Origin of the sequence: Streptomyces chryseus (genome assembly GCF_014650755.1) — a bacterium.
Classification (GTDB): Bacteria; Actinomycetota; Actinomycetes; order Streptomycetales; family Streptomycetaceae; genus Streptomyces; species Streptomyces chryseus.
In genome coordinates this window covers 1-57671 of sequence record NZ_BMVO01000026.1, presented here as the reverse complement: position 1 = coordinate 57671, position 57671 = coordinate 1, and the positions used below count along the sequence as shown (strand labels likewise).

At 71.5% G+C, this 57671-nt stretch carries 53 protein-coding genes (1 of these 53 running past the window's edge); 28 read left to right on the top strand and 25 right to left on the bottom strand.

Features of this window, described 5'->3' with window-relative positions:
* The 8 genes from IE185_RS27870 to IE185_RS27835 form a co-directional block, all read left to right on the top strand.
* Nucleotides 1-1794, top strand: the 3' portion of a protein-coding gene (locus IE185_RS27870) for a copper resistance CopC/CopD family protein (protein ID WP_189716240.1). 114 nt of this gene lie to the left of the window's left edge; the window shows 1794 of its 1908 coding nt (coding positions 115-1908); its start codon lies beyond the left edge, outside the window; it ends in the stop codon at nucleotides 1792-1794.
* Between the two features lie 5 nt (nucleotides 1795-1799).
* A complete protein-coding gene (gene efeB, locus IE185_RS27865; protein WP_249040301.1) occupies nucleotides 1800-3080 on the top strand; it encodes an iron uptake transporter deferrochelatase/peroxidase subunit in 1281 nt (426 codons plus the stop codon).
* A gap of 56 nt (nucleotides 3081-3136) precedes the next feature.
* Nucleotides 3137-4072 carry a prephenate dehydratase gene (pheA, locus tag IE185_RS27860; RefSeq protein WP_138899233.1) on the top strand — a complete coding sequence of 312 codons (936 nt, stop codon included), beginning with the start codon at nucleotides 3137-3139 and terminating at the stop codon, nucleotides 4070-4072.
* 596 nt (nucleotides 4073-4668) lie between these two features.
* Complete coding sequence (gene serS, locus IE185_RS27855; protein WP_138895025.1) at nucleotides 4669-5958, top strand: serine--tRNA ligase; 1290 nt, start codon at nucleotides 4669-4671, stop codon at nucleotides 5956-5958.
* On the top strand, nucleotides 5955-6788 hold the full coding sequence (locus IE185_RS27850; protein ID WP_138895026.1) for an HAD family hydrolase: 834 nt from the start codon (nucleotides 5955-5957) through the stop codon (nucleotides 6786-6788). The genes serS and IE185_RS27850 overlap by 4 nt, the downstream gene beginning before the upstream one ends.
* Nucleotides 6789-7005: 217 nt before the next feature.
* Nucleotides 7006-7680: a FadR/GntR family transcriptional regulator gene (locus IE185_RS27845; RefSeq protein ID WP_138895027.1), complete on the top strand. Its 675-nt coding sequence runs from the start codon at nucleotides 7006-7008 to the stop codon at nucleotides 7678-7680.
* Nucleotides 7681-7757: 77 nt separating this feature from the next.
* Nucleotides 7758-9023 (top strand): CynX/NimT family MFS transporter, encoded by a 1266-nt coding sequence (locus tag IE185_RS27840; RefSeq protein ID WP_138895028.1) that lies wholly within the window; start codon nucleotides 7758-7760, stop codon nucleotides 9021-9023.
* 13 nt (nucleotides 9024-9036) lie between these two features.
* Nucleotides 9037-9396 carry a DUF488 domain-containing protein gene (locus tag IE185_RS27835; protein WP_138895029.1) on the top strand — a complete coding sequence of 120 codons (360 nt, stop codon included), beginning with the start codon at nucleotides 9037-9039 and terminating at the stop codon, nucleotides 9394-9396.
* A gap of 22 nt (nucleotides 9397-9418) precedes the next feature.
* On the opposite strand, the gene IE185_RS27830 is transcribed toward IE185_RS27835, so the two are convergent.
* From IE185_RS27830 to IE185_RS27810, 5 genes are all read right to left on the bottom strand, one after another.
* The gene (locus IE185_RS27830) at nucleotides 9419-10144 is read right to left on the bottom strand and encodes a hypothetical protein (RefSeq protein ID WP_138895030.1); all 726 of its coding nucleotides are present in this window, start codon (nucleotides 10142-10144) and stop codon (nucleotides 9419-9421) included.
* Nucleotides 10145-10420: 276 nt separating this feature from the next.
* Nucleotides 10421-11140, bottom strand: a complete 720-nt coding sequence (locus tag IE185_RS27825; protein WP_138895041.1) for an ABC transporter permease — start codon at nucleotides 11138-11140, stop codon at nucleotides 10421-10423.
* A gap of 18 nt (nucleotides 11141-11158) precedes the next feature.
* Nucleotides 11159-12070, bottom strand: coding sequence for an ABC transporter ATP-binding protein (locus tag IE185_RS27820; protein WP_138895031.1), 912 nt, complete (start codon nucleotides 12068-12070; stop codon nucleotides 11159-11161).
* Entirely contained in the window at nucleotides 12067-12975 is a 909-nt protein-coding gene (locus IE185_RS27815; RefSeq protein WP_138895032.1) for an ABC transporter permease, read from the bottom strand. The genes IE185_RS27820 and IE185_RS27815 overlap by 4 nt, the downstream gene beginning before the upstream one ends.
* A complete protein-coding gene (locus IE185_RS27810; RefSeq protein ID WP_229843732.1) occupies nucleotides 12965-14035 on the bottom strand; it encodes an ABC transporter ATP-binding protein in 1071 nt (356 codons plus the stop codon). Before IE185_RS27810 ends, IE185_RS27815 begins: the two co-directional genes overlap by 11 nt.
* A gap of 228 nt (nucleotides 14036-14263) precedes the next feature.
* Between IE185_RS27810 and IE185_RS27805 the strand changes: the two genes are divergently transcribed.
* The 5 genes from IE185_RS27805 (at nucleotide 14264) to IE185_RS27785 (ending at nucleotide 19444) form a co-directional block, all read left to right on the top strand.
* Nucleotides 14264-15133 carry a M24 family metallopeptidase gene (locus tag IE185_RS27805; protein ID WP_138895033.1) on the top strand — a complete coding sequence of 290 codons (870 nt, stop codon included), beginning with the start codon at nucleotides 14264-14266 and terminating at the stop codon, nucleotides 15131-15133.
* Nucleotides 15130-16899, top strand: a complete 1770-nt coding sequence (locus IE185_RS27800; RefSeq protein ID WP_138895034.1) for an SDR family oxidoreductase — start codon at nucleotides 15130-15132, stop codon at nucleotides 16897-16899. The genes IE185_RS27805 and IE185_RS27800 overlap by 4 nt, the downstream gene beginning before the upstream one ends.
* The gene (locus IE185_RS27795; protein ID WP_138895035.1) at nucleotides 16896-17804 is read left to right on the top strand and encodes a metal-dependent hydrolase; all 909 of its coding nucleotides are present in this window, start codon (nucleotides 16896-16898) and stop codon (nucleotides 17802-17804) included. Before IE185_RS27800 ends, IE185_RS27795 begins: the two co-directional genes overlap by 4 nt.
* Before the next feature lie 26 nt (nucleotides 17805-17830).
* Nucleotides 17831-18778: a MerR family transcriptional regulator gene (locus IE185_RS27790; protein WP_138895036.1), complete on the top strand. Its 948-nt coding sequence runs from the start codon at nucleotides 17831-17833 to the stop codon at nucleotides 18776-18778.
* A gap of 123 nt (nucleotides 18779-18901) precedes the next feature.
* Nucleotides 18902-19444 carry an RNA 2'-phosphotransferase gene (locus IE185_RS27785; RefSeq protein WP_138895037.1) on the top strand — a complete coding sequence of 181 codons (543 nt, stop codon included), beginning with the start codon at nucleotides 18902-18904 and terminating at the stop codon, nucleotides 19442-19444.
* 10 nt (nucleotides 19445-19454) lie between these two features.
* On the opposite strand, the gene IE185_RS27780 is transcribed toward IE185_RS27785, so the two are convergent.
* Complete coding sequence (locus IE185_RS27780) at nucleotides 19455-20153, bottom strand: maleylpyruvate isomerase N-terminal domain-containing protein (protein ID WP_138895038.1); 699 nt, start codon at nucleotides 20151-20153, stop codon at nucleotides 19455-19457.
* Between the two features lie 108 nt (nucleotides 20154-20261).
* Nucleotides 20262-21161, bottom strand: coding sequence for an LLM class flavin-dependent oxidoreductase (locus IE185_RS27775; protein ID WP_138895039.1), 900 nt, complete (start codon nucleotides 21159-21161; stop codon nucleotides 20262-20264).
* Nucleotides 21162-21331: 170 nt separating this feature from the next.
* On the opposite strand from IE185_RS27775, the gene IE185_RS27770 reads away from it, so the two are divergent.
* Entirely contained in the window at nucleotides 21332-22198 is an 867-nt protein-coding gene (locus IE185_RS27770) for an HAD family hydrolase (RefSeq protein ID WP_229843731.1), read from the top strand.
* Nucleotides 22199-22218: 20 nt separating this feature from the next.
* Here the strand turns inward: IE185_RS27770 and IE185_RS27765 are convergent, their stop codons facing one another.
* The 6 genes from IE185_RS27765 to hisC all read right to left on the bottom strand — a co-directional run bounded on the left by IE185_RS27765 (nucleotide 22219) and on the right by hisC (nucleotide 32729).
* Complete coding sequence (locus IE185_RS27765) at nucleotides 22219-23331, bottom strand: M23 family metallopeptidase (protein ID WP_138895040.1); 1113 nt, start codon at nucleotides 23329-23331, stop codon at nucleotides 22219-22221.
* 121 nt (nucleotides 23332-23452) lie between these two features.
* Nucleotides 23453-25168, bottom strand: a complete 1716-nt coding sequence (locus IE185_RS27760) for a sensor histidine kinase (protein WP_138906791.1) — start codon at nucleotides 25166-25168, stop codon at nucleotides 23453-23455.
* Nucleotides 25169-25192: 24 nt separating this feature from the next.
* Nucleotides 25193-28837, bottom strand: a complete 3645-nt coding sequence (gene cydD / locus IE185_RS27755; protein WP_189716238.1) for a thiol reductant ABC exporter subunit CydD — start codon at nucleotides 28835-28837, stop codon at nucleotides 25193-25195.
* Nucleotides 28838-28849: 12 nt separating this feature from the next.
* Nucleotides 28850-29854 carry a cytochrome d ubiquinol oxidase subunit II gene (gene cydB, locus IE185_RS27750; RefSeq protein WP_138895745.1) on the bottom strand — a complete coding sequence of 335 codons (1005 nt, stop codon included), beginning with the start codon at nucleotides 29852-29854 and terminating at the stop codon, nucleotides 28850-28852.
* Nucleotides 29855-29872: 18 nt separating this feature from the next.
* A complete protein-coding gene (locus IE185_RS27745; protein ID WP_138895744.1) occupies nucleotides 29873-31381 on the bottom strand; it encodes a cytochrome ubiquinol oxidase subunit I in 1509 nt (502 codons plus the stop codon).
* A 268-nt stretch (nucleotides 31382-31649) separates the two neighbouring features.
* The gene (gene hisC, locus IE185_RS27740; RefSeq protein ID WP_138895743.1) at nucleotides 31650-32729 is read right to left on the bottom strand and encodes a histidinol-phosphate transaminase; all 1080 of its coding nucleotides are present in this window, start codon (nucleotides 32727-32729) and stop codon (nucleotides 31650-31652) included.
* Nucleotides 32730-33078: 349 nt separating this feature from the next.
* Here hisC and IE185_RS27735 point away from each other — a divergent pair, with 349 nt between their 5' ends.
* From IE185_RS27735 to IE185_RS27725, 3 genes are all read left to right on the top strand, one after another.
* Nucleotides 33079-34191: a LacI family DNA-binding transcriptional regulator gene (locus tag IE185_RS27735; RefSeq protein ID WP_138895742.1), complete on the top strand. Its 1113-nt coding sequence runs from the start codon at nucleotides 33079-33081 to the stop codon at nucleotides 34189-34191.
* A gap of 161 nt (nucleotides 34192-34352) precedes the next feature.
* Nucleotides 34353-35486: a metallophosphoesterase gene (locus IE185_RS27730; protein WP_244317892.1), complete on the top strand. Its 1134-nt coding sequence runs from the start codon at nucleotides 34353-34355 to the stop codon at nucleotides 35484-35486.
* Between the two features lie 189 nt (nucleotides 35487-35675).
* Nucleotides 35676-36491, top strand: coding sequence for a hypothetical protein (locus IE185_RS27725; protein ID WP_138895740.1), 816 nt, complete (start codon nucleotides 35676-35678; stop codon nucleotides 36489-36491).
* Between the two features lie 10 nt (nucleotides 36492-36501).
* On the opposite strand, the gene IE185_RS27720 is transcribed toward IE185_RS27725, so the two are convergent.
* On the bottom strand, nucleotides 36502-37017 hold the full coding sequence (locus tag IE185_RS27720) for a hypothetical protein (protein ID WP_229843730.1): 516 nt from the start codon (nucleotides 37015-37017) through the stop codon (nucleotides 36502-36504).
* Nucleotides 37018-37465: 448 nt separating this feature from the next.
* Nucleotides 37466-39241 (bottom strand): phosphomethylpyrimidine synthase ThiC, encoded by a 1776-nt coding sequence (gene thiC, locus IE185_RS27715; protein ID WP_138895739.1) that lies wholly within the window; start codon nucleotides 39239-39241, stop codon nucleotides 37466-37468.
* Nucleotides 39242-39442: 201 nt separating this feature from the next.
* Here thiC and IE185_RS27710 point away from each other — a divergent pair, with 201 nt between their 5' ends.
* Entirely contained in the window at nucleotides 39443-40777 is a 1335-nt protein-coding gene (locus IE185_RS27710; RefSeq protein ID WP_189716236.1) for a YibE/F family protein, read from the top strand.
* Between the two features lie 18 nt (nucleotides 40778-40795).
* On the opposite strand, the gene IE185_RS27705 is transcribed toward IE185_RS27710, so the two are convergent.
* The 4 genes from IE185_RS27705 to IE185_RS27690 form a co-directional block, all read right to left on the bottom strand.
* Entirely contained in the window at nucleotides 40796-41236 is a 441-nt protein-coding gene (locus IE185_RS27705; protein WP_189716234.1) for an SsgA family sporulation/cell division regulator, read from the bottom strand.
* Between the two features lie 124 nt (nucleotides 41237-41360).
* Nucleotides 41361-42143: an IclR family transcriptional regulator gene (locus IE185_RS27700; RefSeq protein ID WP_282960789.1), complete on the bottom strand. Its 783-nt coding sequence runs from the start codon at nucleotides 42141-42143 to the stop codon at nucleotides 41361-41363.
* Nucleotides 42144-42278: 135 nt separating this feature from the next.
* Nucleotides 42279-42509, bottom strand: coding sequence for a DUF5326 family protein (locus IE185_RS27695; protein WP_138899445.1), 231 nt, complete (start codon nucleotides 42507-42509; stop codon nucleotides 42279-42281).
* 195 nt (nucleotides 42510-42704) lie between these two features.
* Nucleotides 42705-43022, bottom strand: a complete 318-nt coding sequence (locus tag IE185_RS27690) for a cupin domain-containing protein (protein ID WP_138902975.1) — start codon at nucleotides 43020-43022, stop codon at nucleotides 42705-42707.
* A 69-nt stretch (nucleotides 43023-43091) separates the two neighbouring features.
* On the opposite strand from IE185_RS27690, the gene IE185_RS27685 reads away from it, so the two are divergent.
* From IE185_RS27685 to IE185_RS27670, 4 genes are all read left to right on the top strand, one after another.
* Complete coding sequence (locus tag IE185_RS27685) at nucleotides 43092-43469, top strand: phage holin family protein (RefSeq protein WP_138898394.1); 378 nt, start codon at nucleotides 43092-43094, stop codon at nucleotides 43467-43469.
* Between the two features lie 3 nt (nucleotides 43470-43472).
* On the top strand, nucleotides 43473-44618 hold the full coding sequence (locus IE185_RS27680; protein ID WP_138898393.1) for a cystathionine gamma-lyase: 1146 nt from the start codon (nucleotides 43473-43475) through the stop codon (nucleotides 44616-44618).
* 200 nt (nucleotides 44619-44818) lie between these two features.
* A complete protein-coding gene (locus IE185_RS27675; protein WP_138898392.1) occupies nucleotides 44819-45715 on the top strand; it encodes a LysR family transcriptional regulator in 897 nt (298 codons plus the stop codon).
* Nucleotides 45716-45776: 61 nt separating this feature from the next.
* Nucleotides 45777-46292: an NUDIX domain-containing protein gene (locus IE185_RS27670; RefSeq protein ID WP_138898391.1), complete on the top strand. Its 516-nt coding sequence runs from the start codon at nucleotides 45777-45779 to the stop codon at nucleotides 46290-46292.
* 12 nt (nucleotides 46293-46304) lie between these two features.
* Here IE185_RS27670 and IE185_RS27665 read toward each other — a convergent pair whose 3' ends face one another.
* Together IE185_RS27665 and IE185_RS27660 are read right to left on the bottom strand one after the other, a co-directional pair.
* Nucleotides 46305-47852, bottom strand: coding sequence for a globin domain-containing protein (locus IE185_RS27665; RefSeq protein ID WP_189716232.1), 1548 nt, complete (start codon nucleotides 47850-47852; stop codon nucleotides 46305-46307).
* Nucleotides 47853-48278: 426 nt separating this feature from the next.
* Nucleotides 48279-48911: an HAD family hydrolase gene (locus IE185_RS27660; protein WP_138899400.1), complete on the bottom strand. Its 633-nt coding sequence runs from the start codon at nucleotides 48909-48911 to the stop codon at nucleotides 48279-48281.
* Nucleotides 48912-49171: 260 nt separating this feature from the next.
* Here IE185_RS27660 and IE185_RS27655 point away from each other — a divergent pair, with 260 nt between their 5' ends.
* On the top strand, nucleotides 49172-50062 hold the full coding sequence (locus IE185_RS27655; RefSeq protein WP_189716230.1) for a GNAT family N-acetyltransferase: 891 nt from the start codon (nucleotides 49172-49174) through the stop codon (nucleotides 50060-50062).
* Nucleotides 50063-50152: 90 nt separating this feature from the next.
* On the opposite strand, the gene IE185_RS27650 is transcribed toward IE185_RS27655, so the two are convergent.
* Entirely contained in the window at nucleotides 50153-50602 is a 450-nt protein-coding gene (locus tag IE185_RS27650; protein WP_138899117.1) for a GlcG/HbpS family heme-binding protein, read from the bottom strand.
* A 39-nt stretch (nucleotides 50603-50641) separates the two neighbouring features.
* A complete protein-coding gene (locus tag IE185_RS27645; protein WP_138899116.1) occupies nucleotides 50642-51847 on the bottom strand; it encodes an MFS transporter in 1206 nt (401 codons plus the stop codon).
* 145 nt (nucleotides 51848-51992) lie between these two features.
* Between IE185_RS27645 and IE185_RS27640 the strand changes: the two genes are divergently transcribed.
* From IE185_RS27640 to IE185_RS27630, 3 genes are all read left to right on the top strand, one after another.
* Nucleotides 51993-52451, top strand: coding sequence for a MarR family winged helix-turn-helix transcriptional regulator (locus IE185_RS27640; protein WP_138899115.1), 459 nt, complete (start codon nucleotides 51993-51995; stop codon nucleotides 52449-52451).
* Between the two features lie 34 nt (nucleotides 52452-52485).
* Nucleotides 52486-52938 carry a GNAT family N-acetyltransferase gene (locus tag IE185_RS27635; RefSeq protein ID WP_189716228.1) on the top strand — a complete coding sequence of 151 codons (453 nt, stop codon included), beginning with the start codon at nucleotides 52486-52488 and terminating at the stop codon, nucleotides 52936-52938.
* 114 nt (nucleotides 52939-53052) lie between these two features.
* Nucleotides 53053-54111 (top strand): restriction endonuclease, encoded by a 1059-nt coding sequence (locus tag IE185_RS27630; RefSeq protein ID WP_138899263.1) that lies wholly within the window; start codon nucleotides 53053-53055, stop codon nucleotides 54109-54111.
* Between the two features lie 120 nt (nucleotides 54112-54231).
* Here IE185_RS27630 and IE185_RS27625 read toward each other — a convergent pair whose 3' ends face one another.
* Nucleotides 54232-55608, bottom strand: a complete 1377-nt coding sequence (locus IE185_RS27625) for a serine hydrolase domain-containing protein (protein WP_189716226.1) — start codon at nucleotides 55606-55608, stop codon at nucleotides 54232-54234.
* 108 nt (nucleotides 55609-55716) lie between these two features.
* Here IE185_RS27625 and IE185_RS27620 point away from each other — a divergent pair, with 108 nt between their 5' ends.
* Together IE185_RS27620 and IE185_RS27615 are read left to right on the top strand one after the other, a co-directional pair.
* On the top strand, nucleotides 55717-56334 hold the full coding sequence (locus IE185_RS27620) for a flavodoxin family protein (RefSeq protein ID WP_189716224.1): 618 nt from the start codon (nucleotides 55717-55719) through the stop codon (nucleotides 56332-56334).
* A 134-nt stretch (nucleotides 56335-56468) separates the two neighbouring features.
* Nucleotides 56469-57074, top strand: coding sequence for a hypothetical protein (locus tag IE185_RS27615; protein ID WP_138895707.1), 606 nt, complete (start codon nucleotides 56469-56471; stop codon nucleotides 57072-57074).
* Nucleotides 57075-57194: 120 nt separating this feature from the next.
* Here IE185_RS27615 and IE185_RS27610 read toward each other — a convergent pair.
* The coding region (locus IE185_RS27610; protein ID WP_189716223.1) for an ABC transporter permease at nucleotides 57195-57671 on the bottom strand (477 nt) is incomplete at its 5' end.

Sequence of the window (57671 nt, the reverse complement as noted above, 5' to 3'; positions counted from 1 at the left end):
GCGCTCACGGGAAGCAACCCGAAGGACGGGGCGGTCGTCGCCACCGCGCCCAAGCTCGTCACCCTCACGTTCTCCGAGAAGATCGCTCTCGGGAACGACTCGATCCGCGTCCTGGAACCGAGCGGAAAGCGCTCCGACAAGCGCGAAGTGAAGGACATGAGCAGCGGCGGCGTCGTCCAGTACGGCGTCGCCCTGCACGCCGGACTGCCCGACGGCACGTACACCGTCGCCTGGCAGGCCGTCTCCGCCGACAGCCACCCCATATCCGGGGCCTTCACCTTCTCCGTCGGCGCCCCCTCCAAGACCACCGTCGCCCTCCCCGAGACCACCGCCGGCGGCGGCCTCGTCGGCGCGCTCTACGGCATCGCCCGCTACACCGCGTACGCCGGCTTCATCCTGCTCGTCGGCGGCGGCGCGTTCGTCCTGGCCTGCTGGCACCGGGGCGCGGCCGAACGCCCGCTGCAACGCCTCGTCGTACAGGGCTGGATCACCCTCACCGCCTCCACCCTCGTGATGCTGCTGCTGCGCGCCCCGTACACCGGGTCGGGCCGGCTCGCCGACGCCTTCGACCTGAGCGGGCTCAAAGCCGTACTGGAGACCAAGACCGGCGCGGCGCTCGTCTCACGGCTGCTGCTGCTCGGCGCGGCCGCGCTCTTCGTCGCCGTGCTGTTCGGCGCGTACGCCAAGAGGGAGGACCCCCAGGAGAAGAAGGACCTCACCTTCGGCCTCACCCTCGGCGGCGGGGTCCTCGCCGCCGGGATCGCGGCCACCTGGGCGCTCTCCGAGCACGCCTCGACCGGCATCCAGCCCGGCCTCGCCATGCCCGTCGACGTACTGCACCTGCTGGCCGTCGCCACCTGGCTCGGCGGCCTCACCGCGCTGCTCGTCGCGCTCTACCGGGTGCCGGGCATCGAACGCGGCGCCGTGCGCGCCTTCTCCCGCGTGGCGTTCGCGAGCGTCGCCGTACTGGCCGCCACCGGCCTCTACCAGTCCTGGCGGCAGGTCGGTTCCTGGACCGCGCTGACCGGAACGGCGTACGGGCAGCTCCTGCTCGTCAAGATCGGTCTGGTCTCGCTCCTCGTCGGCATCGCCTGGATCTCACGCCGCTGGACCGGCCGGCTGGCCGAACAGGCCGCGGCCGAAGCCGACGAGCCGCAGGAGGAAGCGGCCGGCGCGGACACCGCCGAGGAGCCCGAACCCGTCACCGTGCCCGCGGACCCCGAACGCGCCGCCCAGCTCGCCCGGCAGAAGGCGGCCGTGGCGACCGCGCGCGTGAAGCGGGTACGCGACGCCGACCCCCAGCGGCTCGGCCTGCGGCGCTCCGTGCTCGCGGAAGCCTCGGTCGCCGTGGTGCTGCTGGCCGTCACGACCGTGCTGACCAGCACCGAGCCCGGACGCACCGAGGAGAAGGAGGCCGGACGCGACAGGGGCGCCGCCGCCCCCGCCCCGGCCGAGCCCGTCGACGTACGCATCCCCTTCGACACCGGCGGCGAGGACGGCAAGGGCACCGCGCGCGTCGAACTCGACCCCGCGCGCTCCGGCGCGAACGCCCTCCACGTGTGGCTCCAGCGGCCCAACGGGCGCGCCATGGACGCACCCGAGGTGAAGGTCGCGTTCACCGAGAACTCCAAGGAGATCGGTCCGCTCCCCGCCGCCCCCGACCGCATCGCCACCGGACACTGGAGCGCGAAGGCGGTGCAGATCCCCATGCCGGGCACCTGGGAGATCCAGCTGACCGTGCGCACCTCCGACATCGACCAAGTGACCGTCAAGAAGAACGTGAAGATCGGCTGACCGGCGTGAGCGACAAACCCGTGAGCGACCACCGAGCGAGCGACATCTCCAGGAGGCGGCTGATCGGCACCGCGGGCGCCGCCGGGGCGGCGGGCCTCGTGCTCGGCGCCACCGGCGGAGCCACCGTGTACGCCGCCGCCGGCCCCGGGGCGGCCCCCGACGGCAAGGCCCTGACGTCCGTCGGGTCCACCGCCGTCCCCTTCCACGGCGCCCACCAGGCCGGCATCACCACACCCCTGCAGGCCCGCGGCCACCTCGTCGCCTTCGACCTCGCCCCCGGCGCCGGCCGCAAGGAAGCCGCCGCGCTGCTGCGGCGCTGGTCGGAGGCGGCCCGCAGGATGACGGCCGGCCGGCCCCCCGCCGACGCCGGCGGCGACACGGGCGTCGCCCTCGACGCCGGGCCCTCCTCGCTGACCGTCACCTTCGGATTCGGCCGCACCTTCTTCGGCCGTACGGGACTGGACGCGCGGCGCCCCGCCGCCCTCGACCCGCTGCCCGACTTCTCCTCCGACCACCTCGACCCCCGGCGCAGCGACGGCGACCTGTGGGTGCAGATCGGCGCCGACGACGCGCTGGTCGCCTTCCACGCCCTGCGCGCGATCCAGAAGGAGGCCGGGGAAGCCGCCCGGGTGCGGTGGCAGATGAACGGATTCAACCGCTCCCCGGGCGCGACCGCGCACCCCATGACGACCCGCAACCTGATGGGACAGATCGACGGCACCGGGAACCCGAAGCCGTCCGAGAGCGACTTCGACCGGCGCGTCTTCGTGCCGGCCGACGGCGGGGCCGAGGGACCCGAGTGGATGGCGGGCGGCTCGTACGCCGTCGTACGCCGCATCCGGATGCTCCTCGACGACTGGGAGAAACTGGCGCGCGGCGACCAGGAGAAGGTCATCGGACGCCGGAAGAGCGACGGAGCGCCGCTGACCGGCGGCACCGAGACCACCGAGCTCGACCTGGACAAGGCGGGCCCCGACGGCAAGCCGGTCATCCCGGCGAACGCGCACGCCCGTATCTCCGCGCCCGAACAGAACGGTGGCGCGGCGATGCTGCGCCGGCCGTTCTCGTACCACGACGGGATCGGCGCGGACGGCACACCGGACGCGGGGCTGCTCTTCATCTGCTGGCAGGCGGACCCGCTGCGCGGCTTCGTGCCGGTGCAGCGCAAACTCGACCGGGGGGACGCGCTCTCGCCGTTCGTCCGGCACGAGGCGAGCGGACTGTTCGCGGTTCCCGGCGGGGCGCGGGACGGGGAATACGTGGGGCAGCGGCTCCTGGAGGGCTGAGCGAGGTCGTGCCGCGTTCCGCACGGGCCTCTCGTACGGCGCATTAAGGTGACCGTATGTCGGCAACGCGCTATGCCTATCTCGGCCCCGAAGGCACCTTCACCGAGGTCGCCCTCCGCACGCTCCCCGAAGCCGCCACCCGGGAACTCGTCCCGATGGTGTCCGTACCGGCCGCCCTCGACGCCGTACGCGGCGGGGAGGCGGCGGCCGCGCTCGTACCGATCGAGAACTCCGTCGAGGGCGGCATCACCGCGACGCTCGACGAGCTGGCCTCCGGCGAACCGCTGATGATCTACCGCGAGGTGCTGCTGTCGATCAGCTTCGCCCTGCTGGTGCGTCCCGGTACGAAGCTGACCGACATCAAGACGGTCACCGCGCACCCCGCCGCCCAGCCGCAGGTGCGCAACTGGATGAGGACGCACCTGCCCGACGCGCTGTGGGAGTCGGCGGCGTCCAACGCGGACGGCGCGCGGCTGGTGCAGGAGGGCCGGTACGACGCGGCCTTCGCGGGGGAGTTCGCCGCGGCGAAGTACGGCCTGGTGCCGCTCGTCACCGAGATCCACGACGCGGTGAACGCGCAGACCCGCTTCGTGCTCGTGGGGCGGCCCGCGCGGCCGGCGGCGCCGACCGGGGCGGACAAGACGTCGGTGGTCCTGTGGCTGGGCGACGACCACCCGGGCGCACTGCTCGAACTGCTGCAGGAGTTCGCGGTGCGCGGCGTCAACCTGATGCTGATCCAGTCCAGGCCGACGGGCGCGGGCATCGGCAACTACTGCTTCGCCGTGGATGCCGAGGGACACATCGCGGACCGGCGGGTGGGCGAGGCGCTGATGGGCCTCAAGCGGATCTGCCCGAACGTGCGGTTCCTCGGATCGTACCCGCGGGCGGGTGTGGCGGTCGAGAACGTGCGGGCATTGCGGCCGGGGACCTCGGACGCGGAGTTCGTCGCGGCGGCGGACTGGCTGGCGCGGAGCCAGGACGGGCGGGCCTGAGGGCCGGAGCGTTTCCGCCGGGTGGGCTGCTCCCGGGTGGGCTGCTGCTAGTCCTACCTGCAGATTTGCGTTATCCACAGAAGTTGTCCACAGGCACGCTTCTCGACCTGGGGACAAGTCGACAACACATCCCGACATCGTCGACAAATCTGCTCAGAGGGCCCCCTTCCGTCCACAGGGCGGCAGGTCGGCTCCTGTCACCCCAATTCCATTGATCAACTCTTTAGAGCGAGCAATTCCCACCCGAATGAGTGTGTGGGGAGGGTTTGGACCGGGAATCCTTCGCCCTTCACACACCTTTCGGAACGATCTCTTCCGGCATCCACAGATCTTTCGCACAGCCTGTGGATAAGTCTCCGAAGCCGCCCAAGCCTGTGGACAAGGGACCCGCCAACTCCCGCCTCCCGCAAGGGAAAAGCGTCAAGGGGTTGAGCGGAAAGTGCCCTGTTTCGGGGAATAGCGCCTTTTTATTGACGCATGCGGTGGGCGCCGGGGCGGGCGTCTGCCACTTTTCCCAATTTGGGCAATACGGGCAAAGTGCCACGCAATGCGATATCAAGTCGATCGGCGGAAGCGGTCGCGGGTAGCCTGGTGGGGTGATTGACCTTCGCCTGCTCCGTGAGGACCCCGACCGTGTTCGCGCCTCCCAGCGCGCCCGTGGAGAGGACGTCGCCCTCGTCGACGCCCTGCTCTCCGCCGACGAACGGCGCAGGTCGTCCGGCGTCCGCTTCGACGAGCTGCGCTCCGAGCAGAAGTCGCTCGGCAAGCTCATCCCCAGGGCCACGCCGGAGGAGCGCGCCGAGCTGCTCAAGAAGGCCGAGCAGCTCAAGACCGACGTGAAGGCCGCCGAGGCCGAACAGAACGAGGCCGACGAGGCCGCGAAGGCCCTCCTCCTCCAGCTCGGCAACATCGTCCACACGGACGTGCCCGTGGGCGGCGAGGAGGACTTCGTCGTCCTGGAGACGCACGGCACGATCCGCGACTTCGCCGCCGAGGGCTTCGAGCCCAAGGACCACCTGGAGCTCGGCGAGTCGCTCGGCGCCATCGACGTCGAGCGCGGCGCCAAGGTCTCGGGCTCGCGCTTCTACTACCTGACCGGCGTCGGCGCGCTCCTCGAACTGGCCCTCGTCAACGCGGCGATCGCGCAGGCCACCGAGGCCGGCTTCATCCCGATGCTCACCCCCGCGCTGGTCCGCCCGCGCGCCATGGAGGGCACCGGCTTCCTCGGCCAGGCCGCGGAGAACGTGTACCACCTGGAGAAGGACGACTACTACCTCGTCGGCACCTCCGAGGTACCGCTCGCCGCGTACCACATGGACGAGATCATCGACGCCGACAAGCTGCCGCTGCGGTACGCGGGCTTCTCCCCGTGCTTCCGCCGCGAGGCCGGCACGTACGGCAAGGACACCCGGGGCATCTTCCGGGTCCACCAGTTCGACAAGGTCGAGATGTTCTCGTACGTCGACCCGGCCGACGCGGAGAACGAGCACAAGCGGCTCCTGGACTGGGAGAAGCAGTGGCTGACCGGCCTCGAGCTGCCGTTCCAGGTCATCGACGTGGCCACCGGCGACCTCGGGTCGTCCGCGTCGCGCAAGTTCGACTGCGAGGCGTGGATCCCGACCCAGGGCAAGTACCGCGAGCTGACCTCCGCCTCGAACTGCGACGGGTTCCAGGCGCGCCGCCTGTCCGTGCGGATGCGCGACACCCGCGACGGCAAGAAGGTGCTGCAGCCGCTGGCGACGCTGAACGGCACGCTGTGCGCCGTACCGCGCACGATCGTGGCGCTCCTGGAGAACCACCAGCAGGCCGACGGCTCGGTGCGGGTGCCCGAGATGCTGCGTCCGTACCTCGGTGGGCGCGAGACGCTGGAGCCCCTCTCCAAGTGAGTACCGCCACCGGCACCGCGGGGCCGCGTCCCTTCCCGTACAAGCTCGTCGCGACAGACCTCGACGGGACGCTGCTGCGCTCCGACGGCACGGTCTCGGTCCGTACGCGCGACGCGCTCGCCGCCGCCACGGCGGCGGGCGCGGCGCACATCGTCGTCACCGGGCGCTCCGTCCCGTGGACCCGGCACATACTGGACGACCTCGGCTACGAGGGCCTCGCGGTCTGCGGTCAGGGCGCGCAGGTCTACCACGCCGGTGAGCACCGGCTGCTGACCTCGGTGACGCTGGACCGGCAGCTGGCCGGGCTGGCGCTGTCGAAGATCGAGGCGGAGGCCGGTCCGCTGGCGCTGGCGGCGAGCCGTGACGGGCTGGACGGCGAGGTGCTGGTCGGCGCGGGCTACCGGGTGCAGGAGGGCCCGTTGCCGTACGTGGGCTTCGAGGATCCCAGTGAGCTGTGGTCGGCGCCGCTGAACAAGGTCTACATCCAGCACCCGGACCTGGACGACGACGAACTGGCCCGGGTCGCGCGGCAGACCGTCGGGAACCTGGTCGACGTGGTGATGGCCGGTCCGGGCGTGGTGGAGCTGCTTCCGCTGGGCCTGAGCAAGGCGACGGGCCTGTCGCTGGCGGCGCGGCGGCTGAAGCTGAAGGCCGCCGACACGATCGCCTTCGGGGACATGCCCAACGACATCCCGATGTTCGGCTGGGCGGCGCACGGCGTGGCGATGGCGAACGCGCACGACGAACTCAAGGCCGTGGCGCACGAGATCACGGCGTCCAACGACCACGACGGCATCGCGGTCGTCCTGGAACAGCTGCTGAGCGGCTGAGTCGCCTTCCGCGGCTCCGCAAGCGCGCCGACGCCGCGGTACGGGTGGCGAGTGTTGGCCGGGTCGGCTTGTCACCGGCCAACACTCCTCCCCCGTGAGTGGTGCGTCACCCAGTGTGCCGGGTCCTCCGGGCGGCGTCATCTCATTTAATGAGTTGTAGGATGACTGGGCAACCGGGCGAATAACCCCGGTTGTCTGGACGGAAGCGGAGGCGGGCATGGTGCTGCGGGCGGCGGGACGGCAGTCCCTGGTGGACACCGTCGTGGAACAGTTGCGGGCGCAGCTGGCCGGGGGCGAGTGGGCCGTCGGCGACCGGATCCCCACCGAGCACGACCTCGCCGAGCAGCTCGGCGTCGGCCGCAACACGGTGCGCGAGGCGGTGCGCGTGCTGGTGCACGCGGGGCTGCTCGCCTCGCGCCAGGGCAACGGCACGTTCGTCCGCTCGGCCGCCGACCCCGCGGCGGTACTGCGCGGGATGCGGCACGCGAACGTACTCGACGTACTGGAGCTGCGGGTCGCGCTGGAGGCGGAGGCGGCGAGGCTGGCGGCCGTACGACGCGACGAGGCCGACCTGCGCACGCTGCGCCGGGTCCTCGCCGAGCTGCACGAGCAGGGCGACCGGGCCGCGGACGCGGACCTCGCCTTCCACCTCGGCGTGGTCGAGGCGACGCACAACGCGGCGTTCACCGAGGTCTACCGCTTCTTCTCCGCCCAGGTCCACGAAACGCTGGTCACCTCGCTCGGCGACCACGAGATGCCGCCGATCGACCTGGCCGCGCACGGGGCGCTGGTCGACGCGATCGAGGCCGGCGATCCGGCGGCGGCCGAACAAGCCGCGCGGGCCGTGCTCCAGGCGCCGATCGACGTGGTGACGTCCCTGATCACCCGCTGACCTCGCGCCTCTTCCCTCTCTTGTCCCTTGTCTCTTGCATCCCCTCGTCTCTTGCATCCCCTCGAAAGGCGCTCGTCTTGTCACGCCCGGATTCCGATCAACTGCTCCTGGACGCCGAGGCCGACGTACGGCTGTCGCCTCAGGGGGCCGCCGCGAGAAGGGCGTTGCTCGCGCGTCCGGTGGTGCTGCTGATCGGGATCGTGCTCGCGTCCGTCAACATGCGGGCGGCGCTGGCGAGTGCGTCGCCGCTGGTGAGCGAGATCCGCGAGACGTTCGGGCTGTCGTCGACGGCGACCAGCCTGGTGACGTCCGTGCCGGTGCTGTTCCTCGGTGTGGGCGCGATGGTGGCGCCGTGGCTGGGGCGGCGGTTCGGGACCGAAGTGGTGCTGCTGTGCGCGTTGTTGCTGCTGGGTGCGGGCATCGTGGTGCGGGTACTGCCGGCCGTGCCGGCGCTGTACGGCGGCAGCCTGCTGATCGGGCTGGCGATCGCCCTGCTCAACGTCCTCATGCCGGGGCTGATCAAGCGCGACTTCCCGGGCAGGGCCGCGTCGATGACGTCGGTCTACACCGGCGCGATGATCGCGGGCGCGACGGTCGCGGCGGCGGCCTCGGTGCCGCTGGAGAAGGCGTTCGGGGACAGCTGGGAGGCGTCGCTGGCGTTCTGGTCGCTGCTCGCCGTGGTGGCGGCCCTCGCGTGGCTGCCGCAGGTGCTGATCGCCCGGGGCCGTACGGGCCATGAGGTGCGGGCCGCCTCGCCGCGCGGCGGCGAGAGCCGAAGGGTGTGGCGGTCGGCGCTGGCGTGGCAGGTGACGCTCTTCATGGGGCTCCAGTCGCTCTGGTCGTACGTCCTGATCGCCTGGATGCCGACGATCTTCACGGACCACGGAATGAGCCGCTCCACGGCCGGTGTGGTCTTCGCCTTCAACAACCTCGTCCAGGTCGCCGGCGCCTTCGTCGTGCCGCTGCTCGCGGGACGCATGCGCAGCCAGCGCCCGCTGATCGTGCTGGTCACGACGATGGTCGCGGCCGGTTACGCCGGGCTGATGGCCGCCCCGGTGTCCGGCGCGTGGCTCTGGTCCGCGGTCCTCGGCGTCGGCCAGGGCGGTGCGGTCGGCCTGGCGCTGACGCTGATCGTGCTGCGCTCGGGCGACGCGGTGACGGCGGCCCGGCTGTCCGGGATGGCGCAGACGGTGGGCTACCTGCTGGCCGCGGCGGGCCCGCTGGCGGCGGGCGCGGTGTACGAGGCCACCGGAAGCTGGACCGTGCCGATCGCCCTGATGCTGGGGGTGTGCGCGGCGGCCCTGGTGGTGGGTCTGTTCGCGGCGCGCGACCGGAAGGTGTAGCAGGCTGGTCCTCGTGACCGGATCCGATGTACGGGTGCGCAGGGTGTACGAGCCGCCGTCGGCCGACGACGGTACGCGCGTCCTGGTGGACCGCCTGTGGCCGCGCGGCCTGAGCAAGGAGGCGGCGCGGGTCGACGCGTGGCCGAAGGACCTCACCCCGTCGACGGAACTGCGCCGCTGGTACCACGCCTCGTCCGGCGACTTCGAGGAGTTCGCCCGCCGGTACGAGTCCGAGCTCGCGGCGCCGCAGGCGGCAGCGGCCCTGGACGGTGTCCGTACGCTCACCGAGGCCGGCCGGGTCACGCTGCTGACCGCCGCCAAGGACCCGGACCACAGCCACACCGCCGTACTGCGGCGCCTGCTGCTGGCCTGAGTTCCCCGGCGGCGGCCGGTCCTCAGCGGCGCTTGCGCCTCCTGCCGCCCTGACCCCGCTCCAGGGCGCTCAGCCGGTGGGAGACGTCGTCCAGCCTGCGGTCGATGCGGTCCTCCATGCGCCGCATGTGGTCGGAGAGGTCGCAGAGCCGGTTGCTCAGGGCGCCGACCACCTGGTTCGTGGCGTCGAGGCGCCGGTCGAGCCGGTCCAGCCGTACCGAGATCCCGTTGATGACGGGGCCCAGCTCCTGGAGCGCGCGCCCCACCGTGTCGAGGTGGGTCTCCACCTTGGTGACACGCCGGTCGAGCGAGGCGTAACCCGCGCGCCAGCCGTTCTCCTCGGCGTCGAGGAGGTACGTACGGACGCATCGCGCGATGTCGCTGTCGCGAAGAAGCATCGCTACGTTGAGGACGGTGCGGCGGGTGAAGAGCCGCAGCTGGGTAGCCGCCTGTGGATAACTTTCCGCCCCCTGGGTTCCCCATAGCGACATCATGTCGCTATGGAAGGACCGCAGGTCAGCACCCCGGAGGGTGCGCATGCCGTTCTCGGTGAACTCCCCGTGGTGCCGGTCTGTGAGCCTCCGCAGGGTGACTGTGGATACTTCGAAGTACCGGGCCACGTCCTCTGTGCGCATGTGAATTCCGTCGGGGAGCATGACAAGCGCCTTGACCTTGTCCAGGACGTCGAGGCGCACCAGATGCTCGTCGCGCAGGGTGCGCGATTCGAGCAGGGTGACTTCTGAGGGCATGAGGATGCCTTCCGTTCGTGAAAGCCGGTGATGGACAGCCCTGTCCCCGGGCTCTTGGGGGCGGAGGACGCTCAAGGTGGCTACTCACTCTGGTGACCGGCCCGGATCCGTTCCGGCACCGGCAATCCCCGAATTCACGAACGCTCGACGTATCAGATTCCAGTTGCCTCCACGCAGAGGGAACAACGAGCCGATAAACGTACAGTCACGCGGAAACGCGTCAACCCCCGCCCATGGGGCGGGGGTTGACGGACTGCAGGATTCCGCTTGTCGGGGTTACTCCTCGCCCGCGAGCTTGAGCGTGCGGAGCTTCTGGCCCGCGTACCAGGTCGCCGCGACCGTCACCAGCGCCAGCAGGATCGTCGCCGTGGGCAGGGCGACGTCCGAGGTGATGGTGCCGTTCTCGCCGATGCGTTCGGCCAGGGACAGCGCCCACTGCTGGACGCTGAGCGTGCGCGCACCCGGGACGAGGCTGCCGAACAGCGTCTCCCACACCAGCGCGTAGACGAGGCCGAAGACCACCGCGTGGCGGCTGACCGTACCGAGCAGGAGGAAGATCGCGCTGTACGCGATCGAGGCGACCAGCGCCGCGACCGTGTACGCGATGGCGATCTGCCCGCCGTTGCCGTTGAGGATCAGACCCGCGACGAAGGTGGGGATCGCGGAGAAGGCCATCGTCACCGCGATCGCGACGATCAGCTTGGTGAAGATGATCGTGGACCGCTTCACCGGCTTGGCGAGCAGGTAGACGATCGAGCCGTCGTCGATCTCCGGTCCGATCGCGCCGGTGCCCGCGATCACGCCGATCAGCGGGACCATCGTGGCGATCGCGAAACCGCCCAGGACGTCGGACGCGATCTGGTCGTCCGCGCCCGTGAGCAGCCGTACCGCCGCCGAGATGGCGATCAGCAGGGCCGGCAGGACGAAGAGGATGGCGGCCCTGCGGCGGCCGAGGAGGGCCCGGTAGGTGAGCCGGGCGACTGTGGGTTCGTAGATCATCGCTGCAAGCTCCTTTCAGGCCGCTACGAGGTAGGAGAAGACCGATTCGAGCGACTCGTCGGAGGGCGAGACCGTCAGCAGCCGGATGCCGTGCGCGCGGGCGACCTGCGGCAGCAGCGCGGTGAACCGGCCGAAGTCGACGGCCTGCACCCGCAGCGCCCCTTCCGCCAGGTCCACCTCGATGCCCGCCGTCGACGGGTCCGCGATGAGCGCCGCCGCGAGCGCGCGGTCGTCGCTGGACCGTACGAGATAGCGGTGCGGGCGGTCCGTCATCAGGCGGCGGATCTTGCGGAAGTCGCCGGAGGCGGCGTGCCGTCCGGCCACGATGACCTCGATGTGCGAGGCGAGCTGTTCGACCTCCTCCAGGATGTGGGAGGAGAAGAGGACAGTACGGCCCTCCGCGCCCATCCGCCGCAGCAGCTCCATCAGCTGCATGCGCTGGCGCGGGTCCATGCCGTTGAACGGCTCGTCCAGGAGCAGCACCGACGGGTTGTGCACGAGCGCGGACGCCATCTTCACGCGCTGGCGCATGCCCTTGCTGTACGTCGCGATCTTGCGGTCCTGCGCGTACTCCATCTCGACGGTCGCGAGCGCCTGCTGCGCCGCGCCGGCGGTCAGGCCGTGCAGTTCGGCGTTGGCGACGACGAATTCGCGGCCCGTGAGGAAGTCGTACATCGCCTCCCGCTCGGGGACGATCCCGATCTCCTTGTAGACGGACTCGTTGCGCCAGATCGGCTTCCCGTCGAGGGTGACGGTGCCGGTCGAGGGGGCGAGGAAGCCGCCCATCATGTTGATCAGGGTGGACTTGCCGGCGCCGTTGGGGCCGAGCAGACCGGTCACGCCGGGGCCGACCCGCATCGTGATGTCGTTGACCGCCACCACGTTGCCGAACCAGCGCGAGGTGTGGTCGATGTCGATGGTGGTCACAGCCCGACCTTTCGGTAGCGGCGCATCAGCACGGCGTACGAGCCGACGATGAGCGCGAGGACGGCGAGCAGGTAGACCACGCCACTGCCGGCCGAGGGGCCTTCCCCTCCGGGGAAGGCGGAGGTGGCGCCGAGGAAGGCGGTCTGTACGCCGTCGATGAGCGTCAGGGGGGAGAACAGGCCGAGCCACTCGACCGCCCCGGTGGAGCCCTGCTCCCAGGCGATCACCTGGACCGTGGACACCGCGCCGTACGAGATGGTCAGTACGGCGATGACGGCGGCCACGCCGAAGCCGCGGCGCGGGGTGAGGGCGGCCATCACCAGGCCGACGCCGGCGAAGAGGACGGACAGCAGTGCCACGGACACCAGCCCCTGTGCGAACGCCTTCGTCTGGTCCGCGAAGTCGAATTCGGCGAGCAGCGCGCCGGCGTACAGGATCACCAGCGGGGTCGCCGTGAGGACGAAGAGGGCCGAGGCCATCGCCGCGTACTTGGCGAGGACGTAGTCGACGCGCTCGATGGGGCGGGAGAAGTACAGCGGGACGGTCTTGAAGCGCAGGTCGCGCGAGACGGACTGCGGGGCCTGGGAGGCCAGGTACAGGCCGATGACCGCCTGCATGACGATGGCGTACCGCGTGTACTTCACCGGCAGGTCGGTCATGCCGGGCCCGGCCACCGCGACCGCGACGATGATGGCCGCGACGAGGCACATCACCGCGAAGAGGATCATCGGCAGGACCTTGGACTTGGCGCTGCGGCCCAGTCCGTAGGCCCCGCGCAGGGACTGCGAGAAGAGCGAGCGGCGGGCGTAGGACCGGCCGAGGCGGGGGCCGTCGTACGACCGGTAGCCGATGTTGTGGATACGGGTCGGGTCGGTGCCCTGCGGTGTCGTGAGCTCAGCCGGCATCGCGGCCGCCTCCCTTCTGCTGCACGGCGTGTTGTACGGCGTGCTGTACGGGCTGTACGGCGGCGGGCTCACGGGCGGCTTCGGCAGCGGCTTCCCCAGCGGCAGCGGCTTCGGCGTCCGCGTCGGCCGTGCGGAAGACCTCCGCGATGTGGTGGCGGCGCTGTTCCATCCGCACGAGCCCGATCCCGAGGTCGGCGACGGTGTCGCGCACCAGGTCGTACGTCTCCTCGCCGGTCGCTTCGACGAGCAGGATGTGGCCCGCTCCGGGCAGACCGTCCTCCACGCGCGCGTGGAGCTTCGCTCCGGCGGCGGTCAGGGCCTCGCGTACGGCGCGGGTGCCGTCGGGGTGGGTGTCGCTGTCCGTCACCTCGACGGCGAGGGTGGCGGTGGTCTGGGTGAAGTCACTGGTGGAGCTGGACCGCAGCAGCTTGCCGCCGTCGATCACGACGACGTGGTCGCAGGTGCGTTCCAGCTCGCCGAGAAGGTGCGAGGTGACCAGCACCGAGATGCCGAAGTCGGTGAAGACGCGGCGGATGAGGCCGAGCATCTCGTCGCGGCCGACAGGGTCGAGGCCGTTGGTCGGCTCGTCGAGGAGGACCAGCTTCGGGTCGTGGACCAGGGCCTGGGCCAGCTTCACGCGCTGCTTCATGCCGGTCGAGTAGCCGCCGATGGGGCGGTAGCGCTCCTCGTACAGGCCGACGTGGCGCAGGGTGTCGGCGGTGCGTTCACGGGCGGCGGTCGGCGGGAGCCCCGACATGCGTGCCATGTGGACGACGAACTCGGTGGCCGAGACGTCCGGTGGCAGCGCGTCGTGTTCGGGCATGTAGCCGACCTGCTCGCGGATGGCCCCGCCGCTGGTGGCGACGTCCAGGCCGAGCACGGCGGCCGTGCCCTCCGTGGCGGGGGACAGACCCAGCAGGATCTTGATCAAGGTGGACTTGCCGGCTCCGTTGGCGCCCACCAGGCCGGTCACACCGGGTCCGATGTCCAACGAGAGCCGGTCAAGAGCGGTCACCCTCGGGAACCGCTTGCTCAGGCTTTCGGTCGCGATCACAGTCACGTTCTCGAAGGTAGTGGCGCGGAACACAGGCCGCGTCAGACCAGGCGGCTGGATCGGTGTCCGACTCAAGGCGTACGGGCCCGTAGGGGCACACCGCTCCCGCCGGCCCGTTTTCCCCGCCCGTGTTTCCACAGGTAACGCAGACCTCTTGACGTCGCCGCCGGGCATTGTCACATTCATCAGTGTCAAGTTACGACCGCGTACCGCAACACGGGACGGACAGGTGGCATGGCCTCAGCAGCAGTCTCAGCAGTCTCCGCGTCGCAGGGCGAACTCACCACGCGGTTGCGGGGGTTCCGGGAGGTGCAGCGCCTCGCCTATGCCTGTGCGGAAGCCGTCGCGGCCCAGCTCAAGCCGGGGGTGACGGAGCGAGAGGCGGCGCGGATGCAGCGCGAGTGGCTGCGGGAGCGGGGGGTCGCCGACTGGTTCCACCTGCCCTTCGCCTGGTTCGGGGACCGTACGGCGTTCGTCGGCTTCCGAGTGCCGCTGCAGTTCTTCCCCACCAACCGGCGGCTGGAGGCGGGAATGCCGTTCATCCTCGACATGGCCCCGGTGCACCAGGGCTTCACGGCCGACGTCGGCTACTCGGGATGCCTCGGCCTCAACCCCGTGCACGACAAGCTCCTCGCCGACCTCGAACCGCACCGCGAGCTGATCCTGCGCGAGGTGCGCGAGCGGCGGCCGCTGCGGGAGATCTACGAGGACGTCGAGCGGCTCATGACCCGCCAGGGATACGCCAACCGGCACCGCGCGTACCCCTTCGGCGTCATCGCCCACAAGGTCGGCCGGGTGAAGGAGCGGCGCTGGTCGCCGCGTCTCTTCGGGTTCGGGACGCAGGCGCTGAAAGGGCTGGCGAGCGACGCGCTGCACGGACACCGCGACGGCTGGTCGCCGCTGTGGAGCCCGTACACCTTCTCCGACCATCCACCGCGGCCGGGCCTGTGGGCGGTCGAACCGCACCTCGGATTCCGGGGCACGGGCGCGAAGTTCGAGGAGATCCTGGTGGTGACGGACTCCAAGGACCCCGAGCAGAGCGCGTTCTGGCTCGACGACGATCTGCCGCACGTGCGGCGCTGGGCAGAGGAGAAGTCGGCGTGAGTATCGAGCAGGCCACCGAGCGGTGGGTGCGTACCGGCGGAGTCGAGCTGTGCGTCGCCGAACTGGGCGACCCGGCGCGGCCGACCGTCCTTCTGGTGCACGGCTACCCGGACAGCAAGGAGGTGTGGGCCGAGGTCGCGTCCCGGCTCGCCGCGCACTTCCACGTGGTGCTGTACGACGTACGCGGCCACGGCAGGTCCACGGCACCCCGGCCGCTGCGCGGCGGCTTCACCCTGGAGAAGCTGACGGACGACTTCCTCGCCGTCGCGGACGCGGTGAGCCCGGACAAGCCGGTGCACCTCGTCGGGCACGACTGGGGGTCCGTGCAGGCCTGGGAGTTCGTGACGGTCGAGCGCACCGAGGGCAGGATCGCCTCCTTCACCTCGATGTCCGGCCCCTCCCTCGACCACTTCGGGCACTGGATCAAGAAGCGGATGGCCCGGCCGACCCCCCGCCGGGCCGCCCAGCTCCTCGGGCAGGGCGCCAAGTCCTGGTACGTCTACCTGCTGCACACCCCGGTCCTGCCGGAGCTGGCCTGGCGCGGGCCCCTCGGCAGGCAGTGGCCGAAGATCCTCCAGCGGGTGGAGAAGGTGCCGGCCGGTGACTACCCGACGGCGTCGCTGCCGCAGGACGCGGCCCGCGGCGCCTGGCTCTACCGGGACAACGTCCGCGCCCGGCTGCGCAGGCCGCGCGCCGACGCGTACGCCCATGCGCCCGTGCAGCTGATCACACCCACCGGCGACGCGTTCCTCTCGGAGCGGCTCTACGACGACCTGGAGCAGTGGGCGCCGCAGCTCGTGCGGCGCTCGCTGCCCGCCAAGCACTGGGTGCCGCGCACCAGGCCCGACCAGCTGGCCGCGTGGATCGGGGAGTTCGTCACGGCCACCGAGGACACCGCGGCCGGAGTCGCGCCCCGGGACACGGCGGCGAGCGGTCCGTACGCCGACCGGTTCGGCGGGCAGCTGGTCCTGGTGACGGGGGCGGCCAGCGGCATCGGGCGGGCCACCGCCTACGCGTTCGCCGAGGCGGGGGCGCGGATCGTGGCGGTGGACCGGGACGCGGAGGGCGCGGCCCGTACGGCGGAGATGGCGCGGCTGATCGGGGCGCCGGACGCCTGGGCGGAGACGGTCGACGTCAGCGACGAGCAGGCCATGGAGAAGCTCGCCGAAAAGGTCGCAGCCGAGTACGGCGTCGTCGACGTGCTGGTCAACAACGCCGGCGTCGGCATCTCGGGGTCCTTCCTCGACACCACGCCCGAGGACTGGAAGAAGGTCCTGGACGTGAATCTGTGGGGCGTCATCCACGGCTGCCGCCTCTTCGGGAAGCAGATGGCCGACCGCGGCCAGGGCGGCCACATCGTCAACACCGCGTCGGCGGCCGCGTACCAGCCGTCGAAGGCCCTGCCCGCCTACAGCACGTCGAAGGCGGCGGTGCTGATGCTGAGCGAGTGCCTGCGGGCGGAGCTCGCCGGCCGGGGCATCGGGGTCAGTGCCATCTGCCCCGGACTCGTCAACACCAACATCACCTCGACCGCGCGGTTCGCCGGGGTCTCGGCGGACGAGGAGAAGCGCAGGCAGCGGAAGTCCTCCCGCCTGTACGGGCTGCGCAACTACCCGCCGGAGAAGGTCGCCGACGCGGTCCTGAAGGCCGTCGTACGCAACCAGGCGGTCGTACCGGTGACGCCCGAGGCGCGCGGCGCCCGCCTCCTCTCGCGCCTGGCACCGAGGGCCCTGCGCGCGATCGCCCGGATGGAGCCGCCGCTGTGAGCACCGACGGGCCGTACGCCATCGTCCCTCGCCGGGTCTCCTTCGACTGGCGCGATACGCCGCTGCACTGGATACCGGACGAGCCGACCGCCACCCACGTGATCAACGTGCTGCACCTGCTGCTGCCGGCGGGGGAGCGGTGGTTCGTCAGGGTCTTCAAGGAGGCGCTGCCGCTGGTCCGGGACCCGGAGCTGCTCAAGGACGTCAAGGGGTTCATGGGGCAGGAGGCCACGCACAGCGTGCAGCACGCCTACGTGCTGAACCACCTGGCCGGACAGGACCTGGACACCGCCGCGTACACCCGGCACGTCGACTTCCTCTTCGAGAAGCTCCTCGGCGAGAAGCCTCCCTTCGGGGCGCCGGTCCCCGCCCCGGAGTGGCTGCGGTTCCGGCTGTCGCTGGTCGCCGCGATCGAGCAGTTCACCGCCGTACTGGGCGACTGGGTGCTGCACGCCGAGGGCCTCGACCACGCCGGCCCGGACGCCGTGATGCTCGACCTGCTGCGCTGGCACGGCGCCGAGGAGGTCGAGCACCGTGCCGTGGCCTTCGACATGTACCAGCACTGCGGGGGTGCGGGGCTGCCCCGGTACGTACGGAGGGTCGAGGGCATGGTGGTGGTCGCCCCGGTGCTGCTGTGGCTGTGGGCGTGGGGCGCGGCGTACCTGATCCGCCACGACCCGCTGCTCGCCGGCCGGCTGCGGTACTCGCTGCGGGAGCACAACAGGGCCGTCGCCAGGGGACTGCTGCCGACCTGGCGCGAGCTGGGCTCCGCGATACCGCGCTACTTCCGGCGGTCGTACCATCCCTCCCAGGAAGGCTCGCTGCGCAAGGCCGTCGAGTACCTGGCGACCTCTCCCGCGGCCCGCGCCGCGGCGGGGGCGGTGGGACGGGCGGCGCTGTCGTAGGCGGGGACGGGTGAGGGAGTGAAGGCGTGAGCGGTTCCGGGCAGCCGGCGGCCGAGTACCGGATCGAGGACCTCGCGCACCTCAGCGGCGCGACGGTCCGTACGATCCGCGCCTACCAGGACCGGGGCCTGCTGCCCAGGCCCGAGCGGCGCGGGCGGTCCAATGTGTACGGCGACACGCATCTGGCCCGCCTCGACCAGATCGCCGGGCTACTCGACCGCGGCTACACCCTGGCCAGCATCAAGGAGCTGCTGGAGGCGTGGGACGCGGGGAAGGGCCTCGGCGGGGTGCTCGGGCTCGTCACCGAGGTCAGCGGGCCGTGGACGGACGAGGAGGCGGACCGGATCTCGCGCGCCGAGCTGGACGAGCGGTTCGGCGGCAGGCCCGACGACGACGCGGTCGAGGAGGCGGTGGAGCTCGGGGTGCTGGAGCGCGTACCGGGTCGGGACGACGAGTTCCTGGTGCCGTCGCCCCAAGAGCTTGCCGTGGCCGTCGAGTTGCACGCGGCGGGGGTGCCGCTGCCCGCCATCTCCGGTCACTTGCGGGAACTTCGCGGACAGGTGGAGCACATCGCCGCGCGTTTCCTGGAGTTCACCACCGAGCACGTCTTCGCACGCTACCTCGGCCACACCCCGCCCACGGACGCGGACGCGACGCGGGCGGCCGCACTCGTACGGCGGCTGCGGCCGCTCGCCCAGCAGACGGTCGACGCCGAACTCGCCCGCGCCATGCGGCTGTTCGCGACCCGGCACCTCCAGCGGCACCTGGGGGCCGCCGAGCCGCCCGCCACCCGGTCCGGGCCGGCCACGGTCACCCTCCCCGAGGAGACAATGAGCGCGGTGTGCGCGCTGGTTGGTCCGGCCAACGCCGCCGCGTTCGTCACGGCTGCGGCCGAACGGGAGGTACGGGCAAGGACCTTGGACGCACTTACCGCAAACCGGCATGCGGAGAACGAAGTTGGTCAATCCAGCTGAAGTGCCAGTGGAGTTGTCCACAGAGCCGTCAAATCCCTTGTGGAAAAGTCGAGTTGGTTGTGGATCAAACATCTTCGGCCAAATGAGTGGCGTGACGCTCGTCTCGCCGGGCACTCTGACGCGATGGACGAAAGACGCACCACGAAGGTGTCGAAGTACCTCTCGAAACACCTGCGACACCAGCCCGGCCGCATCGGCATCACGCTCGACCGGAACGGCTGGGTGGAGATCGACACGCTGCTGCGGGCCGCGGCCGCGCACGGCTTCCCGATCACCCGCGCCGAACTCGACCACGTCGTCGCCGTCAACGACAAACAGCGCTTCGCGGTCGACGGCCCCCTGATCCGCGCCAGCCAGGGACACACCGTCGACGTCGACCTCGGGCTCCCGGAGGCCGAGCCGCCGGCGTCTCTCTACCACGGCACCACAGCCCGCAGCCTGGAAGCCGTCCGGGCCGAGGGGCTGCGTCCCATGGCCCGCCACGACGTCCACCTCTCGCGCGACCGCGAGACCGCCGTCCGCGTCGGCGCCCGGCGCGGCGCCCCCGTCGTGATCACCGTGGACGCCGGGGCCATGCACCGCGTCGGCCACGTGTTCCGGGTCAGCGCCAACGGCGTCTGGCTCACCGCGTCCGTACCGCCTGAGTACCTGCGCTTCCCCGGGTGAGGCGGCCGCCTCAGCCCAGCGTCAGCCGGCGCAGGCCGTGCCGCTCGGCCGCCGTGCGTTCGGCCTCGGTCATCGGCAGCCGCCCGGTCGCCTTGCGCAGGAACGTCGTACGGTCCCAGCCGGCTCCCGCCACCGTGACCGGCCTGTCGTACGGCTCGCCGTCCAGCAGCAGCCGCGCCACCAGGTCCGCCGCCTCGCCGGTCGGCCACGGCCGGCAACCGAGCCCCGCGGCCACGTCGAAGCCGTGCACGCACACCTCGACGACCCGGGTGACGAGGAAGTCGGACAGCAGCATCGGGTCGCCGTGCCGGGTACGGACCAGCCGCTCCGGCGGCTCCTTCGCGCAGGAGGCCGCGACGGCACGCCAGACGGCGTCGAAGCCCTCGGCCAGGGCCCGGCCGTCGTCGTACGCGGCCGCCGCCTCCTGGGCCGCCCGGACCCGTGTGCCGTTGGCTCCCGGCGAGAAGCGCTCGTCCGGGGCGTAGTAACCGGCGGCCGTCACCAGCACCCCCGACGGGCGCGGCTCGGGCTCCGCCAGCATGCTCCCGACCCGGCCCACGGCGGTCGTCAGGTGGGCGAACACCTCGCGCACGGTCCAGGGAGCGCACGGGCTCGGCCGGTCCCACTCCCCTTCGGGCAGCGAGCAGACTTTCTCGTACAGGCGCTGAGACTCGGCCCTGAAGGCCGCCAGGACCATTTCCCCGTTCATGCGGGACAGCCTAGGCAGCGCGGATGATCTACGGCGCGAAACGCACGCACTCGCCGCTCCGGGGCCCGGCGCCGACCTCAGCGCACGGCCCCAAGGCCGCCCACCGGGTCAGGAACCCAGCTGCGCCAGCCCCTCCGTGGCGATCTGCTCGAAGACCTTCTCGTCGGCCGCGAAGTCCGAGTCGGGAATCGGGGCGTGCAGCACGATCTCGGTGAAGCCGAGGGCGAAGTGCCGGCCCGCGAAGTCGACGAAGGCGTCGAGGGACCGCAGCGGACCGCTCCGCTCCGGGGTGAACCCCGTGAGCAGGATCTTGTCGAGCTCGGCGGCGTCCCTGCCGATCTCGGCGCAGGCCGTCCCCAGCTTGGTGATCTGGCCGCGGATGGCCTCCAGCGACTCGGCCGGCGTACCGGACTCGAACAGCTTCGGGTCGCCCGTGGTCACCCAGGCCTGCCCGTATCGGGCGGCGAGCTTCAGCCCGCGCGGGCCGGTCGCGGCGACGGCGAAGGGCAGCCGGGGCCCCTGGACGCAGCCGGGGATGTTCCGGGCCTCGTCGGCGGAGTAGTGCTTCCCCGTGTGGGTGACGGCGGGCTCGGTGAGCAGCCGGTCCAGCAGCGGCAGGAACTCGCCGAACCGGTCGGCGCGCTCCCGCGGCGTCCAGGGCTCCTGCCCGAGCGCGGTCGCGTCGAAGCCGTTGCCGCCCGCGCCGATGCCCAGCGTGACGCGTCCGCCGGACACGTCGTCCAGGGTGATGAGGTCCTTGGCGAGGGTGACCGGGTGCCGGAAGTTCGGCGAGGTGACGAGGGTGCCCAGGCGCATGCGCGAAGTGGCGCCGGCAGCGGCCGTCAGGGTCGGCACGGCGCCGAACCACGGGCCGTCGCGGAAGGTCCGCCAGGACAGGTGGTCGTAGGTGTACGCGGTGTGGAAGCCGAGCTGCTCGGCCCGCTGCCAGGCGTCACGGCCGCCCTGCGACCAGCGGCGGATGGGAAGTATCACGGTACTCAGGCGCATGACCCGACCCTACGCGGGAGCCGGCCGCCGGCCCAGGGGCCCTGAGGTGCGCGGCAGCGGCGCGCAGGGGACACGGTGGGCATCCGAGCCACGGCGCGCGCGCCCACCTCCGAGCTCTCAGATGTGCGCCCCTTCGCACGCCCGTGCATTCCATACGGGAAGATGGATCTGTGACCTCAGCGACCGACCCCCAGCAGGCCCGACCGGCCCCGGCCGGCACCATCACTCCGCGGCTGATCGCGACCGACCTGGACGGCACGCTGCTGCGTGACGACAAGTCCGTGTCGGACCGTACGATCGCCGCGCTCGCCGCCGCCGAACGGGCCGGCATCGAGGTCTTCTTCGTCACCGGCCGCCCGGCCCGCTGGATGGACGTCGTCAGTGACCACGTCCACGGCCACGGTCTGGCGATCTGCGCCAACGGCGCCGCCGTCGTCGACCTGCACGCCGGTGGCAAGCTGATCCAGGTCCGCCCGCTCGCCCGCGAGGACGCGCTCGCCGTCGTCGTGGCGCTGCGCGCCGCCGCGCCCGGCACGTCGTTCGCCGTCGAGCTCTCCACGGGCATCCACTACGAGCCCGAGTACCCGCCGTTCTTCCTCGACCCGGGCGCGACCGTGGCCACCGCCGAGAAGCTCCTCGCGGAGGCCACGCCCGGCTCCGGCGCCCCGGTCGTCAAGCTGCTCGCCCACCACACCGAGCTGTCCCCCGACGACTTCCTCACCCTGGCCCGTGCGACGGCGGACCAGCGCGCGTCGGTGACCCGGTCCAGCCCGTCCGCGCTCCTCGAGATCAGCGGTTACGGCGTGTCCAAGGCCAGCACCCTGGCGCAGTGCTGTGCGGAGCGCGGCATCTCGCCCGCCGAGGTGGTGGCCTTCGGCGACATGCCGAACGACGTGGAGATGCTGGCCTGGGCCGGCACGTCGTACGCGATGGGCAACGCGCACCCGGACGTGGTGGCCGCCGCGTCCGGCCGTACCGTCGCGAACAACGACGACGGCGTCGCGGTGGTCATCGAGCGGATCCTGGCCGACCGGTAGCCGTGAGCGGTGGGCGGGGTTCAGAAACCCGCCCCGCGCTCGCGCATCCACGGCGCGGGATCGATCCCCGACCCCAGGTGGGGAGTGAGCCGTACCTCGAAGTGCAGGTGCGGCCCCGAGGAGTTGCCGGTCGTCCCGGCCTGGCCGATCCACTGGCCGGTGCGCACCCGCTCGCCCTGGTCGACCATGACGCCGGCCAGATGCGCGTACTGCGAGTAGTAGCCGTCCGGGTGGGCGATCACCACCTCGATGCCGAAGCCGCCCCCGCAGGACACGGAGACGACCCGGCCCCGGCCGACGGCCCGTACCGGTGTGCCGATGTCCACGGCGAAGTCCTGCCCGGTGTGGCGGCTCTTCCAGCGCGCGCCCTCGCCGCCGAAGCCGGCGGACAGTTCGTACTCCTCGACGGGCGTCACCCAGGGCTGTGCGGCGGGCGGTGCCTGCTCGTCCAGGCGCACGGCGCCGGCGCAGCGCCCCGCCGAGACGCTGCGGTCCGCCTGGCCCTGGAGCTTCCACCGGACGTCCTCGAGCTTCGCGGTGATGGCCTGCTTGATGGACGCGAGCTGCTCCGTGCGCGCGTCGAGGTCGAGCCAGGCGGCGCTCGCCCGTCGTTCGTCCTCGACGAGCATGCGCTCGGCGCGCTCGGCGCGGGCGAGCATCCGGGACACCGCGAGTTCGGCCTGCCAGGCGAGGCGGTGCCCGTCCATCAGCTCCTGCGGGTCGTCGGCGAGGAGCAGCTTCGCGGTGTACGCGATCCCGCCGCCGCCGGCCCGGTACTGGGCCCGCGCGACGCGGCCCACGTCCCCGCGCAGGATCTCGATGTCGTTGCGCGCGTGGACGAGCAGGCGCTCCAGGCGCAGGGCCTTCGCCCGCTGCTCCTTCGCCTCGCGCCTGCCCTCCTCGTACGTCCGCGACGCCTGGGCGGCCTGTTCGTACAGCCGCGCCACCTCGGCGCCGACGGAGGGGTTGTCGGAGGGCCCGCCGGAGTGTCCGTCGAAGGCCGTGTCGTCACCGGCCGGAGCGGCGGAAACGGCGGCCGGAGCGGCGAGGACGGCCGCTGCGGCGGGCGCGGGCAGGCACAGCAGCACGCACAGCACCGGCACGAGCAGCCGTGGGCAGGGTCCGAGGCGCATCCACGGATCGTGTCCCGGTCACCGCCCGAACCCGAGCACCGAGGTGGTGCCACCGGGGTGTCGTCCGCCATCCGGCCTACCGGCCGCCCGCCCAAGGTCCCCGCCGGGCCGGCGCCGGCTCCTACAGCGGTGCCTCCCACACCACCGTCGTACCCCCGCCGTCCTCCCCCAGCCCCGGCTCGCACCGGCTCGTGCCGCCGAGCGACTCGGCCCGCCGCTTGAGGTTGCGCAGACCGCTGCGGCGGCCGCCCTCCGGGATGCCCACCCCGTCGTCCGCGACCGACAGCCGCACCCCCCGGCTGCCGTCGGCCAGTTCGGCGGTGGCGTCGAGGACGACTTCGATCCGGGACGCCCGCGCGTGCCGGAAGGCGTTCGACAGCGCCTCCCGCAGCGCCGCGATGAGGTTCTTGCCGGTGTACTCGCCGACCAGCGAGTCGACGGGGCCGACGAACCGGTGCCCGGGCTTGAAGCCGAGCGGCACCGCCGCCATGTTGATCTCCCGCAGGACCCGCGTACGCAGCCCCGAAGGCGCCTCGGCCGGGCCCTGCTGGAGGGCGAAGATAGCCGTACGGATCTCCTGGATCGTCACGTCCAGCTCGTCGACCGCCCTGCTCACCCCCGTGCGCACCTCCGGCACGAGAGTCCGCCGCTGCGCGCCCTCCAGCATCAGCCCGGTGGCGAACAGCCGCTGGATGACCAGGTCGTGCAGGTCGCGGGCGATCCGGTCGCGGTCCTCGTAGACCGCGAGCCGCTCCCGGTCCCGCTGCGTCTCCGCCATCATCAGCGCGAGCGCGGCCTGCGAGGCGAACTGCGCGGCCAGCGTCCGCTCCGCCTCCGTGAACGGCTTGGCACCCCGCGCGCGGGGAGTGGCCAGCGCGCCCAGCACCCGGCCGCCGCTGTGCAGCGGCAGCATCATGCTCGGCCCGTACTGCCGCGCCAGGCGGGTGATCATGCGCGGGTCACTCGCCGAGTCGCCGATGAACACCGCCTGGCCGGCGAGCAGCCGCTGGACGATCGGGCTCTGCGGGGGGACGACGACGCCGAGCGAGTCGGACGGGTCGTCGGCCGACACCGCGACGATCTCCAGGCCACCGCCCTCGGCGGGCAGCAGCACGATTCCGGCGGCCGCGCCGGCGAGCCTGCGGGCCTGCTCCGCGACGACGGTGAGCGCCTCGTCGGCGTCGCCGCCGGACAGCAGCGCGGTGGTGACGGCGACGGACCCGTCGATCCAGCGCTCCCGCTGCCGGGCCGCCTCGTACAGCCGGGCGTTGCCGATGGCGATCCCCGCCTCGGTGGCGAGCACCCGGACCATGTGCAGGTCGTCGTCGTCGAAACCGGCCCCGCCGTGCTTCTCCGCGAGGTAGAGATGGCCGAAGATCTCGCCCTGTACGCGGATGGGCACGCCCAGGAAGGACCGCATCGTGGGGTGCAGATCGGGGAATCCGGCGAAGCGCGGATCGGCGGTCAGGTCACCGAGGAGCACCGGTCCGGGGTCGGTGACGAGCGCGCCGAGCAGCCCGTGGTGGCCGTCGGGCAGTCGTCCGATCCGTGCGACCTGCTCCTCGCTCATGCCGTACGTCACGAAGTCGGCGAGGCCGTCGCGCTCCTCGTCGACGACGCCGATCGCGGCGTACCGGGCGTCGGCCAGCTCGGCGGCCGTCTCGCAGATCCGGTCGAGGGTGGAGTGCAGTTCGAGGCCGGTGCCGACGGACCGCATGGCCTCCAGCAGCTGGGGGACACGCGCGGTGAGTTCGGTGGACAGGCCGCGCAGGCTGCGGGCGGCCTGCGTGGCCGCTTCCAGGTGGTCGCTCGGGTCCGGCACGTCGTCCACGGGCATGCCACGAGCCTAGTAAGTCCTATTTCATGGCGAAAGTCGGGCGCCGACGGCTCCGCCGGTCCTGAGCGGTTCGGCCGCCTGTTCCCGCTCCAGCATCCGCCGCAGCGGCCCCTCGGCCGCCACGAGCTCCGCGTACGGGCCGCGCTGCACGGCGCGCCCGTCGTCCAGCACGATGACCTCGTCCACCGCGTCCAGGCCCTGCAGCCGGTGCGTGATGATCAGCGTCGTACGGCCCTCGGTGACCTCCAGCAGGTCGGCGGTCAGGGCGTCGGCCGTCGCCAGGTCGAGGTGTTCGGCGGGCTCGTCGAGGACGAGCACGGGGAAGTCGGCCAGCAGGGCGCGGGCCAGCGCGAGGCGCTGGCGCTGGCCGCCGGAGAGGCGGGCGCCGTGTTCGCCGACCATGGTGTCGAGCCCGTCGGGCAGCGCGTCGACCCAGGTCAGGAGCCGGGCGGCGGCGAGGGCGTCGCGCAGTTCCCGGTCGGTGGCGTCGGTCCTGGCCAGCTTGAGGTTCTCCCGTAGGGAGCTGTCGAAGAGGTGCGCGTCCTGCGCGCACAGGCCGACGAGCGTGCGCACGTCGTCGCCGTCGAGCTCGGCGGCGGGCGTTCCGCCGAGCGTGTACGTCCCGGTCTCCGCGTCCAGGAAGCGCAGCAGCACCTGGGCGAGCGTCGTCTTGCCGGCGCCGGAGGTGCCGACCACGGCGACGCGCCGGCCGGCCTCCAGCGTCAGGTCGAAGCCGGCCAGGGCGTCGCGCTGCTGCCCGGCGTACCGGGCGCCGATCCCGCGCAGTTCCAGCGGGAACGGCGACGCGGGCCGGGCGGCGGGCGTCCGCGGCTCGCTCACCGGCACCGGCGCGTCCAGCACCTCGTACACGCGCTCCGCGCCGCGCTCGACGCGTCGGCGGTACCGCACGGCGAGCGGAAGTCCGGTGACGGCCTCGAAGGCGGCCAGCGGAGTCAGTACGACGACGGCGAGGGTCACCCCCGACAGGCGCCCGTCGTGCACGGCCTGCACCCCGGCGAGCGCGGCGGCGACGACGGTCAGCCCGCAGGCCAGCGACGAGAGGCCGCCGCCGAGGGCGGTGGCGGTCGCGCCCCGGGAGGCGATCCGCGTCAGCTCGCGGTCGGCTTCCCGGACCCCTGCCGTACGCCGCTTCATCGCACCGGCCACGGTCAGCTCCGCGGCGGCGCCGAGCAGTTCCACGACCCGTGACGCCAGCACTCCCCGGGCGGGCGCCAGCTGCCGTTCGGCCCGCCGGGCACACGCCCCGCTCAGCCACGGGACGCCGACCCCGGCGACGAGCAGCCCGGCGGCCAGCACCGCCCCGGCCTCGGGCAGCAGCCACGCGGTGAACCCGACCGAGCCCGCGCCCACGACCACGGCGCCGCCGACGGGCAGCAGCCACCGCAGCCAGTAGTCCTGCATCGCGTCGACGTCGGCGACGAGCCGGGACAGCAGGTCACCCCGCCGGGTCTCGCGCAGCCCGGCGGGCGCGATCCGCTCCAGCCGCCGGTACACGGCGACGCGCGTCTCGGCGAGCATCCGCAGCACGGCGTCGTGCGCGACGAGCCGCTCGGCGTACCGGAAGACGGCGCGCCCGATGCCGAAGGCGCGGGTCGCGGTGACGGCGACCATCAGATAGAGCACCGGGGGCTGTTCGGACGCCCGCGAGATGAGCCACCCGGAGACAGCCATGAGCCCCACGGCCGAACCGAGCGCGAGACTCCCGAGCCCCAGAGCGATCCCCAACCGCCCCCGGAATTCCCGGCCCCCGGCCCGGACCCGCCCCAGCACCCCTCGGCGGCCCTCAGCCGCCGGGCCGCCGTTCGCGATCCGCACCCCGTCGGCACCGGCCACCGAGGCCGGCGCCGCGACGGCACGCGGAAGCCCGTCGCCCGCCACCCCGTCGCCCGCCACCCGCTCGCCGGCCTCCCGGAGCGGACGTACCGCACCGGCTGCCGCACCCGCCGCCGCGAGGCCGCCGGAGCCCGCACCGGCGTGGCGGCCGGAAGCCGCCTGCGCGCCGCGCGGGGCCGCGAGTTCCACCACGCGGTCGGCCGCGGCCAGCAGCGCCGGCCGGTGCACCACGAGGACCACCGTGCGGCCCGCCGCCAGGCGCCGTACCGCGTCGACGATCCCGGCTTCCGTCTCGCCGTCCAGGCCGGCCGTCGGCTCGTCCAGCAGCAGCAGCGGCCGGTCGGCGAGGAACGCGCGGGCGAGGGCGAGCCGTTGCCGCTGCCCGGCCGACAGCCCCGCGCCGTCCTCCCCGAGGCGCGTCTCGGCGCCCTCGGGCAGCGCCGTCACGAAGTCGTACGCCCCGGCGTCCCGCAGCGCCGCCGTCACCGCCGCCGCGTCCGCGTCCGGCCGTGCCAGCCGTACGTTGTCGGCGACCGTTCCCGCGAACAGGTACGGCCGCTGCGGAACCCACGCGATCCGCTCCCGCCACCGCTCCATCGACACGGCCGCCAGATCCACCGCGCCCGGACCGTCACCGACGACGACCCGTCCCTCGTCCACGGGGACGAACCCGAGCAGCACGTTCAGCAGCGTGCTCTTGCCGGCCCCGCTCGGCCCCACGACCGCGACCGTCTCGCCTTCGCGCACGACCAGCGACGCCGAATCCAGCGACGCCTCGGTCCGCCCGGCGTGCCGGACCGTCACGCCCTCGACCCGCAGCGTCCCCAGGGGCGCGTCACCGCCGCCCGCCGGCTCCCTCGGCTCCGTCTCCAGTACGTCGAAGATCTCCTCGGCGGCGGCCAGCCCCTCCGCCGCCGCGTGGTACTGCGCCCCGACCTGGCGCAGCGGCAGGTAGGCCTCGGGCGCCAGCACCAGGATCACCAGCCCCGTGTACAGGTCGAGATCCCCGTGCACGAGCCGCATGCCGATGCCCACGGCGACCAGCGCCACCGACAGCGTCGCAAGCAGCTCCAGTGCGAACGACGACAGGAAGGCGATGCGCAGCGTGCGCATGGTCGCCTGCCGGTACTCGGCCGTGATCGTCCGGATCGAATCGGCCTGCGCCTTCGCCCGCCCGAACACCTTGAGCGTCGGCAGCCCGGCGACGACGTCGAGGAAGTGCCCGGACAGCCGTGACAGCAGTTTCCACTGCCGGTCCGTCCGGGCCTGGGTGGCCCACCCGATGAGGACCATGAAGAGCGGGATGAGCGGCAGCGTCCCCACGATCACCGCCGCCGAGATCCAGTCCTCGGTGACGATCCGTGCCAGCACCGCCGCCGGGACGACGACGGCCAGCCCGAGCTGGGGCAGGTACCGCGAGAAGTAGTCGTCGAGCGCGTCGACACCCCGCGTCGCCAGCGCCACCAGCGAACCGGCCCGCTGTCCGCTCAGCCACCCGGGCCCGAGCGCTGCGGCCCGCTCCAGCAGCCGCCCCCGCAGCTCCGACTTGACCGCCGCGCTCGCCCGGTGCGCGGCCAGTTCGGTCAGCCAGGAGACCAGGGCCCGCCCCAGCGCGACCACCGCCAGCAGCAGGAGCGGCGTACGCAGGGCGGCGCCGTCCAGCCCCCGCTCGAACCCGCCGACGACCACCTCGGCGATGAGCATCGCCTGGGCGACGACCAGGCCCGCCCCGGCCAGCCCGAGGACCACCACCGCCGCCAGGAAGAAGCGGGTGGCACGGGCGTACCGGAGCAGACGCGGATCGATCGGTTTCACGTGAAACATCCCCTACAGGTGCGCGTCGGCGATGTGCTGCGTGCCGATCCGCTTGCGGAACACCCAGTACGTCCAGCCCTGGTACAGCAGCACCACGGGCATCGCGATCCCCGCGCACCAGGTCATGATCTTCAAGGTGTACGGCGTGGACGAGGCGTTGGTGACCGTGAGGCTCCACGCGTCGTTCAGCGAGGACGGCATGACGTTCGGGAACAGCGTCAGGAAGAGCATCGCGACCGCGGCCACGATGGTCACCCCCGACAGCCCGAAGGCCCATCCCTCACGCCCAGCCGCCGTGAACCCGATCGCCGCGACCAGCGCGAGTACCGCCACCGCCATCGCGACCAGGCTCGCCGTGCCGCCGTTGTCCCGCTGCGTCCAGCCCAGGAAGGCGACGGCCAGCACTCCGGTGGCGACCCCGAGCTTGAGCGCGAGCCCGCGCGCCCGCTCCCGGATCTCGCCGAGCGTCTTGAGCCCCGCGAAGACCGCGCCGTGGAAGGTGAAGAGCGTCAGCGTGAGCAGGCCGCCGAGCAGCGCGTACGGGTTGAGCAGGTCGGCCAGGGTGCCGACGTACTCCATGTCCGCGTCGATCTTCACGCCGCGCACGATGTTGCCGAAGGCGACGCCCCACAGGAACGCGGGCAGCAGCGAGGTCCAGAAGATCGCGTGCTCCCAGTTGGTCTGCCAGCGCTCCCCGGTCCGCTTGACCCGGTACTCGAACGCGACACCGCGCACGATCAGGCAGAGCAGGATCAGCAGCAGCGGCAGGTAGAACCCGGAGAAGAGCGTGGCGTACCACTCGGGGAAGGCGGCGAAGGTCGCGCCGCCGGCGCTCAGCAGCCACACCTCGTTGCCGTCCCAGACGGGTCCGATGGTGTTGATGAGGACCCGCTTCTCCTTGCGGTCACGGGCGAGCAGCTTCGTCAGGACACCGATCCCGAAGTCGAAGCCCTCCAGGAAGAAGTAGCCGGTCCACAGGACGGCTATGAGCACGAACCAGACGTCGTGGAGTTCCATACCTCAGCTCCTCAGTCCTCAGTACGAGAAGGCCATCGGCCGGTCGGCGTCCGCGTGGTCGCCGCCGATCTTGGTGGGCGGGTTGAGGTCGGCCTCCGTGAGTTCGGGTGGTCCGGCCTTGACGTACTTCACGAGGAGCTTGACCTCGATGACGGCGAGGATCGCGTAGAGGAGCGTGAAGACGGTCATCGAGGCGATGACCTCGCCCTGCGAGACGCCGGGGGACACCGCGTCGCTGGTGCGCAGTACGCCGTACACGACCCAGGGCTGGCGGCCCATCTCGGTGAAGATCCAGCCCCACGAGCTGGCGATCAACGGGAAGCCCATGGTCCACAGCGAGACGATCCAGTACCACTTGGTGAACTTCGCGCTGAGCGGCTTGTTCTTGAAGAGCACCAGATTCGGCACTTCGTCCTCGCCGGTGCGCAGCGCCGGGGGCAGCATGAACTTCTTGCGCGTCAGCCACAGCCCGAGCATGCCGAGCGAGAAGGACGCCATGCCAAAGCCGATCATCCAGCGGAAGCCCCAGTACGCGACGGGGATGTTGGGCCGGTAGTCGCCGGGCCCGAACTTCTCCTGCTCCGCCTTGTTGACGTCGTTGATGCCGGGGACGTACGAGGAGAAGTCGTCGTTGGCGAGGAAGGACAGCAGTCCGGGGATCTCGACGGCGACCTTGTTGTGCCCGGCGTCGACGTCTCCGTACGCGAAGATCGAGAACGGCGCCGGCGCCTCGCCGTCCCACAGCGCCTCGGCGGCGGCCATCTTCATCGGCTGCTGCTTGAACATGACCTTGCCGAGCAGGTCACCGCTGACCGCGGTGAGCATGCCGGCGATCACGACGGTGATCAGTCCGAGCCGCAGCGAGGTGCGCATCACCGTGACGTGCTTCCTGCGGGCGAGGTGGAAGGCGGCGATGCCGACCATGAAGGCGCCGCCGACGAGGAACGCGGCCGTGATGGTGTGGAAGAACTGGGTGAGCGCGGTGTCCTGGGTCAGGACGCGCCAGAAGTCGGTGAGCTCGGCCCGGCCGCGCTCCTCGTTGATGCGGTAGCCGACCGGGTGCTGCATCCAGGAGTTGGCCGCCAGGATGAAGTACGCGGACAGGACCGTGCCGATCGAGACCATCCATATGCAGGCCAGGTGGATCTTCTTCGGCAGCTTGTCCCAGCCGAAGATCCACAGCCCGATGAAGGTGGACTCGAAGAAGAAGGCGATCAGCGCCTCGAAGGCCAGCGGAGCCCCGAAGACGTCACCCACGAAGCGCGAGTAGTCAGACCAGTTCATGCCGAACTGGAACTCCTGGACGATGCCGGTGACGACACCCATCGCGATGTTGATCAGGAAGAGCTTGCCCCAGAACTTGGTGGCCCTGAGGTACTTCTCCTTCTGCGTACGCACCCAGGCGGTCTCCAGTCCCGCGGTGAGCGCGGCGAGCGAGATCGTCAGGGGGACAAAGAGGAAGTGATAGACGGTGGTGATGCCGAACTGCCATCGCGCGAGAGTCTCCGGCGCCAGAGCTAGGTCCACGTCGCCTTCTCCTTCGAATCGCCTCGGAGCTTGTGGATCTTGTGAAACGTGAGCTTGTGAACGCGTTCACATTCACAAGCACCAGTATGGCGCACGTGCGTTCCATGACATTCAGCCGGGGGGTACAACTGTGCCCCCGAACACCTCCGGAAAGGCGTGCGAGGGCACAGGAAAGCAAGGGAGAGGCCGGAAAACGGCCGTCAAACCCAAGGCGGAGGGGCCGCAAGGACGAGAGCGTGTGATCTACGGCTCCTTCTCGCGGCCCCGGTCACAGCTCCTTGAGGAACGCCTGCGCCGTGTGCAGGAAGATGTCGTTGGCCTCGTCCTCGCCGATCGTCACCCGCAGCCCCTCACCCGCGAAGGGCCTGACGACGACGCCGGCCTTCTCGCAGGCCGCCGCGAAGTCGGCCGTACGCTCGCCCAGCCGCATCCAGACGAAGTTCGCCTGCGTGTCCGGCACGGTCCAGCCCTGCCCGACCAGCGCCTCGTACACCCGCTTGCGCTCGCAGACCAGCGAGCCGACCCGGCCGAGCAGCTCGTCCTCGGCCCGCAGCGAGGCGACCGCCGCGTCCTGCGCCAGCTGGCTCACGCCGAACGGCACCGCCGTCTTGCGCAGGGCGGCGGCCACCGGCTCGTGCGCCACGGCGAAGCCGACCCGCAGCCCGGCCAGACCGTACGCCTTGGAGAAGGTGCGCAGCACCGCCACGTTCGGGCGGCCGCGGTAGAGCTCGATGCCGTCCGGCACGTCCTCATCGCGCACGAACTCCCGGTACGCCTCGTCCAGCACCACCAGCACGTCCGAGGGCACCCGGTCCAGGAACCGCTCCAGCTCGGCCCGGCGCACCGCCGTGCCCGTCGGGTTGTTGGGGTTGCAGACGAAGATCAGCCGGGTCCGCTCGGTGATCGCGTCGGCCATCGCGTCCAGATCGTGCACGTCGCCGTCGGTCAGCGGCACCTCGACCGCCGTGGCGCCGCTGATCCGCGTGATGATCGGGTACGCCTCGAACGAACGCCAGGCGTAGATCACCTCGTCGCCGGGCCCCGAGGTCGCCTGGAGCAGCGACTGCGCCACCCCGACGGACCCGGTGCCGGTGGCGAGGTGCGACACGGGCACCCCGAACCGGTTCGCCAGCTCGTTCATCAGGCCGGTGCAGGCCATGTCCGGGTAGCGGTTGAAGTTCCCGGCCGCCGCGATCACGTCTTCCAGGACGCCGGGCAGCGGGGGATACGGGTTCTCGTTGGAGGACAGCTTGTACGCCACCGGTCCCCCGGCGGCGGCAGGCTTCCCCGGCTTGTAGGTGGGAATGCCGTCCAGCACCGCGCGCAGCTTGGGGCTCGTCTCGCTCACTTCGGGTCCTCCTCGACCGTACGTACCGCCAATGCTGCTCACCTTATGAGGATTGCGCGCCGCTGCGAATGGCGGGCGCACGGGATGGGGGGAGCGCTGCCCATCGCGTCGCGCGCCGGTGGCTCACTCCGTGGCGCGCATCCCCCGTGAGGGTGGGTTGAGACCTCTTCGCAACATAGGCCACTAGGCAGGACCGTGCCGGTCGACAAGCCTGACTGACCGGCGCGACTGCCCAACTGCCTTTAATTCCAAGGGCATTGGGGCGAAACTTCCTTGCAGAAACGTGCCTGTCAACGACTGCATATGCATCCGCCCTAACCACCTGCCCGAGCCCTACTATCGGCTCGCCATGACAGCAGCAGGGAAGCATCAGGTGAGCCGGACGGAAACCCCCCGGCGGAGCACCCGGCCAGGACGAGCGGGCATTCGGGACGTCGCCGCCGCAGCCGGTGTCTCCATCACGACGGTCTCCGACGCGCTCAACGGCAAGGGCCGGCTCCCGGACGCCACCCGCAGCCACGTTCGCGAGGTCGCCGAGAGACTGGGCTACCGCCCCTCCGCGGCGGCCAGAACCCTCCGTACCGGCAAGTCGGGCCTCATCGGCCTGACCGTGACCACGTACGGGGATGAACCTTTCACCTTCACCGAATTCGCGTACTTCGCCGAGATGGCGAGAGCCGCGACCTCCGCGGCGCTCGCCCGCGGCTACGCCCTGGTCATCCTCCCCGCCACCTCGCGCCACGACGTCTGGTCGAACGTCGCACTCGACGGCACCGTCGTCATCGACCCGTCCGACCAGGACGCGGTCGTCACCGAGCTCGTACGCCAGGGCCTGCCCGTCGTCTCCGACGGCCGGCCCGCGGGCACCCTGCCCGTGACCGCCTGGGTCGACAACGACCACGAGGCGGCCGTCCTCGACCTCCTCGACCACCTCGCCGACGCCGGAGCCCGCCGCATCGGGCTGCTCACCGGCAACACCACCGACACCTACACCCGCCTGTCCACCGACGCCTATCTGCGCTGGTGCGAGCGCGTGGGCCAGGACCCCGTCTACGAGTCCTACCCGGCACACGACCCCTGCGCGGGCGCCGTCGCGGCCGACCGGCTGCTCGCCCGCCCGGACCGCCCCGACGCCGTGTACGGGCTCTTCGACCCCAACGGCACCGACCTGCTCGCCGCCGCCCGCCGCTACGGACTGCGCGTACCCGAGGACCTGCTGCTCGTGTGCTGCAGCGAGTCCACCGTGTACGCCGCCACCGAACCGCCCATCACCACGCTCTCGCTGAAGCCGCGCCGCATCGGCACCGCCGTCGTCCAACTCCTCATCGACGCCATCGAAGGCATCAATACCGACAGTCCCGTCGAACAGGTGATACCGACCGAACTCATCGTCCGGACGTCGTCGCAGCGCCGGCCGCCACGCACCACGGTCAGCCCGCCGCGCTCACCGTCCGGGGACTGACCTCCCCAATTGGGACGAAACAACCGACGAACCAGGTGCGCATCCGGATTCACCACCCCTGGTGCGTCACAGAGCACGAGCCTCATTCCTATGATGGGCGCACGACACCGCGGGCCAACCACGACCAGGTGGGACCCAAAGGTGTACGGCGGCGCGCGACGGTGGTGGAGGGGTCGATGACTCAGGGGGCCGGTCAGGGACCCGCAGTGCGAACGGCGACATTGCGGGACTTCCGCGTACCCCCGTACGCCCAGACCCCGGATCCCGCGCACGCGCACGCTGCCGGGAACGGCTACGGCGACGCGTACGGGAACACTTACGGGAGCGCCTACGCCGTCGACGAGGAGCCCGAGGGGTACACCCCCACCCAGCGCGACCTCCCGGTGATCAGCCGCGGCGGCCCCGGCGACACGCTCCAGGTCACGGCGCAGCCCGCGCCCGAACCCCGGCCCGCCGCGGGCGAGGGCCTCGGCCCGCTCTTCGTCGTCGGCGATGTGCACGGCTACCTCGACGAGCTGTACGCCGCCCTCGCCGAGCAGGGGCTCATCGACGCCGAGGGCCACTGGGCCGCCGGCAACGCCCGGCTCTGGTTCCTCGGCGACTTCACCGACCGGGGACCCGACGGGATCGGCGTCATCGACCTCGTGATGCGGCTGTCCGCCGAGGCCGCGGCCGCCGGCGGCTACTGCAAGGCCCTCATGGGCAACCACGAGCTGCTGCTCATCGGCGCCAAGCGGTTCGGCGACACCCCCGTCAACTCGGGTGCGGGCACGGCCACTTTCCAGGCCGCCTGGCTGCTCAACGGCGGGCAGAAGGCCGACATGGACCGGCTCCAGGACGTACACCTGCAGTGGATGTCCCGCCTCGACGCGGTCGCGCTCGAAGACGCGCATCTGCTGACGCACTCCGACACGACGGCGTACCTCGACTACGGCAGCACCATCGAGGACGTGAACGACACGGTCCACGCCATTCTCACGCGCAACGACGCCGACGAGTGCTGGGACGTCTTCCGCAAGCTCACCAAGCGCTTCGCCTTCCGCGACGAGGGAGGCGCACAGGCGGCGCGCGAACTCCTCGACGCGTACGGCGGCGACCGTGTCGTCCATGGTCACAGCCCCATCCCGTACCTGCTGGGCGAGGTGGGCAACGAGAGCGCGGACGGCGACGACGAGAACGCGCGGCCGGCCGTGGAAGGCCCCCACGTGTACGCCGACGGGCTCGCCGTCGCCATGGACGGCGGCGTGACCATGGCCGGAAAGCTGCTGGTGGTCCAACTCCCCCTGCATGGCTGAACTCCGCGGGGGAAGGCGCGGCCATATACACGCCGCACTTACCACTGGTCCTATTTCCGGAAACCCCCTGTCACCCCCTGCCGTAGGCGCTCTACCATCGGCTTATCCGTAGCAGGCTCTCCTCCGTTTCCGCCCAATTACCCGCCCCGCGCGGGTGATGCCGGCCCTACGGAGCATCGGGGGACGCACATGAACAGCAGCGCTCCGCACCTGCTGGCCGAGGACCGCCCGGAATTCGAACGCGTCCTCGACGAAGCATTGCGCACCGCTCACGAACGACCGGAACTGACCGCCGTCGGGCAACGGCTGAACACCGCACAGCTGCGCACCATGGCGATGAACGCCTCCGCGCTCATCGCGGCGGCCGCCGCCGCCGAGTACGACCACTACGTGCAGGTCCGCGAGGACGTGCGCACACCGGCCGCCCGCACCGGCTCCGTCCTCGCCATGGGGGACGCCTCCGAGACGGCGGGCGCGGGCGTCGCCGCCGTCGTCGCCGTGCTGACGCCCGTACTGGCGGGCACCGCCGCGGCGATCTTCCTGATCGTCGGCTACCTGCTCACCATGCTCACCCCGGAACCCGAGTTCGCCCGCGCGCTGCTCACCGCCGGCTGGATCTTCGCCGCCCTCACGGCGGCGGGCATCCTGGTGGCAGCGGTGGGCCTGCTCCTGACGGCCCTGCGCAACGGTTCGACGGCGTTCTCCGACGGGCGGGCGGGCGAGCGGTCCCCCGAGGTCGAACAGGCCGGGGCTGCCTGGCGCCAGGCCCTGCTGGAGCGGGGCGTCGTACCGTTCCTGCGCGACGCCCTGGCCGCACCCGGTGCGGAGCCGGCCGCACCCGCGCCGCGCCGCCCCGCCGGCCGGATCCCCGACCTGGGGTACTCGCGCCCGGACTACAGCAGCCCCGGCCCGGACGGCGGCACCACGCCGGGCCCGCGCCCGAGTTACTCCAGCCCGGACTTCTCCAGCCCCGACTTCGGCGGCCCCGACCACAAGCCCGAGTAGCCCCGCCCCGCTACAGCCGCCGGACCACCTGCGCCTCCGCCCGTTCCACCGAGGTCCGGCCGTGCACGTGCACCAGCGCCAGGTGGAACAGCGCCGGGGCCAGCGGAGCCCACCGGTGCATCCGATCCGCACGCAGGAGATACCTGGCCACGTCCGCCGGGCGAAAGGGCACGAACTCCATCGCCCGGTGCTCCCACCGGTCGGCGACGCCCCTGCTCATACGGGCCTGGACGCCGTCGCGGGTCAGGGTCCTCAGCCGCGCGTAGAAGTGAGCGCTCCACTGGCGCCGGTCGACGTCGAGCACGAACGCCAGGAGCGCGAGGGAGTGCTCGGGCGCCTCCAGGGAGAGCTCCTCCCGCATGCCGCGCCGGGCGACGGCGTACAGGTCCGGCGCGTTGCGGCCGGACGGGTCGATGTTCGTCGGGGTTCGGCCGTGGTGGTGGGCATCGGGCCCTGTTCCCCGGCGGGCCGCCAGTCGCGGCTGCCCCGCCCGTCGGGAAGCAGCCGCACCGTCGCACGGGGGCACGCCTGGTCGAACTCCGGCATGTCCGGGCCCGGATAGAGCCAGCTGTCCGCTCGGCGCCGGAACAGCCGGTCTCCGTCGAGGCGCATCTCGATGTGCCGCGTACGCCGCCCCTGGTCGTCGTACACCCAGACACCCGCGTAGTGCTCCCGCCACGCGACCAGGCGGACCTCCGCCGGACCGCCCCCGCCCGCTGTCCGGCAGACCGCGGCGTACGGCAGCCCGGCCGCGTCCCGGGCCCTCGCCGCCTCCACGGTCAGCGGGCCCAGCAGCGCACGCGCCGCCAGGTCCCACCCCTCGCCGTAGGCGATCTCCACAACCGTCCCCGCCCCGCTCACCCCGGGCCTCCTGTCATCAGGTCTGCCGCCAACGTCGCGGCACCCACTGACAGCGGCCGGGGTGAGGGGCGGACGGGACGGGCGTGACGGACGGGAAGGTCAGGACCGACGGATCAGTCGGCGATCGGGAGGTACACCCGGTTCCCGGCGGCGGCGAACTCCTTGGACTTCTCCGCCATGCCCGCCTCGATCTCGTCCTGCGTACCACCGTGCTCACGCCGGATGTCCTGGCTGATCTTCATCGAACAGAACTTCGGTCCGCACATGGAGCAGAAGTGCGCCGTCTTCGCCGGTTCGGCGGGGAGCGTCTCGTCGTGGAACGAGCGCGCCGTGTCCGGGTCGAGGGCCAGGTTGAACTGGTCCTCCCAGCGGAACTCGAAGCGGGCGTCCGACAGCGCGTCGTCCCACTCCTGCGCCCCCGGGTGGCCCTTCGCCAGGTCCGCGGCGTGGGCCGCGATCTTGTACGTGATGACGCCGGTCTTCACGTCGTCGCGGTTGGGCAGGCCCAGGTGCTCCTTGGGCGTGACGTAGCAGAGCATCGCCGTGCCCCACCAGGCGATCATCGCCGCACCGATGCCGGACGTGATGTGGTCGTACGCCGGTGCCACGTCCGTGGTGAGCGGGCCGAGCGTGTAGAACGGCGCCTCCTCGCAGATCTCCTGCTGGAGGTCGATGTTCTCCTTGATCTTGTGCATCGGGACGTGCCCCGGGCCCTCGATCATGGTCTGCACGTGGTGCCGCTTGGCGATCGTGTTGAGCTCGCCGAGGGTCTTCAGCTCGGCGAACTGCGCCTCGTCGTTGGCGTCCGCGATCGAGCCGGGCCGCAGGCCGTCGCCGAGCGAGTACGTGACGTCGTACGCGGCGAGGATGTCGCAGAGCTCCTCGAAGTTCTCGTACAGGAACGACTCCTTGTGGTGCGCCAGGCACCACGCGGCCATGATCGAGCCGCCGCGCGAGACGATGCCGGTCTTGCGACGGGCCGTCAGCGGCACGTACGGCAGGCGCACGCCGGCGTGGACCGTCATGTAGTCGACGCCCTGCTCGGCCTGCTCGATGACCGTGTCCTTGTAGATCTCCCAGGTCAGCTCCTCCGCCCGGCCGTCGACCTTTTCGAGGGCCTGGTAGAGCGGGACGGTGCCGATCGGGACGGGGGAGTTGCGCAGCACCCACTCGCGGGTGGTGTGGATGTTGCGGCCGGTCGACAGGTCCATGACCGTGTCGGCGCCCCACTTGGTCGCCCAGGTCATCTTGTCCACCTCCTCCTCGATGGAGGAAGTGACCGCCGAGTTGCCGATGTTGGCGTTGACCTTCACCAGGAACCGCTTGCCGATGATCATCGGCTCGATCTCCGGGTGGTTGACGTTCGCGGGCAGCACCGCGCGGCCTGCCGCGATCTCCTCGCGCACGACCTCGGGCGCCACGTTCTCGCGGATCGCCACGAACTCCATCTCGGGCGTGATGTCCCCGCGACGGGCGTACGCGAGCTGCGTGACCGCCTGCCCGCCGCGGCCCCGGCGGGGCTGGCGCGGCCGGCCGGGGAAGACCGCGTCGAGGTTCTTGAGGCCGCCGCGCGGCGACGTGTGCTTGATCCCGTCGTCCTCGGGACGGACCGGGCGGCCCGCGTACTCCTCGGTGTCGCCGCGCCCGATGATCCAGTTCTCGCGCAGGGGCGCGAGTCCGCGGCGTACGTCCGTCTCGATGGTCGGGTCGGTGTACGGGCCGGACGTGTCGTACAGCGTCACGTCCTTCCCGTTGGTGAGGTGCACCTGCCGGACCGGCACGCGCAGGTCCGCACGAGTGCCCTCGGGCCCCGTGACGTACCCCTTGTGCCAGCCCGGCTTGCGGCCGTCCTGGCTGGTGGCAGGCGTGTGTGCATCCGCTGTGGTCATGAGACCTACTCCCTACGCCGGCATTACCCGGTAACAGGTTCGGCGGTCGACGCAGCGGCTTTCGTACGGATTCACGTACGAAGGTCAGCGCCCTCTCAGCCCGGTGCTCCGAGCTCCCGCGTGTGCAAAGGTGCCCCCACGCTAGCGTCCCCTCTGGCGCGCTGAACAGAGGGCCCCCGTCGTTCTTGCGATGATCGGTCGGTGACGTCCCCACAGCCAACGCCCGAAATCCACGGCCACACCCACAGCCACGGGCCCGCCGCGCCCGTCTCCAAGCACCTGCGCAAGGTCATCGCCGCGGTGCTGATCCCCTTCGCCACCGCCGTCTTCGTCGGCCTCGTCGTGCTCTGGCCCGGCGGTGCGCCCGAACACGAGCGCACCGGTGTCGGTTTCGACCGGCAGACCGTGTCCGGCACGGTGACACGGGTGCAGGAGGTCGACTGCAAGGACGTGAACGCCGCCCAGGTGCCACCGACCGGCGACACCTCCACACCGTCCGGGCGCGAGGCCCAGCAGGCCCAGCAGGGCGCCTGCGAGAAGGCGACGGTCGAGGTCACCTCCGGCAAGGACAAGGGCCGCGAGTTCACCGAGATCGTCCAGCCCGACGCGCCCAGACAGTTGCACGAGGGGCAGGGCGTGGTGGTGGCGTACGCGCCCGACGCGCCCCGTGACCTCCAGTACTCGGTGACGGACGTGGACCGGGGCGTCCCGATGGCGCTGCTCGCCGGGATCTTCGCGCTCGCGGTGGTCGCCGTCGGACGGATGAAGGGCGTGATGGCGCTGATCGCGCTCGCCGCGTCCTTCGCGGTCCTGACGCTGTTCATCCTCCCCGCGATCCTCCAGGGCTCGAATCCGCTGCTCGTCGCCGTCGTCGGGGCGAGCGCCATCATGCTCATCGCGCTCTACGCCTGCCACGGCCTGACCGCCCGGACGTCGGTCGCCGTCGTCGGCACGCTCATCTCGCTGCTGCTGATCGGGCTGCTCGGCTCGCTCTTCATCGACTGGGCCTACCTGAGCGGCAACACGGACGACAACACCGGTCTCATCCACGGCCTGTATCCGGACATCGACATGAGCGGCCTGCTGCTCGCCGGCATCATCATCGGCTCGCTCGGTGTGCTCGACGACGTGACGGTCACCCAGACGTCGGCGGTCTGGGAACTCCACCAGGCGGACCCCTCGATGGGGCCGCGCGCCCTGTACCGGGCCGGTATCCGCATCGGCCGGGACCACATCGCGTCGGTCGTCAACACGCTCGTCCTGGCGTACGCGGGCGCCGCCCTGCCCCTGCTGCTGCTGTTCTCCATCGCGCAGAGCAGCGTCGGTACGGTCGCCAACAGCGAGCTGGTGGCGGAGGAGATCGTACGGACCCTGGTCGGCTCGATCGGTCTGGTCGCCTCGGTGCCGGTGACGACCGCGCTCGCGGCGCTGGTCGTTTCGGCCGACCGTCCGGCGCCCGACGGTTCCGCCGCCGCCTCCCCGGCGCGCGGGGGCGGCTTCGGGGGCGGTGGCGGGGGCCGGCGGCGCAAGCGCTGACCTGCCGCCCCGGGGGGCTCAGCCGGCGTTCTGCTCCTCGGCGAGGATCCGGCCGAGGGCTTCGTCCAGGTTCTCCTCGAAGTCCCCGAGGTCGCACTCCTGCCCCATCGGCACAAGCCTGTCCGTACGGTCGAGGAACGCCACCAGCGGCGCGGCGCCCGCCCGGAACAGGGCGCGGTCACCGGCGACCTGGAGGCGGATGCGGACGTCCAGGAGGTCGTCGGGGCCGGTCATCGGCTCAATGCGCACATCGCCCTCGCCGCACGGTTCGACGAGGCCGTCGAGCAGCAGCTCCCGCCCGAACGCCCAGGTGACGGGGGTGTCCCCGGGCAGATGGAACGTCATGCGGACCGCGTACGGATCATCGGTCGCGTACCGGAGCTCCACCGGGATGCGGAACGAGAGCTCCTCCGAGACGAGGAAGCTCATCATGACCTCTGCCTGAACCGACTCACGCATCGCTTTGAACCCCGCACCTAGTGACTGGCCGTAACAGTGAAATGCCGAAATGGCCAGGAATGGTCCCTCCTGGCCTCTGGCGCCATCGTGCTCGAAGCACCGGCAGATCACAAGGAGTGATTTTTCAGATACTGATAGAGAACGCGAACGAGCTGAGCAGTCCTCCCACCGCACTGCGCAGTTGGTCGACGGCGGGGAGCAGTCGCTGCTGCTGTTCGACGGGCAGGGAGATGGCCATCGTCGCGGCGACCGATCCGACCGTGATCGGGATGGCCGCGCAGACCGAACCCACCGCGTACTCCTGGCGTTCCACGACCGGCCGTATCCGCTCGGTCGCCGCCAGGCGGTCCAGCAGCGCCCCCCGGTCGCGCACCGTGTACGGCGTGAGCGGCTCGACCGGGTGCCGGCGCAGGTGGTTCCGGCGCGCCGGCTCGTCGAGCTGGCTGAGCAGGCACTGGCCGAGCGCGTGCGCGTGCCCGGTCTCGCGGAAGTCCGCCCACTCCTCCACGGCCGGGGACGACGGCCCCTGCGCGACCGCGACGAGGTCGATCTCGCCCTCGCGGTAGACCGCGAAGTAGACGGGTACGCCGATCGCGTCCCGCCAGTACGCCAGGGAATCGGTGATCAGGCCGCGGCGGTTCTGGCGCGCGCCGGTGGCGGCGAGCCGCCTGGCGGCCTCGCCGAGTACGAACACGCCGTGCTCGCGCCGCAGATAGCCCTCGTGGACCAGGGTGCGCAGCAGGTGGTAGGCCGTGGGGAGCGGGAGGCCGGCCTCCCTCGCGAGCTGCTTGGCCGGGGCCCCGTCGGCATGCGCGCCCACCGCCTCCAGCAGGCGCAGGGCGCGCTGCACGGAGCCGATCAGGGTCGGAGCCGGATGTGGAGCGGCAGCCGTCTGTGTCGTGGCCACGGGACACACCCCCAGGCGTTCCGACGGGCTGCGTGCCCGCCCGAGGCATCAAGGAACCGTCACTCTAACCGCCCCTCGCGGTCGCGCTGAGTGCTTCCCGTGCCCGTCCCCCGGGTGGGCTAACGGCCGTACGGACTACCAGTCGCCGCGCGACGAGGACGACGAGGACGACGAGGACGACGCCATGAACTTCCGTACGACGTAGATCAGTCCGCCGACCAGGGCGACGAAGACCAGCAGCTTGAAGAGCAGGCCGATCAGCACGCCGATGGCGCTCAGGATCGCGCCGCCGAACACGACCAGGGCGATGACGGGCACCGCGACCCACTTCACCCACCACGGCATCCCCGCGAATATCTCCCGCACAGCCATCGCTTGCCTCTTCTCGCTCGTAGCGCTGCTTCCTGCCCTCGATGCTAGGGGCGGGCGCGGGGCCCGCGGGGGCTCCGGAGCCCTTGAAGACCCCTGAACGGACCCTTAGGGAACCCGGACCTCCGGGTGGCGGGCGCGTCCGGGTGGGGCGGCGTCCGGGCCTCCGGCGCGCGGGGCGGCGTACGGGCGTCAGCTCTCGGGCGGGGAGAAGACCACCATGACGCGCAGGTCCTCGCTGATGTGGTGGAACTTGTGCGGCACCCCCGCCGGTACGTACACGACGCTGCCCCGTCCCACGTGCGTCGTCTCCATGCCGACGGTGATCGACGCGCGCCCGCTGACGACGAAGTACACCTCGTCCTCGCGGTGCGGCTGCTGCGGGTCGCTCTCGCCCGCGTCCAGCGCGTACAGGCCGACCGACATGTTCCTCTCGCGCAGGAACTGCAGGTACGCGCCGTCGTTGGCGGCGCGTTCCGCCTCCAGCTCGTCCAGTCGGAATGCCTTCATCGTCCGTCCGCCCCTCGGCCAGTCGTGCGCCGGTGCCCGACGCCGATCGTGTCTGCCACGATCAGACACATGATGAATTTCCTAGTCAAGACGATCGCCAACGCGGGCGCCCTGGCGGTGGCCATCTGGCTCCTCCACGACATCACGCTCACCGGCGACAGCACGGGCAGGAAGACGCTGACCCTGCTCGGCGTCGCGCTCCTCTTCGGGCTGGTCAACTTCCTCGTCAAGCCCGTCGTGCAGCTGCTGACGGTGCCGCTGTTCATCCTCACGCTCGGCCTGATCACCCTGGTGGTCAACGCGCTGATGCTGCTGCTGACCTCCTGGCTGGCCGAGCAGTTCGACCTCAGCTTCCACGTCGAGGGCTTCTGGACGGCCGTGCTCGGCGGCCTCATCATCAGCGTCGTCTCGTGGGCGCTGAACGTGGTCCTGCCGGAAAAGGACTGACGCATGGGCTCCGAGAACCGCACCGTCGGAGACGGCACCCGGGCAGTGCGCGCGGGCCTTCCCGAACCCGTCGCGTACGAGCCGACGCTCCCCGGGCCGGTCTTCGCCGCGCACTACCACCTGCCCGGCGAGCCGACCGGCCCCTACACCTACGGGCGCGACGAGAACCCGACCTGGACCCACCTGGAGCGGGCCATCGGCGAGCTGGAGGCACCGGGGGACGACGGCGTCGAGACCGTCGTCTTCGCCTCCGGCATGGCCGCCGTGTCCGCCGTGCTCCTGTCGCAGACGCGGGCCGGCGACACCGTCGTCCTGCCCGACGACGGCTACCAGGCGCTCGCACTCGTACGCGAGCAGCTGGCGGCGTACGACGTGCAGGTGCGCACCGCGCCGACCGGCGGCGACGCCCAGCTCGGCCAGCTCGACGGGGCGCGGCTGCTGTGGATCGAGACGCCGTCCAACCCGGGGCTCGACGTGTGCGACATCCGCCGGCTCGCGGACGCCGCGCACGCCGCCGGAGCGCTGGTCGCGGTCGACAACACCCTCGCCACGCCGCTGGGACAGCGCCCCCTGGAACTCGGCGCCGACTTCTCCGTCGCCAGCGGCACCAAGGGCCTCACCGGCCACGGCGACGTCCTGCTCGGCTACGTGGCCTGCCGCGACGCCCGGCTGGCCGCCCGGGTACGGCGCTGGCGCAAGGTCGTCGGCGCGATCCCCGGCCCCATGGAGGCCTGGCTGGCGCACCGCTCACTGGCCACCCTCCAGTTGCGCGCCGACAAGCAGGGCGCGAACGCGCTGGCCCTCGCCGAGGCGCTGCGCGGGCACCCGGCCGTGAGCGGGCTGCGCCACCCCGGGCTGCCGCAGGACCCGTCGCACACCGTCGCGTCGCGCCAGATGCGCCGCTTCGGCTGCGTCGTCTCGTTCACGCTGCCCGACCGCGCGTACGCCGAGCGGTTCCTGGAGGGGCTGCGGCTGGCCGACGACGCCACCAGCTTCGGCGGCGTACGGTCCACCGCCGAGCGGCGCGGACGGTGGGGCGGCGACGCGGTGCCGGAAGGTTTCGTCCGCTTCTCCGTCGGGGCCGAGGACCCCGAGGACCTGGTGGCGGACGTGCTGCGCGCGCTCGACGAGGCGAAGCCCCCGGCGTAGCGCGGGCACGGCGCCGCGCGTGACGGACGGTCCGAGCCTCCCCCCTCATGGCTCGGACCGTCCCGGTTCCACGCGCGAAGAACCGCCCGACAAAGGCTAGTTGACTCTGCGTCAGTGTCCAATCACGGTAGCGACAGAGACCTATCGACATATTTATAGTTGTCACCGTCGGCGACCGCGCCGGGACGGGAGACCGCGCCATGGACCTGGCTCTGCTCCGCACGTTCGTCACGGTGCACCGGGCCGGTTCGTTCACCCGCGCCGCCGCCCTCCTGGGCCTGTCGCAGCCCGCCGTGACCAGCCAGATCCGCACCCTGGAACGGCAGCTCGGCCGCCCGCTGTTCCTGCGCCAGGCCCGCGGCGTGACCCCCACGACCGTCGGCGACGAACTCGCGCACCGGGCCGCCCCGCACCTCGACGCGCTCGTCGAGATCACCGAGGCCGGCCTCGACGAGGACTCCGGCGTACGGACCCTGCACCTGGCGGGGCCGCCGGAGTTCACCTCCGTACGCGTCCTGCCCGCACTGTCCCCGCTCATCGCGCAGGGCCTGACCCTGCGCACCTCCTTCGGCAACGCCCAGGAGACCCTGGACGGCCTCGCCGCCGGACACCACGACCTGGCCATCTCCACCGACCGCCCGCGCGGCACGGTTCTCACCGGGACCGCCCTGTGCGACGAGGAGCACGTACTGGTCGCCGCCCCCCGCTGGGCCGGCCGCATCGGCCCCGGGCTGCTGCGCCGGGAGGGGCCACAGGTACTGGAGCACCTGCCGGTGGTGGAGGTGCACGAGTCACTGCCGCTGGTCACCCGGTACTGGGCGACCGTCTTCGAGACCCGCCCGGCCGCCGCGGGCACCGTCGTCGCCCCGGACCTGCGGGCCGTGCTGCACGCCACCGCCGCCGGCGCGGGAATCGCCGTACTGCCCAGGTACCTGTGCGAGGAGGCGCTGGAGCGGGGGGAGATCGTGGCGCTCTTCGACCCGCCGGTCCCGCCGCTGCGCACCTACTTCCTCGCGGTGCGGACCGGCACGCTCACGCTTGCGCACATCGCGCGGGCGCACGAGTGGCTGCTGCGCGCCGCGACCGACTGGTCCTGAGCCGCGGACAACGGCGGGCCGGGGGCGTTTCAGAAGCGGCGGGCTGGGCCACTGTATTGCCATGACCGGCACGTCTTTCCCCGAGGGGACCACCCCCGCACCCGCGAGGCCCGTGGTCAAGCGCACCGCCCGCGCCATCCTGCTCGACGGCGACGACCTGATCCTCATCAAGCGCACCAAGCCGGGCGTCGACCCGTACTGGCTGACCCCGGGCGGCGGCGTCGAACCGACGGACGCCACCGTCGTCGACGCCCTGCACCGCGAGGTCGACGAGGAGCTCGGCGCGAAGATCACCGACGTGGTGCCCTGCTTCGTCGACACCGTCGAGCACATCGCGGGCGGCGGGGTGACGGGGGTGAAGGTCCAGCACTTCTTCGTCTGCCGGCTGGAGTCGATGGACCCCTCCCTGCGGCACGGCCCGGAGATCGACGAACCCTGCGGGGAGTACGAGATCGTACGGGTGCCGTTCAGCCGGGTCGGGATCGCCGCGGTGCACCTCGTGCCGCTGTCCCTGCGCCACTACCTGGACGGCAACATCGAGGGGGTACGGGCCATGCACGCCCACGACCTGGGGTGACGGCACCGGCCGCTAGTCGCCCGCCGCGACCAGCTCTTCGAGGGAGTCGTGGCGGATGCGGTCGCCGGGGATGCCGAGACTCCTGAGGGCGTCGACGCCACTGCGGATCATGCCGGGCGGGCCGGAGAGGTACGCGTCGTGGGAGTTCCACGGGCCGTGCTCCAGCACGGCGTCCGGGAACTGCGTCCGGCCGTCGACGATCGGGTGCACCGAGAGCCAGGAGTGGGACTGCTGGAGGCGCAGCATGGTGTCGATGTCGTACAGGTCGTAGTCGGTGCGGGCGCCGTAGAACACGTCGACGGGGCGGCGCTCGCCGTGCTCGGCCACGTCCTCGACGAGCGCCTTGATGGGCGCGATGCCGGTGCCGCCGCCCAGGCAGAGCAGACCGCTGTCGGTCGTGTGGTCGACGGTCATCGACCCGGCCGGCGGGCCGAGCCGCACGGTGTCGCCGGGGCGGGCGCGGTGGACCAGGGCGTTGGAGACCCAGCCGGCCGGCACCGCTTTGACGTGGAACGACAGCAGGCCGTCGGGGCGGGGCGCGCCGGCGAAGGAGTAGTGCCGCCAGATCCGCGGCCACCAGGGCGTCTCCAGGCTCGTGTACTGGCCGGCCAGGAAGGGGTACGGCTGGTCGGGGCGCAGGGTGATGACCGCTATGTCGGGGGTGCGCAGGTCGTGCGAGACGACCTCGGCCTGCCACCAGGCGGGCGCGCGCAGCTCGTTCTCGGCGGCCGCGTCGATCATGATCTGGGAGATCGCGGTGTACGTACGGATCCACGCGGCCTCGGACTCGCCGTCCCAGGTGCTCGTCGCGTACCGGGCCAGCGCCCCCAGGAGCGCCTCGCCGACGGCCGGGTAGTGGGAGGCCTGGGTGCCGTACTTGCGGTGGCCACGGCCCAGATTGCGCAGGTACTCGGTGAGCACCGGCTTGTTGTCGATGTGCTCGGCGGCGGTCAGCAGCGCCTTGAGGAGACGGTCGCGCTGGGTGTCCATGGCGGCAGGAAAGAGCCCGCGCAGCTCGGGGTGGCGGGTGAAGAGCAGGGCGTAGAAGTACGACGTGACCTTGCCGGCGTCTTCACCGATGTCGGCCAGGGTGCGCCGGATGAGCGCCGCATCGGGCGACACGGGGGCTGCCGGGGCCGCCGGGGCGGCGGGGGCCGCCGGGGGAGCGGCAGGGGCCGCCTGCGCCTCGGGGGCCCGCTGCTGGGCGGTGTGCGGCGGGGCGGTGTGCGGCTGAGGGGCGTGCGGCGGGGCGGCGTGCGGCGCTTCGGACGGGGGCTCGGCGCGCCGGGGCTGCGGCTCTGCGGCTTGGGGGGGCTGGGGCTGGGCGGGCTGGGGCTGGGCGGGCTGGGGGCGTGAGGCGCCGGTGCCCACCGGGCGTATCGCGGTGACCGGGCGGCTGGGCCGGGCGGCGCCGCCCGGGCCTGGTATCCGGCCCTGGCCCTGGTCCGCACCCGGCGGCTGCTGAGGCCCCGCATCCGGCTTTCTGCGCGGCTTGAACCAGCCGCCGCCGCTGTCATCGGAAGTGCCGTTGTCGGCCGACGTGGTGGTCGGAGCGTCCATTGATGTGCCTCGCCTCGAACAGCTTTCGGTCGGTCTCTGCACTTCCGGGACCGGAACGTGCTCGCAATGTCCCCGCTCTGCTTCAGGTCTGTGTGCTGTGTGCGTTGTCCGTCCTTCAGGTCCGTCGACAGCTCACACTAAACACGCCACTACCCCCAATTGGGGTGAGGCGGACAGAAGTGTGACATTGCCCGCAGTTCCCGTCGTCGCAGCCTCCCAGCCATCACTCCCGCATCGGACAAAGACCCGGAAGTCCGGGCATCCGAACCCGCTTTCTGGTTAGGCTGCTTTACCCCTATGCCTTACGCCGTAAGGACACCGGGAGCAAACCGGAGTCGACCCTACCGGCGGTAGCGCCCCGCACAAGCCCCTTCTCACGGCCGCGCGCACCCGGCGGCCCGCGCCCGCTGTGCGACCAATCCGGAATTACCGACGGGACTGCACCAATTCGTACGGCTCCCGCAGATCACCACCCCGATAAGCAAGCACGGCAAGGTCCGACACGTGGTGATCTGCGTTGACGGCCACGGAAAGCGGCACGGACGCGAAGATCTCCGCGTCCGACATCGAATCCCCGTAAGCCACGCAGTCACTCCTGATCAGACCGAATTCTTCACACAGCCGATCCGCGATCTTCACTTTCGCCGACGCGTTCAAGATCCCCGCCCGTTCCACCGGCTCCAGAAACGGCACCGCCGGCCAGCGCGAACCATGCGCGGCATGCACGCCCCACGCCAGCAGCCGCTGCACGAAGAAGTCCGGGGAAAGGGAGATGACGGCGCAGTACTCGCCGCGCGAGCGGATGTCCGCCCACACCTCCTTGATGCCCGACAGCCACGGCGCACCCGCGAACGCCGCCGCCACGTGATCCTCGGTGAGCTCGCCCCACAGCTCCCTCGCCCGTACGGCGAACTCGTCGGGCGCCATGCCTCGCAGCAGGAAATCCCGCTCCAGCCCGGCGATCTCGGCGCTCACCCCCAGCTGACGGGAAATCTCCACAGCCGCCGCCGAGCCTCGCATCAGCGTTCCGTCGAGGTCGAAAAGATGCAGTCGCGTCATGTACGCCGAGGCTAGTACGCGCGGTTACTCCCCCTGCCGGACGCCGGGGCGCCCGTCACCAGGCAGCGTGTTTCACGTGAAACCACTGCGCCGGCCCGCACACCGGGCCGGTCATCGCGTCCGGCGCCTGCCTCTTCATGACCAGGCTCTCGGCCCTTGACCCTGAGGGTGCAGCCGCCGCGGCTGCCGTCCACGAGCCGTCTCCTCCTCTTCACGTAAAACGGTGGACGGGCTATCCATGCGTCAGCCAGCCTGATCCAATGCCGACTCCGCACGCCGATCTGCCCGTACGCCGCCTCACACCGGCCGACCTCACCGCCTGCGCCGACCTCTCGGAAGACAGGGGGTGGCCACGGGAGGAGCACAAGTGGGGCCTGCTCCTGACGGCCGGCACCGGCTACGGCATCGACGCGCCACAAGGCAAAGGCCTGGCCGCCGCGAGCGTCCTCACCTCGTACGGACCGGAGAACGCGTACGGGCCCGAGCACACGCGCGGCCCCGCGCTCGCCGCCATCGGCATGGTCCTCGTCGCCGAACGCCACGCACGGCAGGGCATCGGCCGGCGTCTGATGCGCCACGTCATCGCCGAGGCCGGCGACACCCCCCTCACGCTGCACGCCACCCCCTACGGCCGCCCGCTCTACGAGGAACTCGGCTTCGCCGTGACCGGCAGGGCCGAGATGGTCCACGGCCACTTCCGCCCCTCCGGCTCCCCCACCGCGGTGCCGACCCGCCCTGCCACCGCCGACGACCTGCCCGCGATCCTGCGGCTGGACACCGAGGTCTTCGGCCAGGACCGCACCCACGTCCTCACCCGGCTGCCCGCCTTCGCCGACCAGATCCGCGTGGCGGAGGGCGAAGGCGGCATCACCGGATACGCCGCCGCCTGGCCCAATATGCAGACCCACGTCGTGGGCCCGCTGATCGCCAGGGACACCCCGACGGCCAAGGCCCTGATCGCCTCCCTGGCCGCCGGTACGGACCGCCCGCTGCGCACCGACATCGACGTACGCCATGAGGAGCTGCTGGAGTGGGTGAAGGCGTGCGGCCTGGAGCCGGTCGCCTTCAACGACGTGATGACGTACGGGCTCCCCGCACTGCCCGGGGACTGGACCCGCCGTTTCGCCCCGCTGACCGTCGCGGCCGGCTGACGGGCGGCGGAACGAAACGGCGGGCCTGACGCACGACGGGCCCGGCGTCGCGCCCAGCGGCAACGACAGCGGGCCCGGCCGTCCAGCCGGCTACCGGCCGAGCGCTTCGACGGCAGCGGTCGCGAAGCCGTGGTCCTGGTCGGGCGCTCCGCCGCCCACACCGACCGCCCCGATCAGCCGCCCGTCACGGTGGACCGGTACGCCGCCCGCGAGGAACAGGAGCGGGCGGTCCAGCGCGGTCGGCAGCGTGTGGAAGAGCCCGCCGGGCTGCACCGCGTCGACCAGATCGGCCGTGGCGGAGTCCAGCTGGAGCGCGGTGTACGCCTTGCGGGTGCTCGTCTCGCCCGCGATCAGTACGGCCCGGTCGTCGCGCCGGAAGGCGAGCAGGTGCCCGCCCGCGTCGAGAACGGCGACGGCGACGGCGACCCCGGCTTCCTGCGCCGCGCGACGGGCCGCGTCGACGAGCGCTTCGGCGTCCTGGACGGTCAGCGGGACCACGGCGGTCGCAGTGGTGCCGATGGTGGTCTCGGTGGTGCTCATGCGGGAAGGGTGGTCCAGCGGCGTTGCCAGGGGGGTGATTCAGCGGCGTACAGCGGCGGCCGGCTCGGGAACCGAGCCCGCGACCACCCGGCTGCGGGCGTCCGTACGGCGCTCCAGGGCGCTGGAGAGGAACGCCAGGCCGAGAGCGGAGGCGGCGAGCACGGCGCCGACCCAGTTGGGGGCGGTGTAGCCGAGCCCGGCCGCGATGACGAGGCCGCCGAGCCACGCGGCGAGCGCGTTGCCGAGGTTGAAGGCGCCGATGTTGACGGCGGACGCGAGGGTGGGGGCGCCCGCCGCCTGGTCGAGGACGCGCTTTTGCAGCGGCGGAACGGTGGCGAAGCCCAGGCCGCCGATCAGCACGATCGTCACGGCCGCCGCGATCCGGTCGTGAGCGGTGAGCGTGAACAGCGCCAGGACCACCGCGAGGGCGCCCAGGGACACGTACAGCAGCGGCATCAGGGCACGGTCCGCGAACCGGCCGCCGATCAGGTTGCCGCCGACCATGCCGAGGCCGAACAGGACCAGCAGCCAGGTGACGGACCCGGCGGAGTAGCCGGCCACCCCCGTCATCATCGGCGCGAGGTAGGTGATGGCGGCGAAGACACCGCCGAAGCCCAGCACGGTCATCGCCATGGCGAGCAGCACCTGCACATTGCGGAAGGCGGCCAGCTCGTGGCGCAGCCGTACGCCCTCGGGCTTGGGCGTCTCCGGTACGAGCCGGGCGACGCCCAGCAGACCGAGCACACCGAGCACCGCCACCGCGGCGAACGTGATCCGCCAGCCGTAGCTCTGGCCGACGAAGGTGCCGAGCGGGACACCGACGACATTGGCGACGGTGAGGCCGGTGAACATCATCGCGATGGCTCCGGCCTTCTTCTCCGGGGCGACCAGGTCGGCCGCGACGATCGAGCCGATACCGAAGAACGCGCCGTGGGCGAGCGAGGCGACCACGCGGCCGCCGAGCATCACGCCGAACGAGGGAGCGACTGCCGAGAGCAGGTTGCCCGCGATGAACAGCCCCATCAGCAGCAACAGCATGCGCTTGCGGGAGATCCGGGTGCCGAGGACCGACAGGAGCGGAGCGCCCAGGACGACCCCGAGCGCGTAGCCGCTGACCAGGTAGCCGGCGGTGGGGATCGAGACACCGAAGTCGGCGGCGACCTCGGGCAGCAGGCCCATGATCACGAACTCTGTGGTGCCGATCCCGAACGCCCCGATGGCGAGGGCGAGGAGTGCGAGTGGCATGGCCAGACCTTCCGAATAGATTGCGCATGCGCCTTACAAGCGTCGACATTAATTGCAGACGCGGGTTAATTGCAAGCGCGGGCTATTGCGGCAGTCGTCTATCCTGGTCCCCGGGCGTTCACCCGCTCCCGACAAGGAGAGACCCATGACCGCGACAGACCCGGCACTCACCGCCCTCTCCCAGAGCTGGTGCGCCCTCTCCCTGCTGCACGGCCGGATCGACGCCCACATCGAGAAGGCCCTCCAAGGCCGGCACAGCCTCAGCGTGCGCGAGTACTCACTCCTCGACGTCCTCAGCCGCCAGCACAGCGGCCCCGGCGGACACCTGCGCATGCAGCAGGTCGCCGACGCCGTCGTACTGAGCCAGAGCGCCACCACACGCCTCGTCACCCGCCTCGAAGACCGCGGACTGCTGACCCGCTACCTCTGCGAAACCGACCGCCGCGGTATCTACACCGACGTCACCGACGCCGGCCAGGCCCTGCTCGCCGAGGCACGCCCCACCAACGACGCGGCCCTGCGCGAAGCACTCGACGAAGCCGCGAAGAACACCGAACTCGCGCCCCTGGTCCGAGCCGTGGAAGAGCTGCGCGTCCCCACGTAACCGCGAAAAGGGCAGTTTGCGTACCCTGCGCCCCATGAACGATCTCCAGGTACGCCCCGCCACCGCCGACGACCTCCCGGCGATCGTCGCCATGCTCGCCGACGACCCCCTCGGCGCCCAGCGCGAATCCCCCGACGACCTCACCCCCTACACCACCGCCCTCGCCCGCCTCACCGACGACCCGAACCAGCACCTCGTCGTCGCCGCGCGCGAGAACCGGGTCGTCGGCACCCTCCAGCTCACCGTGATCCCCGGCCTGTCCCGTCGCGGCTCCACCCGCTCGATCATCGAAGGCGTACGCATCCACGCCGACGAACGCGGCAGCGGCCTCGGCAGCCGCCTGATCGAGTGGGCCATCGACGAACCCCGCCGCCAGAACTGCCAGTTGGTCCAGCTCAGCTCCGACGCCACGCGCACCGACGCCCACCGCTTCTACGAGCGACTCGGCTTCGAGGCCTCCCATGTCGGTTTCAAGATGAGTATCTGAAAACCGTTTCTTTATCCGATTTGGCTCGTTGCCCCCGCAAGAGGGGGCGGCCGTATGTCCGAATGCCGTCCCCCACTCGAACGGGCCGCCCAGGCCCAGGAGGAGACGAGCCGGATGACCGACGAAGTGGCCCTGCTGGAATCCAGGACCCTGCGCGACAGCGTCGCGCAACGCACGGAAGCACTCGACAAAGTCAAAGCGCTGACCCTGCTCCCGGACGGGACACATGTGACGACACAGATGGTCGCCACCTACTTCGACGTGCTCGAGACCGCTGTCTACAGCATGGTGAGCGACCACCGCGAGGAGCTCGAGGCGAACGGCTACCGCCTGGCGACCGCCGAGGAGGTTACTGCCTTCAAGGCAGGAGCCTTCGTGAACCGCTACACGAGCCAGGTCGGGCTGTTCACGCGAAGGACCGTACTCAACGTCGCCATGCTCCTGCGCGACAGCATCGTCGCACGTCAGGTGCGTACTCACTTGCTCGACGTCGAGGAGAACCAGCGGCCGCGACCTGTGGACAACTTTGTCCACAGGCTCGCCTCGCTGCTCGACGAGCACATCGGCGAGATCCTCGACCAGCGCGTGGTCACGCGCACCGACCGGCAGGTCGCCGAGATCGCGGAGGAGGTCTGCCGCACCGCTGTCGGCCGCACCGTCGTCCCCCTGCTCAACGCCGCCGTCCAGAACGACGGCGAACACCGCAGCCGCATCCAGGCCCTGGAAGACGAAGTGACCCACCTCCGCCGCGTACTGCGCGAACGTGAGGCGGCCGGCTCCATGGGCGCACTCGACGCCATGAACCCCCGCCAGTTCGAACAGCACATCGCGTGGCTCTGCCGACGCGACGGCTGCGACCGCGTCACGGTCACCGGAGGCCACGGCGACACCGGCGCGGACATCGTCGCCTACACCCCCGACGGCCGGCGCATCGTCGTGCAGTGCAAGTCCCGCAACCCCGGTTCGACCATCGCCAGCGGCGACGTCCAGCAGTTCATCGGCATGGCGAAACTCGAATACAACGCGGACATCGCGTTACTCGTCGCCACCTGCCCGTTCACACGGGACGCCCTGCTGCTGGCCGCGCGGCACGATGTGACGGCTGTCCACCGCGGCCTGCTGGAGGCATGGAACAACGGAGCCACCCTGCAGGTCCTCAACAGCGTCCCGTAACGGCACACCGTTGGAACCGTCCCAACAGGTCGGGCCCGAAGTCGCATCCAGAACGTGCGACTTCGGGCCCGCTCGCACTCTACCGGTCCCCCGGCCCCGAGCACGGTTCCACGTGAAACATCAGAGCCCGCGCCAGCCACCCTCGTCCACGCCGCCAGGAACCATGTCCCCCGGCTCGTACGGCTCACGGGTGAAGACGAACGACCCCAGATCCAAGTGGCTCACCGAGCCGTCCTCCCGGCGCACCACCCGCAGCGTCTCCCCCAGGTAGTAGCCGTCCAGCCCGGTCCACGTACCGTCCGGCCGGGCCGCGAAGCGCGCGCCCCTGCCGGTGCCCCGCAGCGGCTGAAGCTCCAGCCCCCGGTCGGCGGTGAGAGAGAGGGCGTACGCCGCCGTACCCCAGAACCACGGCCCCGTCAGCCCCAGCAGCTCCTGGTCCACCTCGGGCAACGGACGCCAGGGCTGCGGGATACGCGGCTCGGCCTCCGCCACGATGCGGATCAGGTCGGCCGCCACCGCCGGAGCGGAAAGCCCCGACGTGGCGTTGGTGAGCACCACGGCGGCCAGCCCGTCCTCCACACCGACCCACAGGCCGGCGACGAAGCCCGGCAGCGAACCCGAGTGCCCCACCAGCGTGCGCTCCCCGGCCCGCACGATCTGCAACCCCAGCCCGTAGCCCCCCGCCCCCTCACCAGGACCCGCAGGAGCCGCCGGCGTACGCATCTCCCGTACGGAATCGGCGCCCAGCACCCTCCCGTCACCCACCGCCAGGAACGCGGCGAAGCGGCAGAGATCGTCGGCCGTCGACCAGAGCTGACCGGCCGGAGCCATCAGCCCCAGATCCACGGCCGGCTCCGGCAGCATCACATCCGCCCACGGGTGCACCGCCCAGCCCCCCGCGTACGGTGCCTCGGCCTGCGGACCCGTACGCCGCATGCCCAGCGGCTCAAGGACCTCGCTCCGCAGCGCCTCGGCCCACGAACGCCCCCGCACCGCCTCGACAAGCCGCCCGAGCAGCGTGTAGCCGGGATTCGAGTAGTGGTGCGTACGCCCGACCGGATGCATCCGCGCCCGCTCACCCAGCACATCGGCCAGCTCAGGCCGCAACGAACCCGGCGTCCGCTCCCACCAGGGCGCCGGTGTCTCCGCGGGCAGCCCGGCCGTATGACTCAGCAACTGAGCTACCGTCACCTCGCCCACCCCCGTGCCCGGAAGATGCTTCTCCAGCGGATCCCCGAGGTCGAGCAGCCCCTCGTCGCGCAACCGCAACACCAGCACGGCGGTGAGCGTCTTGGTGATCGACCCGATCCGGTACTGCGTGTCCCCGTCCGGAGCGTGCCCGTCGACGCACGTACGCGCACCCGTCCACACGGTGCGCCCCTCGCGCTGCACCGCGGCCACGCACGAGGGGGCCCTGCCCTCGGCCTGTGCGGTGGCGATGCGGTGCGAAAGGGCACGTCGCGTACCGGGAAGCAGCTCTTCGAACGATGAGGTCATGGTCAACACCTACCTCCAGCACCCCCGCCCCGTCGAGCGCGTATCGGAATAACCCCCGTGCGCACGGCAGTTGCCAGCGAGGTACTCACCGCCTCCCCAGGAGCAGACATGACCACCGACACGGCCACCGGCCCGGACCGCTCGTTCCTCTTCGTCCTCGGCAGCTCCCGCCCCCACGGCAACACCGAGATACTCGCCCGGGCCGCCGCCCAGCAGCTGCCCCCCGGCACCCGCCGGCGCTGGGTCGACCTGGCACAACTACCGCTGCCGGACTTCCAGGACGGGAGGCACGAGAGCGACGGCTGGACCGTCGGGGAGACCGAGGAGGCACTGCGCCAGGCCACCCTGGAAGCCACCGACATCGTCCTCGCCTCACCCCTGTACTGGTACACCCTCTCCGCGCACACCAAGCGCTACCTCGACTACTGGTCGGGCTGGCTGACCGTGCCCGGCTCGGACTTCAAGCAGCGGATGGCCGGACGCACCCTGTGGGGAGTGACGGCCATGGCGGACCACGACGAAGTCGTCGCCGACGGACTCGTGACCACCCTCCACCACACGGCGGCCTACCTGCGGATGCGCTTCGGCGGCCTGCTGACCGGCAACGGCTCCCGCCCCGGCCAGATCCGCGACGACGGGCGGGCGATGATCCGCGCCAAGACGTTCTTCCAGCGCGAGACCCCGCTCGCCCGCTTCCCGTACGAGGAACAAACGGAATCGCGGTAACCCGGCACCACCCCCGGCCCGCCCCTCGGGGCACCCACCCCGCTCTGGCAAGATCGACGGCGATTCAGGACCCGGCCGCGCCGCCAACGGCCTGGCCGGGAACGGGAAACAGCCAACGGGGAACAGAGGATCAGATGCGTACGTCGACTCGTGCCATACCGGCAGCAGTGGGTGCCCTGGCACTGGCTTTGGCGCTGACCGGCTGCAACGACTTCGGGTCGGGGAAGAACGGCGGCTCCGGCTCCCACACCTCCGGCTCCGACGCGTCGGACGAGAAGAAGACCTACCGCCTGGGCGAGGAAAGCCCCGAGCAGGAAAGCGACATGGTGAAGTCGTCAGGCGCCACCTACACGGTCACCCCGACCAAGGTGGAAACCGGAACCAAGGCCGACATGGACAACTCAGGCCTGAAGAAGGACAAGAAGGACGGCCCGCAGATCCCCGTCTACGTGTGGACGACGCTCACCCACAAGAGCGGCAAGACCATGGACGCCGGCGACATGGACGACGACCTGGTCATCAGGACCGACGCCGGCACGCGCACCCGCGCCCTCCTCGTCCTGATGGGCGAGGCGACCTGGCCCAACTGCCCGGCCCCGGACCTCGAAAAGAAACTGAGCGAGGGCCAGTCGGAGAAGATCTGCACCGCGTTCCTCGTCCCGGAAGGCCAGAAGCCCGCCGCCGTTGAACTGACCCGGGGCTTCTACAAGGAACCCCTGGAGTGGCCGGTCAAGAACTGACCACCCGCCCGGCCGGACGCCCGGGAACGCCGACGGGGCGGCGTAGGCCGACACGGTGTCGGAGCACGCCGCCCTGGGGGCGGAACGCGGTGCGGGAGGCGCCCCGCGCTGTCACCGCGATTACTTCGGATCGCGGTTGAACTTCGCCGTCGACCAGAAGTAGCCGAGCACCGCGAGACCCAGGCACCAGGCCACCGCCAGCCACCCGTTGTGGCCGATCTCGCTGCCCAGCAGCAGACCCCGCAGCGTCTCGATGGCGGGCGTGAACGGCTGGTACTCGGCGATCGGCTCGAACCAGCCGGGCATGGAGGCGACCGGGGTGAAGGCGCTGGACAGGAGCGGCAGCAGGATCAACGGCATCGCGTTGTTGCTGGCCGCCTCGGCGTTCGGGCTGATCAGCCCCATGCCGACCGCGATCCAGGTGAGCGCCAGGGCGAAGAGCACGAGCAGCCCGAACGCCGCCAGCCACTCCAGGGCGGTCGCGCCCGTGGACCGGAAGCCGATGGCCACCGCGACGGCCCCCACGAGGACCACGCTCACGGCCTCCTCCAGGTACTGCGTGGTGAGGAAGACGGTGACGCCGCCGGTGACCAGTTC

Bases quoted from the DNA above. Each gene is read 5' to 3' on its own strand.
- IE185_RS27805 (WP_138895033.1), top strand. From the start codon at position 14,264: ATGGCCTCAGCAGCAGTCTCAGCAGTCTCCGCGTCGCAGGGCGAACTC.
- IE185_RS27765 (WP_138895040.1), bottom strand. From the start codon at position 23,331: ATGCGCCTCGGACCCTGCCCACGGCTGCTCGTGCCGGTGCTGTGCGTG.
- IE185_RS27775 (WP_138895039.1), bottom strand. From the start codon at position 21,161: ATGCGCCTGAGTACCGTGATACTTCCCATCCGCCGCTGGTCGCAGGGC.
- IE185_RS27845 (WP_138895027.1), top strand. From the start codon at position 7,006: ATGGTGCTGCGGGCGGCGGGACGGCAGTCCCTGGTGGACACCGTCGTG.
- IE185_RS27645 (WP_138899116.1), bottom strand. From the start codon at position 51,847: ATGCCACTCGCACTCCTCGCCCTCGCCATCGGGGCGTTCGGGATCGGC.
- IE185_RS27680 (WP_138898393.1), top strand. From the start codon at position 43,473: ATGGGCTCCGAGAACCGCACCGTCGGAGACGGCACCCGGGCAGTGCGC.
- IE185_RS27785 (WP_138895037.1), top strand. From the start codon at position 18,902: ATGGACGAAAGACGCACCACGAAGGTGTCGAAGTACCTCTCGAAACAC.
- IE185_RS27830 (WP_138895030.1), bottom strand. From the start codon at position 10,144: ATGCCCTCAGAAGTCACCCTGCTCGAATCGCGCACCCTGCGCGACGAG.
- IE185_RS27665 (WP_189716232.1), bottom strand. From the start codon at position 47,852: ATGGACGCTCCGACCACCACGTCGGCCGACAACGGCACTTCCGATGAC.
- IE185_RS27625 (WP_189716226.1), bottom strand. From the start codon at position 55,608: ATGACCTCATCGTTCGAAGAGCTGCTTCCCGGTACGCGACGTGCCCTT.
- IE185_RS27635 (WP_189716228.1), top strand. From the start codon at position 52,486: ATGAACGATCTCCAGGTACGCCCCGCCACCGCCGACGACCTCCCGGCG.
- IE185_RS27675 (WP_138898392.1), top strand. From the start codon at position 44,819: ATGGACCTGGCTCTGCTCCGCACGTTCGTCACGGTGCACCGGGCCGGT.
- IE185_RS27815 (WP_138895032.1), bottom strand. From the start codon at position 12,975: ATGCCGGCTGAGCTCACGACACCGCAGGGCACCGACCCGACCCGTATC.
- IE185_RS27620 (WP_189716224.1), top strand. From the start codon at position 55,717: ATGACCACCGACACGGCCACCGGCCCGGACCGCTCGTTCCTCTTCGTC.
- IE185_RS27660 (WP_138899400.1), bottom strand. From the start codon at position 48,911: ATGACGCGACTGCATCTTTTCGACCTCGACGGAACGCTGATGCGAGGC.
- IE185_RS27705 (WP_189716234.1), bottom strand. From the start codon at position 41,236: ATGCGTGAGTCGGTTCAGGCAGAGGTCATGATGAGCTTCCTCGTCTCG.
- IE185_RS27655 (WP_189716230.1), top strand. From the start codon at position 49,172: ATGCCGACTCCGCACGCCGATCTGCCCGTACGCCGCCTCACACCGGCC.
- IE185_RS27735 (WP_138895742.1), top strand. From the start codon at position 33,079: ATGACAGCAGCAGGGAAGCATCAGGTGAGCCGGACGGAAACCCCCCGG.
- IE185_RS27725 (WP_138895740.1), top strand. From the start codon at position 35,676: ATGAACAGCAGCGCTCCGCACCTGCTGGCCGAGGACCGCCCGGAATTC.
- cydB (WP_138895745.1), bottom strand. From the start codon at position 29,854: ATGGAACTCCACGACGTCTGGTTCGTGCTCATAGCCGTCCTGTGGACC.
- IE185_RS27780 (WP_138895038.1), bottom strand. From the start codon at position 20,153: ATGAACGGGGAAATGGTCCTGGCGGCCTTCAGGGCCGAGTCTCAGCGC.
- IE185_RS27690 (WP_138902975.1), bottom strand. From the start codon at position 43,022: ATGAAGGCATTCCGACTGGACGAGCTGGAGGCGGAACGCGCCGCCAAC.
- IE185_RS27640 (WP_138899115.1), top strand. From the start codon at position 51,993: ATGACCGCGACAGACCCGGCACTCACCGCCCTCTCCCAGAGCTGGTGC.
- thiC (WP_138895739.1), bottom strand. From the start codon at position 39,241: ATGACCACAGCGGATGCACACACGCCTGCCACCAGCCAGGACGGCCGC.
- IE185_RS27760 (WP_138906791.1), bottom strand. From the start codon at position 25,168: ATGCCCGTGGACGACGTGCCGGACCCGAGCGACCACCTGGAAGCGGCC.
- IE185_RS27630 (WP_138899263.1), top strand. From the start codon at position 53,053: ATGACCGACGAAGTGGCCCTGCTGGAATCCAGGACCCTGCGCGACAGC.
- pheA (WP_138899233.1), top strand. From the start codon at position 3,137: ATGTCGGCAACGCGCTATGCCTATCTCGGCCCCGAAGGCACCTTCACC.
- IE185_RS27650 (WP_138899117.1), bottom strand. From the start codon at position 50,602: ATGAGCACCACCGAGACCACCATCGGCACCACTGCGACCGCCGTGGTC.
- IE185_RS27670 (WP_138898391.1), top strand. From the start codon at position 45,777: ATGACCGGCACGTCTTTCCCCGAGGGGACCACCCCCGCACCCGCGAGG.
- IE185_RS27685 (WP_138898394.1), top strand. From the start codon at position 43,092: ATGATGAATTTCCTAGTCAAGACGATCGCCAACGCGGGCGCCCTGGCG.
- IE185_RS27615 (WP_138895707.1), top strand. From the start codon at position 56,469: ATGCGTACGTCGACTCGTGCCATACCGGCAGCAGTGGGTGCCCTGGCA.